Annotated in this window: 58 protein-coding genes and 1 pseudogene (1 of these 59 cut by a window edge); 29 read left to right on the forward strand and 30 right to left on the reverse strand. The window is 68.2% G+C overall.

The annotated features are described in order from the left end of the window. From CEG14_RS26480 to CEG14_RS08450, 4 genes and pseudogenes are all read left to right on the forward strand, one after another. A pseudogene (locus CEG14_RS26480) lies at positions 1-180 on the forward strand (hypothetical protein); the annotation flags it as partial. Positions 181-245: 65 nt separating this feature from the next. Continuing rightward, entirely contained in the window at positions 246-686 is a 441-nt protein-coding gene (locus tag CEG14_RS08440) for a hypothetical protein (RefSeq protein ID WP_094825941.1), read from the forward strand. A 158-nt stretch (positions 687-844) separates the two neighbouring features. Continuing rightward, a complete protein-coding gene (locus tag CEG14_RS08445) occupies positions 845-2,575 on the forward strand; it encodes a methyl-accepting chemotaxis protein (RefSeq protein WP_094825942.1) in 1,731 nt (576 codons plus the stop codon). Between the two features lie 182 nt (positions 2,576-2,757). After that, on the forward strand, positions 2,758-4,356 hold the full coding sequence (locus CEG14_RS08450; protein WP_094825943.1) for a methyl-accepting chemotaxis protein: 1,599 nt from the start codon (positions 2,758-2,760) through the stop codon (positions 4,354-4,356). Positions 4,357-4,419: 63 nt separating this feature from the next. On the opposite strand, the gene fliR is transcribed toward CEG14_RS08450, so the two are convergent. The 13 genes from fliR to fliF all read right to left on the reverse strand — a co-directional run bounded on the left by fliR (position 4,420) and on the right by fliF (position 15,723). Then, positions 4,420-5,208, reverse strand: coding sequence for a flagellar biosynthetic protein FliR (gene fliR, locus CEG14_RS08455; protein WP_094825944.1), 789 nt, complete (start codon positions 5,206-5,208; stop codon positions 4,420-4,422). Positions 5,209-5,224: 16 nt separating this feature from the next. Continuing rightward, the gene (gene fliQ / locus CEG14_RS08460) at positions 5,225-5,494 is read right to left on the reverse strand and encodes a flagellar biosynthesis protein FliQ (RefSeq protein ID WP_094825945.1); all 270 of its coding nucleotides are present in this window, start codon (positions 5,492-5,494) and stop codon (positions 5,225-5,227) included. Between the two features lie 13 nt (positions 5,495-5,507). After that, complete coding sequence (gene fliP / locus CEG14_RS08465) at positions 5,508-6,254, reverse strand: flagellar type III secretion system pore protein FliP (protein WP_094825946.1); 747 nt, start codon at positions 6,252-6,254, stop codon at positions 5,508-5,510. 127 nt (positions 6,255-6,381) lie between these two features. Continuing rightward, positions 6,382-6,714 (reverse strand): flagellar biosynthetic protein FliO, encoded by a 333-nt coding sequence (fliO, locus tag CEG14_RS08470; RefSeq protein ID WP_094825947.1) that lies wholly within the window; start codon positions 6,712-6,714, stop codon positions 6,382-6,384. A gap of 2 nt (positions 6,715-6,716) precedes the next feature. Continuing rightward, positions 6,717-7,268 (reverse strand): flagellar motor switch protein FliN, encoded by a 552-nt coding sequence (gene fliN, locus CEG14_RS08475; protein WP_094825948.1) that lies wholly within the window; start codon positions 7,266-7,268, stop codon positions 6,717-6,719. Then, a complete protein-coding gene (fliM, locus tag CEG14_RS08480) occupies positions 7,261-8,271 on the reverse strand; it encodes a flagellar motor switch protein FliM (protein ID WP_094825949.1) in 1,011 nt (336 codons plus the stop codon). The genes fliN and fliM overlap by 8 nt, the downstream gene beginning before the upstream one ends. Before the next feature lie 2 nt (positions 8,272-8,273). Continuing rightward, entirely contained in the window at positions 8,274-8,888 is a 615-nt protein-coding gene (gene fliL / locus CEG14_RS08485) for a flagellar basal body-associated protein FliL (protein WP_094825950.1), read from the reverse strand. A 144-nt stretch (positions 8,889-9,032) separates the two neighbouring features. Next, positions 9,033-10,370 (reverse strand): flagellar hook-length control protein FliK, encoded by a 1,338-nt coding sequence (locus tag CEG14_RS08490; protein WP_094825951.1) that lies wholly within the window; start codon positions 10,368-10,370, stop codon positions 9,033-9,035. A 29-nt stretch (positions 10,371-10,399) separates the two neighbouring features. Further along, positions 10,400-10,849, reverse strand: coding sequence for a flagellar export protein FliJ (gene fliJ / locus CEG14_RS08495; RefSeq protein ID WP_094825952.1), 450 nt, complete (start codon positions 10,847-10,849; stop codon positions 10,400-10,402). Continuing rightward, complete coding sequence (gene fliI, locus CEG14_RS08500) at positions 10,842-12,275, reverse strand: flagellar protein export ATPase FliI (protein WP_094827456.1); 1,434 nt, start codon at positions 12,273-12,275, stop codon at positions 10,842-10,844. The genes fliJ and fliI overlap by 8 nt, the downstream gene beginning before the upstream one ends. A gap of 29 nt (positions 12,276-12,304) precedes the next feature. Beyond that, a complete protein-coding gene (gene fliH, locus CEG14_RS08505; RefSeq protein WP_094825953.1) occupies positions 12,305-13,051 on the reverse strand; it encodes a flagellar assembly protein FliH in 747 nt (248 codons plus the stop codon). Next, positions 13,044-14,054, reverse strand: coding sequence for a flagellar motor switch protein FliG (gene fliG, locus CEG14_RS08510; protein ID WP_094825954.1), 1,011 nt, complete (start codon positions 14,052-14,054; stop codon positions 13,044-13,046). Before fliG ends, fliH begins: the two co-directional genes overlap by 8 nt. After that, the gene (fliF, locus tag CEG14_RS08515; protein ID WP_094825955.1) at positions 14,044-15,723 is read right to left on the reverse strand and encodes a flagellar basal-body MS-ring/collar protein FliF; all 1,680 of its coding nucleotides are present in this window, start codon (positions 15,721-15,723) and stop codon (positions 14,044-14,046) included. Before fliF ends, fliG begins: the two co-directional genes overlap by 11 nt. Positions 15,724-16,024: 301 nt before the next feature. Here fliF and fliE point away from each other — a divergent pair, with 301 nt between their 5' ends. Next, a complete protein-coding gene (gene fliE / locus CEG14_RS08520; protein ID WP_094825956.1) occupies positions 16,025-16,375 on the forward strand; it encodes a flagellar hook-basal body complex protein FliE in 351 nt (116 codons plus the stop codon). A 46-nt stretch (positions 16,376-16,421) separates the two neighbouring features. Here fliE and CEG14_RS08525 read toward each other — a convergent pair whose 3' ends face one another. The 7 genes from CEG14_RS08525 to CEG14_RS08555 form a co-directional block, all read right to left on the reverse strand. Continuing rightward, positions 16,422-16,826 (reverse strand): hypothetical protein, encoded by a 405-nt coding sequence (locus CEG14_RS08525; RefSeq protein ID WP_094825957.1) that lies wholly within the window; start codon positions 16,824-16,826, stop codon positions 16,422-16,424. Positions 16,827-16,858: 32 nt separating this feature from the next. After that, on the reverse strand, positions 16,859-17,230 hold the full coding sequence (locus CEG14_RS08530) for an EscU/YscU/HrcU family type III secretion system export apparatus switch protein (protein WP_094825958.1): 372 nt from the start codon (positions 17,228-17,230) through the stop codon (positions 16,859-16,861). A 10-nt stretch (positions 17,231-17,240) separates the two neighbouring features. Next, entirely contained in the window at positions 17,241-18,536 is a 1,296-nt protein-coding gene (gene fliK, locus CEG14_RS08535; protein WP_094825959.1) for a flagellar hook-length control protein FliK, read from the reverse strand. Beyond that, positions 18,533-18,883, reverse strand: coding sequence for a flagellar protein FliT (locus CEG14_RS08540; RefSeq protein WP_094825960.1), 351 nt, complete (start codon positions 18,881-18,883; stop codon positions 18,533-18,535). Before CEG14_RS08540 ends, fliK begins: the two co-directional genes overlap by 4 nt. Positions 18,884-18,930: 47 nt before the next feature. Beyond that, on the reverse strand, positions 18,931-19,359 hold the full coding sequence (gene fliS / locus CEG14_RS08545) for a flagellar export chaperone FliS (RefSeq protein WP_094825961.1): 429 nt from the start codon (positions 19,357-19,359) through the stop codon (positions 18,931-18,933). A 6-nt stretch (positions 19,360-19,365) separates the two neighbouring features. Further along, complete coding sequence (fliD, locus tag CEG14_RS08550) at positions 19,366-20,739, reverse strand: flagellar filament capping protein FliD (protein WP_094825962.1); 1,374 nt, start codon at positions 20,737-20,739, stop codon at positions 19,366-19,368. A gap of 130 nt (positions 20,740-20,869) precedes the next feature. Next, positions 20,870-21,250, reverse strand: coding sequence for a flagellar protein FlaG (locus CEG14_RS08555; RefSeq protein WP_094825963.1), 381 nt, complete (start codon positions 21,248-21,250; stop codon positions 20,870-20,872). 149 nt (positions 21,251-21,399) lie between these two features. On the opposite strand from CEG14_RS08555, the gene CEG14_RS08560 reads away from it, so the two are divergent. Beyond that, complete coding sequence (locus CEG14_RS08560) at positions 21,400-22,137, forward strand: IclR family transcriptional regulator (RefSeq protein WP_094825964.1); 738 nt, start codon at positions 21,400-21,402, stop codon at positions 22,135-22,137. Positions 22,138-22,158: 21 nt separating this feature from the next. Here CEG14_RS08560 and CEG14_RS08565 read toward each other — a convergent pair whose 3' ends face one another. The 4 genes from CEG14_RS08565 to CEG14_RS08580 form a co-directional block, all read right to left on the reverse strand. Next, positions 22,159-23,325 (reverse strand): acyl-CoA dehydrogenase family protein, encoded by a 1,167-nt coding sequence (locus CEG14_RS08565; RefSeq protein ID WP_094825965.1) that lies wholly within the window; start codon positions 23,323-23,325, stop codon positions 22,159-22,161. A gap of 11 nt (positions 23,326-23,336) precedes the next feature. Then, positions 23,337-24,563, reverse strand: coding sequence for a CaiB/BaiF CoA transferase family protein (locus CEG14_RS08570; protein WP_094825966.1), 1,227 nt, complete (start codon positions 24,561-24,563; stop codon positions 23,337-23,339). Next, positions 24,560-25,540 carry a Bug family tripartite tricarboxylate transporter substrate binding protein gene (locus tag CEG14_RS08575; protein WP_094825967.1) on the reverse strand — a complete coding sequence of 327 codons (981 nt, stop codon included), beginning with the start codon at positions 25,538-25,540 and terminating at the stop codon, positions 24,560-24,562. The genes CEG14_RS08570 and CEG14_RS08575 overlap by 4 nt, the downstream gene beginning before the upstream one ends. A 74-nt stretch (positions 25,541-25,614) precedes the next feature. Further along, positions 25,615-25,998, reverse strand: a complete 384-nt coding sequence (locus CEG14_RS08580) for a cupin domain-containing protein (protein ID WP_094825968.1) — start codon at positions 25,996-25,998, stop codon at positions 25,615-25,617. A gap of 166 nt (positions 25,999-26,164) precedes the next feature. On the opposite strand from CEG14_RS08580, the gene folC reads away from it, so the two are divergent. The 4 genes from folC to purF all read left to right on the forward strand — a co-directional run bounded on the left by folC (position 26,165) and on the right by purF (position 30,460). Next, positions 26,165-27,472 (forward strand): bifunctional tetrahydrofolate synthase/dihydrofolate synthase, encoded by a 1,308-nt coding sequence (gene folC / locus CEG14_RS08585; protein ID WP_094825969.1) that lies wholly within the window; start codon positions 26,165-26,167, stop codon positions 27,470-27,472. 97 nt (positions 27,473-27,569) lie between these two features. Further along, on the forward strand, positions 27,570-28,412 hold the full coding sequence (locus tag CEG14_RS08590; protein ID WP_094825970.1) for an SPOR domain-containing protein: 843 nt from the start codon (positions 27,570-27,572) through the stop codon (positions 28,410-28,412). After that, positions 28,409-28,897 (forward strand): CvpA family protein, encoded by a 489-nt coding sequence (locus CEG14_RS08595; protein WP_094825971.1) that lies wholly within the window; start codon positions 28,409-28,411, stop codon positions 28,895-28,897. Before CEG14_RS08590 ends, CEG14_RS08595 begins: the two co-directional genes overlap by 4 nt. A gap of 42 nt (positions 28,898-28,939) precedes the next feature. Beyond that, entirely contained in the window at positions 28,940-30,460 is a 1,521-nt protein-coding gene (gene purF, locus CEG14_RS08600) for an amidophosphoribosyltransferase (RefSeq protein ID WP_094825972.1), read from the forward strand. Positions 30,461-30,533: 73 nt separating this feature from the next. On the opposite strand, the gene CEG14_RS08605 is transcribed toward purF, so the two are convergent. From CEG14_RS08605 to map, 4 genes are all read right to left on the reverse strand, one after another. Next, on the reverse strand, positions 30,534-31,016 hold the full coding sequence (locus CEG14_RS08605) for a disulfide bond formation protein B (RefSeq protein WP_094825973.1): 483 nt from the start codon (positions 31,014-31,016) through the stop codon (positions 30,534-30,536). A gap of 50 nt (positions 31,017-31,066) precedes the next feature. Then, positions 31,067-31,783, reverse strand: coding sequence for a MarC family protein (locus CEG14_RS08610; protein ID WP_094825974.1), 717 nt, complete (start codon positions 31,781-31,783; stop codon positions 31,067-31,069). A 79-nt stretch (positions 31,784-31,862) separates the two neighbouring features. Next, complete coding sequence (locus CEG14_RS08615) at positions 31,863-34,457, reverse strand: [protein-PII] uridylyltransferase (RefSeq protein ID WP_094825975.1); 2,595 nt, start codon at positions 34,455-34,457, stop codon at positions 31,863-31,865. Between the two features lie 24 nt (positions 34,458-34,481). Further along, positions 34,482-35,303, reverse strand: a complete 822-nt coding sequence (gene map, locus CEG14_RS08620) for a type I methionyl aminopeptidase (RefSeq protein WP_094825976.1) — start codon at positions 35,301-35,303, stop codon at positions 34,482-34,484. Between the two features lie 823 nt (positions 35,304-36,126). Between map and rpsB the strand changes: the two genes are divergently transcribed. The 8 genes from rpsB (at position 36,127) to rseP (ending at position 43,859) form a co-directional block, all read left to right on the forward strand. Beyond that, positions 36,127-36,876 (forward strand): 30S ribosomal protein S2, encoded by a 750-nt coding sequence (gene rpsB / locus CEG14_RS08625; protein WP_094825977.1) that lies wholly within the window; start codon positions 36,127-36,129, stop codon positions 36,874-36,876. A 212-nt stretch (positions 36,877-37,088) separates the two neighbouring features. Further along, the gene (gene tsf, locus CEG14_RS08630; RefSeq protein ID WP_094825978.1) at positions 37,089-37,967 is read left to right on the forward strand and encodes a translation elongation factor Ts; all 879 of its coding nucleotides are present in this window, start codon (positions 37,089-37,091) and stop codon (positions 37,965-37,967) included. Positions 37,968-38,072: 105 nt separating this feature from the next. Then, positions 38,073-38,789 (forward strand): UMP kinase, encoded by a 717-nt coding sequence (gene pyrH, locus CEG14_RS08635; RefSeq protein WP_094799532.1) that lies wholly within the window; start codon positions 38,073-38,075, stop codon positions 38,787-38,789. Between the two features lie 16 nt (positions 38,790-38,805). Beyond that, on the forward strand, positions 38,806-39,366 hold the full coding sequence (gene frr, locus CEG14_RS08640) for a ribosome recycling factor (RefSeq protein ID WP_094825979.1): 561 nt from the start codon (positions 38,806-38,808) through the stop codon (positions 39,364-39,366). Positions 39,367-39,545: 179 nt separating this feature from the next. Then, positions 39,546-40,307 (forward strand): polyprenyl diphosphate synthase, encoded by a 762-nt coding sequence (gene uppS / locus CEG14_RS08645; RefSeq protein WP_094825980.1) that lies wholly within the window; start codon positions 39,546-39,548, stop codon positions 40,305-40,307. Between the two features lie 24 nt (positions 40,308-40,331). After that, complete coding sequence (locus tag CEG14_RS08650) at positions 40,332-41,189, forward strand: phosphatidate cytidylyltransferase (protein ID WP_094825981.1); 858 nt, start codon at positions 40,332-40,334, stop codon at positions 41,187-41,189. Next, on the forward strand, positions 41,186-42,385 hold the full coding sequence (locus tag CEG14_RS08655) for a 1-deoxy-D-xylulose-5-phosphate reductoisomerase (protein WP_094825982.1): 1,200 nt from the start codon (positions 41,186-41,188) through the stop codon (positions 42,383-42,385). The genes CEG14_RS08650 and CEG14_RS08655 overlap by 4 nt, the downstream gene beginning before the upstream one ends. 139 nt (positions 42,386-42,524) lie before the next feature. Further along, positions 42,525-43,859 (forward strand): RIP metalloprotease RseP, encoded by a 1,335-nt coding sequence (gene rseP / locus CEG14_RS08660; protein ID WP_094825983.1) that lies wholly within the window; start codon positions 42,525-42,527, stop codon positions 43,857-43,859. Here rseP and CEG14_RS26570 read toward each other — a convergent pair. Further along, positions 43,852-44,073, reverse strand: coding sequence for a hypothetical protein (locus tag CEG14_RS26570; protein WP_256985800.1), 222 nt, complete (start codon positions 44,071-44,073; stop codon positions 43,852-43,854). The genes rseP and CEG14_RS26570 overlap by 8 nt on opposite strands. Between CEG14_RS26570 and bamA the strand changes: the two genes are divergently transcribed. The 10 genes from bamA (at position 43,990) to CEG14_RS08710 (ending at position 53,047) form a co-directional block, all read left to right on the forward strand. Continuing rightward, entirely contained in the window at positions 43,990-46,275 is a 2,286-nt protein-coding gene (gene bamA / locus CEG14_RS08665; protein WP_373454184.1) for an outer membrane protein assembly factor BamA, read from the forward strand. The two genes, CEG14_RS26570 and bamA, sit on opposite strands and share 84 nt — an antisense overlap. Before the next feature lie 150 nt (positions 46,276-46,425). Continuing rightward, positions 46,426-47,004 (forward strand): OmpH family outer membrane protein, encoded by a 579-nt coding sequence (locus CEG14_RS08670; RefSeq protein ID WP_094825985.1) that lies wholly within the window; start codon positions 46,426-46,428, stop codon positions 47,002-47,004. A 6-nt stretch (positions 47,005-47,010) separates the two neighbouring features. Further along, complete coding sequence (gene lpxD / locus CEG14_RS08675; RefSeq protein WP_094825986.1) at positions 47,011-48,102, forward strand: UDP-3-O-(3-hydroxymyristoyl)glucosamine N-acyltransferase; 1,092 nt, start codon at positions 47,011-47,013, stop codon at positions 48,100-48,102. A gap of 103 nt (positions 48,103-48,205) precedes the next feature. Further along, positions 48,206-48,661 (forward strand): 3-hydroxyacyl-ACP dehydratase FabZ, encoded by a 456-nt coding sequence (gene fabZ, locus CEG14_RS08680; RefSeq protein WP_094825987.1) that lies wholly within the window; start codon positions 48,206-48,208, stop codon positions 48,659-48,661. Beyond that, on the forward strand, positions 48,662-49,456 hold the full coding sequence (gene lpxA, locus CEG14_RS08685) for an acyl-ACP--UDP-N-acetylglucosamine O-acyltransferase (protein WP_094825988.1): 795 nt from the start codon (positions 48,662-48,664) through the stop codon (positions 49,454-49,456). Continuing rightward, on the forward strand, positions 49,453-50,643 hold the full coding sequence (gene lpxB / locus CEG14_RS08690) for a lipid-A-disaccharide synthase (RefSeq protein ID WP_094825989.1): 1,191 nt from the start codon (positions 49,453-49,455) through the stop codon (positions 50,641-50,643). Before lpxA ends, lpxB begins: the two co-directional genes overlap by 4 nt. 4 nt (positions 50,644-50,647) lie before the next feature. Continuing rightward, a complete protein-coding gene (rnhB, locus tag CEG14_RS08695) occupies positions 50,648-51,277 on the forward strand; it encodes a ribonuclease HII (RefSeq protein ID WP_373454199.1) in 630 nt (209 codons plus the stop codon). After that, a complete protein-coding gene (locus CEG14_RS08700) occupies positions 51,274-52,056 on the forward strand; it encodes a TrmH family RNA methyltransferase (RefSeq protein ID WP_094825990.1) in 783 nt (260 codons plus the stop codon). Before rnhB ends, CEG14_RS08700 begins: the two co-directional genes overlap by 4 nt. A 113-nt stretch (positions 52,057-52,169) precedes the next feature. Continuing rightward, the gene (locus tag CEG14_RS08705) at positions 52,170-52,580 is read left to right on the forward strand and encodes a hypothetical protein (RefSeq protein WP_256985615.1); all 411 of its coding nucleotides are present in this window, start codon (positions 52,170-52,172) and stop codon (positions 52,578-52,580) included. Next, positions 52,577-53,047 (forward strand): hypothetical protein, encoded by a 471-nt coding sequence (locus tag CEG14_RS08710; RefSeq protein ID WP_094825991.1) that lies wholly within the window; start codon positions 52,577-52,579, stop codon positions 53,045-53,047. Before CEG14_RS08705 ends, CEG14_RS08710 begins: the two co-directional genes overlap by 4 nt. Positions 53,048-53,151: 104 nt before the next feature. Here CEG14_RS08710 and ppsR read toward each other — a convergent pair whose 3' ends face one another. Next, a complete protein-coding gene (gene ppsR / locus CEG14_RS08715) occupies positions 53,152-53,976 on the reverse strand; it encodes a posphoenolpyruvate synthetase regulatory kinase/phosphorylase PpsR (protein WP_094825992.1) in 825 nt (274 codons plus the stop codon). 170 nt (positions 53,977-54,146) lie between these two features. Here ppsR and ppsA point away from each other — a divergent pair, with 170 nt between their 5' ends. Beyond that, on the forward strand, positions 54,147-55,348 hold the 5' portion of the coding sequence (gene ppsA / locus CEG14_RS08720; protein ID WP_094825993.1) for a phosphoenolpyruvate synthase. Its footprint extends 1,162 nt past the window's final position; the window shows 1,202 of its 2,364 coding nt (coding positions 1-1,202); it begins with the start codon at positions 54,147-54,149; its stop codon lies off the right edge, out of view.

Here is a 55,348-nt window from a genome sequence, read left to right on the forward strand (position 1 = left end):
CGCGCCGCACCGGCCACGCGCGCCGCGGTTCGCCCGCCCGTGCGCCCGGTGTCCGCGGGCGCCGCTGCGCCCGCCGCTGCGCACGCGGCCCGGTCCGCGGCCCAGGGCAACGGGTCGCTCAATGGCACGCGGCCGGCCTCGCGCCGCGCGCCCGCGGACGACGACTGGGAGTCATTCTGAGTGCCGGCGGCCAGGCGGCCGCCGGTTGACAGGTTTTTTTGGGCCTGCGGGCCGGATGGAGTGTCATGCGAGTAGTCAAGCATCTGTTGTCATGGACGGTGGCCGTCGGGCTGCTGGCCGGTTGCGCCGCGACCGGCCACAACTTCGACCCGGGCAAGCTGTCCACGCTGACCCCCGGCCAGAGCACCGTGACCGACGCGATCCGCGCATTGAATGCGCAGCCCGCGCAGGTCTATGCCCAGCGCGACGGCACGACCATGGTGCTGTGGCAACACAAGATCACGTTCGTGACCGATGGCCTGTACAGCCGCAAAGAGGCCTGGCTGGAGTTCGGTCCCGACGGTCGTTTGGTGCGTCTGGTCGACAGCACCAACATCCTGCTCGAACCCTGGGAGCGCCAGAAGCTCCTCGGGCCCCAACCACCGGCTCCGGTGGTGGTCGAGCAGCCGGCGCAAGCGCCGGTTGAGGTCATCACGATCACGGTGCCGCCGGCACCGGCAAGGTAGTGACCGGGTACCGCAACCGTACCCGCGCGGCATGAAGCGCGAAGGTCCCGCCGGCAGCAGGCCAGCCGCGGCGACCGGTGCCAGAAGCCACCCGCAGGGCCGCACCCCTGCAGGCGGTATGTCTCATCGAGTTGGAATATCCTGAAGGACGGGGAAAAATGGAAACGAGTTTCGAATCAGGCGCAAAGACAAGCAAGTCGAAAAAACGCGCCCGCGCACCCAAGCAGAAACAGAAGCGCTCCTTCTCCTTGCGCAATGCGCATGTCGGCACCCTGCTGTTGTGGGTGATGGGCTTCTTCGCCGTGCTGATCGCCCTGGTGGGCGCGATGGCGGCCTTCTTCCTGCAGCAGAACTACGAGTCGGTGCAACGGGTCAATGACCTGACCGGCCGGGCCAAGGAAGTCGAAATCATCAACAGCGACATGCTGCGTGCCCGCGTGTCCCTGATGGTGGCCGCGCGCCACCTGCAGGAGTCGGGCTGGGGCTCGGGCGAAAACGCCGGCGCCGCCGCCACCAAGACGCTGAAGGATGCGACCGACCTGCTCACCGGCGTGCGCACCCGCTTCTCCGAATTCCAGAAGAACATGCTGGAAGACGACACGGGCCGCCAGCTCTCCATGAACCTGGTGCGCCGCTACCGCTCGTACATCGACGATGGCGTGGACACCATGGTCGAGGCCCTGCGCAGCGAAGACTATTCCACGTTCTACATGGTCAACAACGAGTACGGCACGCCGCGCAGCGCCGCCTTCATCGATGCGCTGAATGAGTTCGGCAAGTACATCGACTCGGAACAGCAGGCCACGATCACGTCGGCCAAGACCAACTTCGACCGCGCGCTGATGGCCGTGGCCGCCGCCGTGGTGCTGGCGCTGCTGCTGATGATCATCGCCCGCATCGTGTTCGGCCGCCTGGTCGTGCGTCCGCTCATCGAGGCCGGCCAGCACTTCGACCGCATCGCCGCCGGTGACCTGACGGCGCGCGTGGACGTGCGCAACAGCAACGAGATCGGCCAGCTGTTCGCCGCGCTCAAGCGCATGCAGGAAAGCCTGACCCGCACCGTGTCGCAGGTGCGCCGTGGCGTGGACGAGATCAACGTGGGCGCCCAGGAAATCTCCGCGGGCAACACCGACCTGTCGTCGCGCACCGAGCAGCAGGCCGCCTCGCTGGAAGAAACGGCCGCCTCGATGGAAGAGCTGGCCTCGACCGTGAAGCAGAACGCCGACAACGCGCGCCAGGCCAACCAGCTGGCCGCCAGCGCGTCGGATGTCGCCGAGCGCGGCGGTTCTGCGGTGTCGGAAGTGGTGCACACCATGGAAGCCATCTCCGGCAGCTCGCGCAAGATCTCCGAGATCGTGTCGGTGATCGACGGCATCGCGTTCCAGACCAACATCCTGGCGCTCAACGCCGCTGTCGAGGCCGCGCGTGCGGGCGAGCAGGGCAAGGGCTTTGCGGTGGTGGCGGGCGAAGTGCGCTCGCTGGCGCAACGCAGCGCCCAGGCCGCCAAGGAGATCAAGGTGCTGATCGAGGACTCGGTGTCGAAGGTGGGCACGGGTTCGCAGCAGGTCGAGCGCGCCGGCAACACCATGCAGGAGATCGTGGCGTCGGTGAAGCGCGTGACCGACATCATGGGCGAGATCTCGGCGGCCTCGGAAGAGCAGTCGAGCGGCATCGACCAGGTCAATCGCGCCGTGGCGCAGATGGACGAGGTCACGCAGCAGAACGCCGCGCTGGTCGAGGAAGCGGCAGCCGCCGCCGGTTCGCTGCAGGACCAGGCGCAACGCCTGGCCGAGGCCGTGGCCGTGTTCAAGATCAACAACGGCGAAGTCATCGATGTGTCGGCCCAGCAACTGGCCGGCTACAACGCCCCGATGGTCGCGCAGACCTGACGGGACGGGCCCGCGGCGGGCCGCCGCGGGCGGGCCACCCGGACCCGGGTGGCCTCCCTGGCCCACATCCCCTCGCTTCAGAAGTCCGGATCCCCGGATCCGTGCGCCGCGCCACGTCCCGTACGTGGGCGCGGCGCAACCACTACAACAAGCTGTGTTGAGCGTTCTTCAAGGAGACACGAGTGCGCGTCAATTTACCCATCCATGACGTGGAGACCCGGCTGCGCGACGATCAGTATCTGATTTCGCGCACCGACACGAAAGGCCGCATCACCTACGCCAATCCCGCTTTCGTCGAAGTCAGCGGCTTCGAGCGCGACGAGCTGATCGGCAAGGCCCACAACATCGTGCGCCATCCCGACATGCCGCCGGAGGCATACGAAGACCTCTGGCGCACCCTGCAGGCCGGCCGTTCCTGGCTCGGCGTGGTCAAGAACCGCCGCAAGGACGGCGGCTTCTACTGGGTGCTGGCCAATGCCACCCCGATCTTCGAGAACGGCGAGGTCACCGCCTATTCGTCGGTGCGCGTGAAGCCGAGCGACGAACAGATCGCCGAGGCGGCGGCGCTGTATGCGCGCATGCGCGAAGGCACGGCGCGCGGCTGGCGCGTGCAGGACGGGCGCGCGGTGCGCACCGGCTGGCGCCGCGCGCTGCGCGTGCTGGGCTATCCGCTGTCGGCCGGCGTGCGGCCGCAGCTGCTGCGCTTCACGCTGGTGTCCGCCGCGCTGTTCGCCGGCACGGCGGGCTGGGCGCTGGCCGAGCGCTGGGATGCGCTGTCGACGCTGGCCCAGGCGCTGGGCGTGGCGGGCGTGGCGGGCGGCGTGGCCATCATCGGCGCCATGAGCGTCTGGCTGGCGCGCGCGGTGCTGGGCCCGATCCGCGACGCGGCCGACATGGCGCGCCAGGTCGCCGCCGGCAACCTGACCTCGCAGGTGTACTCGGAAGACGAGGGCGAGGTGGGTGACCTGGCCTTCTCGCTCGACGTGATGCGCAAGAGCCTGATCGGGATCGCCCGCGACGTCTATCGCGGCATCGAGGGCACCTCCCACGCGGCGCTGGGCATCGCGCGCGGCAACCAGGAGCTGGCCGCCCGGACCGACGACCAGGGCGCCTCGCTGCAGAACACCGCGGCCAGCATGCAGGAGCTGACCTCGACCGTGCGCCAGAACGCCGACCATGCGCGCCAGGCCAACGAGCTCGCGGCCAGCAGCATGGAAGTGGCGCGCAAGGGCGGCGCGGCGGTGGGGCAGGTGGTGCACACGATGCACGGCATCTCCGACAGCTCGCGCAAGATCGCCGACATCGTCAACATCATCGAGGGCATCGCGTTCCAGACCAACATCCTGGCGCTCAACGCCGCGGTGGAGGCGGCGCGGGCGGGCGAGTCCGGCAAGGGCTTCGCGGTGGTGGCGGGCGAGGTGCGCAGCCTGGCGCAGAAGAGCGCCCAGGCCGCGCGCGAGATCAAGGACCTGATCGAGGATTCGGTCCAGCGCGTGACGGAAGGGTCGGCGCAGGCCGAGGAGGCCGGCGTGACGATGCAGGACATCGAAGCCGCCGTGCGTCGCGTGACCGACATCATCGGCGAGATCTCGGTGGCCTCGCAGCAGCAGGCCAGCGGCATCGAGCAGGTCGACCAGGCCGTGGCCGAGATGGACGGCATGACCCAGCAGAACTCCGGCCTGGTGCAGCAGCTCGGCGCCACCGTGCAGCAGCTCGGCGCGCAGTCGATGGCGCTGCGCGAGACGGTGCAGGTGTTCCGGATGGGGGACGAGCGGATCTGACGCGATTCGCACGATGGGCGCCCGAGGGCGCCCATTTTTTTTGTCCCGACCCGCGCGCCTCGTTCAGCGGCCGGCGAGGCCGTTGGCGATGTCGCTCATGGTCTGCAGGCCGCGTTCGAACATGCCCTCGAGGAAGGGGCCGGCGTGCGGCAGCACGATGGTGAGCAGGATCAGGCCGACGGTCAGCATGATCGGGAAACCCACCGCGAATACGGTGAGCTGTTGCGCGGCACGGTTGAGGATGCCCATGGCAAGGTTGAGCGTGAGCAGCGCGCACACCAGCGGCAGCGACAGCAGCAGGCCCGAGACGAACACCGTGCCGCCCCATTCGGTCAGGATGCCCCAGCCATTGCGGTCGAGCGACATCACCTCGATGGGCAGCAGCTGGAAGCTCTTGACCAGCCCGGCCAGCATCAGCAGATGCCCGTCCAGCGCGAGAAAGGTCAGCATCGCGATGATGTTGAGAAAGCGCGCCAGCACGGCCGTGTTGGCGCCGGTGCCGGGATCGAAGAAGGACGCGAACGACAGGCCCATCTGCAGGCCGATGTATTCGCCGGCGGTCTGCACGGCGGCGAACACGATGCGCATGGTCAGGCCCATGGCGACGCCGATCAGGATCTGCTGGGTCAGCACCATCAGGCCTTCCCAGGACCCGGGCGGGATGGTGGGGAAGGGGCCGAGCGTCGGCATCAGCGCGACGGTGAGCGCGAAGCCCAGGCCGATCTTGACCTTGATGGGGATGGCGGATTCGGAGAACAGCGGCGACGAGCCGATCAGCGCCAGGATGCGCACGAACGGCCACAGGAACTGCGACAGCCAGAACGTCAGCTGCGCTTCCGTGAACTGGATCACGGCCCCGCCCGCCGCATCAGGACACCAGCATCGGGATGCCCCCGATCAGCTGGCGGATGTAGTCGACCATGATGCCCATCAGCCAGGGTCCCAGCAGCACCAGCACGCCGCACATGGCGAGCAGCTTGGGAATGAACGACAGGGTCATTTCGTTGATCTGCGTCGCGGCCTGGAAGATGCTGATGACCAGGCCCACGACCAGGGTGATCAGCAGCAGCGGCGCGGCCATGGCCAGGGCGACTTTCATCGCCTGGTAGGTCATGGTCATTACGGCTTCGGCGGTCATCGCGGCACCCCGGCTATTGGTAGAAGCTCTGGGCCAGCGAGCCCAGCAGCAGGTGCCAGCCGTCGGCCAGCACGAAAAGCATCAGTTTGAACGGCAGCGACACGGTCACCGGCGGCACCATCATCATGCCCAGCGCCATCAGCACGCTGGCCACCACCAGGTCGATGATGAGGAACGGGATGAAGATCGTGAAGCCGATCTGGAACGCGGTCTTGAGCTCGCTGGTGATGAAGGCCGGGATCAGGATGCGCATCGGCACCTTGGACGGGTCTTCGATCGCGGGCAGGTTCGCCATGTTGGCGAACAGCGTGAGGTCGTTCTCGCGCGTCTGGTGCAGCATGAAGGTGTGCAGCGGCGCGGAGGCGCGCTCCACCGCGGTCTCGAAGTTGATCGATCCGGCGGTGAGCGGCTGGTAGGCCTCGGTGTAGATCTTGTCGAACACCGGCGACATCGTATAGAAGGTCAGGAACAGCGCCAGCCCGACCAGCACGTGGTTGGGCGGCGACATGGCCGTGCCCATCGCGCTGCGCAGCAGGCCCAGCACGATGATGATGCGGGTGAAGCCCGTCATCATCAGCAGCGCCGCCGGGATGAACGACAGCGACGTCATCAGCAGCAGGGTCTGCATGCTGAGCGAATAGGTTTCCGAGCCGCCCGGTCCCGGCGTGGTGGTGAGCGCGGGCAGGGTGGCCTGCGCGATCACGCCGGCCGGCATGGCCGCCAGGGCCAGGATAACGCCGAGGCCGATCGCGCCGCGCATGCGCGGGCGCACGCTGGCCCAGGCCGCTTGCAGGAAGCCGGGACGACGCGCTGGCGGGGAGCCGTTGGGGTAAGTCATGGATGGATCGCGAACGGACGGGCGAAGAAGGGCATGGCAGCCGACCGGGTCAGCGCCGTTTGAGCGCCTGGCCGAGTTTCTGGGCGAATGCACCGGCGGCGGCGCCGGCCGCGGCCTGCGCGGCGGGCAGCTCGCCCGCGGGCAGGGTATGCAGCGTGGTGATCTGGTTCGGCGTGACGCCCAGCACCAGCCAGGTGTCTTCGATCTGGACCACCACCACGCTCTGGCGCGGCGCCAGGGGCAGGGACGCCACCTGGCGCAGCAGACTGCCGCCGCCACGCTGGACCAGGCCGGCGCGGCGCGCCAGCCAGCCCATCACCAGGATCGCGGCCACGACCAGCGCGAGGCCCACGATCACACGCATGACGGCACCGTCTTCCATGCTCAGCGACGATTGTTGAGGCGGTTGATGCGTTCGGACGGGGTGATGATGTCGGTCAGGCGGATGCCGTACTTGTCTTCCACCACCACCACTTCGCCCTGGGCGATCAGGTAGCCGTTGACGAAAATGTCCATCGGCTCGCCGGCCAGGCCGTCGAGCTCGACCACCGAGCCCTGGCCCAGCTGCAGCAGGTTCTTGATGGTGAGGCGGGTGCGGCCCAGCTCGACCGTCAGCTGGACGGGCACGTCCATGATGAGGTCGATGTCGGCGCCGGCGGGGGCATCCTGGCTGGCCAGCGGCTTGAACACCGATTGCGCGGCGGGCTGGGCGGCGGGACGCGCCGGCGCGGCCGGGGCGGGCGCAGCCGGGGCGGCGGCAGCGGGTGCGGCGGTCTGTTCGGCCATGGCGGCCGCCCAATCGTCTTCCTGCTTCAGGCCATCGGCCTGGGTCGGCGGCGTGCGGGATTGTTCAGCGAGCGCGTCGGCCCAGTCGTCAGCCGGGGAGGCGGGCGCACCGGTACCGGTCGGGTCGGGCCGCTCGTTCGTATCAGTCATGGTCGGGGGCCTCGTTGAGATCGGATTCTTCGTAATTGAGCATGTTCTGTACGCGCAGCGCGTACTGCCCGTTGAAAACGCCGTAGCCGCATTCCATGATGGGCACGCCGTCGACGTGGGCGGTAATGGTATCGGGCACTTCCACCGGCAGGATGTCGCCGGCCTTCAGGCGCATCAGCTCGCCGATGCTCGACGGGATGCGGCCGAACTCGGCGATCAGGTCCACATCGGCGCTGCGCACCTGGCGCGACAGCTGATGCGACCAGCGCTGGTCGACTTCCTCGAGCGCGGTGTCCTGGAGCGGGCGCGTGAGCAGGTCGCGCACCGGCTCGATCATCGAGTAGGGCAGGCAGATGTTCAGGTCGCCGCCGGTCGCACCGAACTCGATATGGAACGGCGAGACGACCACCACCTCGTTGTCGCCGGTCACGCTGGCGAACTTGGTGTGCATCTCGGAGCGCACGTATTCGAATTCGATCGGATACACCGGATCCCACGACTTGCCGTAGCTCTCGAGCGTCAGGTTGAGCAGGCGGCGGATGATGCGCTGCTCGGTCGTGGTGAAGTCGCGGCCTTCCACGCGCGTGTGGTAGCGGCCGTCGCCACCGAACAGGCTGTCGATCACCAGGAACACCAGGTTGGGGTCGTAGGTGAACAGCGCCGTGCCGCGCAGTGGCTTCATCTGGATCATGTTCAGATTCGAGGGCACCGGCAGGTTGCGCTCGAAATCCGCGTACTTGATGATCTTGATCGAGCCGACGGTGATGTCGGCGTTGCGGCGCATGAAGTTCAACAGCACGTGCCGCATGTTGCGGGCAAAGCGCTCGTTGATCAGCTCCAGCGTCTGCATGCGCCGGCGCACCACGCGATCGGGCGAGCTCAGGTCATACGGACGCGTGCCGTCGGGCGCGCTGGCTGTGGTCTTGCTGTCATCGCTCTCGCCGGTAACGCCAGCCAGCAGCGCATCGACTTCATCCTGCGAAAGAAACGCCTCGTAGGCCATGCTTATTGCACCACGAACGCCGTGAACAACACGTCGGTGACGTACTGCCCATCAGGCAGGGGGGAAAAGGGGCGGTTGACGGCCTGCGCGATGGCGGCAGCCAGGTCATTCTTGCCCTGCGCGGTCTGCACCGCTTGCGGGGACTGCGCCGACAGCACCATCAGGATGCGGCTGCGCACTTCCGGCATGTATTTCTCGATGCGCTGGCGGGTCTGGTCGTCGCCGACGCGCAGGGTCAGGCCCACGTGCAGGATGCGTTCCGTCTCCGGGCTCTGCAGCGTGACCGTGAAGGCCTCGAGCGGAATGAAGATCGGGGCGGGCACGACGGCCGGGGTGGTGGGCGCGGCGACGAAGGTCGTCGGCGCCGGGGCGCCAGGCGCGCCGGGCGCACCGGGCGTGCCGTTGACGGCGCCGCCCTGGCCCACGCCGATCTGCACCGGCGCGGCATTCTGCTGGATGTTGCGGGTGGTCAGGTACCAGGTGATGGCCACGCTGGCGCCCGCCACGATCAGCAATACCAACAGCGCCAGCAACGGGCGGAGAAGGGCGCCCGCGCCGCCTTTGCGGGAGGGCAAAGTGCTGCGCGAAGGCATGGAAGCGGTTTTGGAAGTGGCCATCTCTGATTCGATGCGAGGTTGCGGCTGGATAAAAAAGGTTCGTATGGAATTCAAGCATTCTGCCGGAATTGCCCCCTCACCTTGCAGCCGATAAACAGGGCGAAAGCGGGGTAACTCAGGCTATTGCTGCGCTGCGCTCCCGCCTCAGGCGAAGGTGTCGACCAGCGCGTTGCTGTTGCGCGTGGGCAACGCCACTTCCACCGTGGCGGCGCCTGCGTCGCTACCGGCCGCGCCATCCTGCTGGCCGCCCTGACGCTGGCGTTGTCCCTGGCCCTGGGTGTCGAAGGCCTGCTGGCTGCCCTGGTCGCTGACGCTGGTCTGGCCCAGCGAGATGCCGGCCTGGGCCAGTGCCTGCTGCAGCTGCGGCAGGGCGGATTCGACCGCGTTGCGCACGGCGGCATGCGCCGACACGAAGCTGGCGCTCGCGATGCCATCGCTCAGGCTGATGGTGACGCGCAGCGGGCCGAGGTCGGGCGGATCCAGGCGCAGGTCGGCGGTCTGCGGACCGCGCTGAGCGGCCTGCGAGAGGGTCATCATCTGGCGCCCGAGGTCCTGGCCCCATTGGGTGGCGCCGACCGGCGTGTTCACGCTCATCGACACCGCCATCGGATCGGTCACGACCGGCGCGGCCACGGCGGGGCGGGCCGCCACAGCCTGGCTCTGCTGCTGCACGGCAGCCTGCAGCGCGTTGGCCAGGTCAGCCACGTGCGCGGCCGGCGCATTGGGCGTGTGCTGCAGCACCGGCTCCTCGGTGCCGACCGGTTGCGCGGCGGCCGGCAGCTCGGGCTGCGGTGCCGCCGGTGCGGGCGCGGCCGCGCGCGGCAGCGCCGCCTCGACGGCCGGCGTCAGGCGCGGCTGGGCGGCGGGCGCCGAGACCTGTTCCGGCGCGGGTGCGGCGGCCAGGGAAGGGGCGGGCTGCGCGGCCGCGGGTGCGGCGTGCTCTTCGGCGGCCACGACGGCCGGCTGGACCGGCGCATTGGCGGCGGCGACGCGCGCCTGCACCTCGGCGACGCCGGCGGCGATCTGCAGGGCCTGTTGCGGCAGGCTGGCGGCCAGCGGTGCCTCGGCGGGCGTGGCGGCCGGAGCGGCCGCGGCGGCGGGCGCCTGGCTGGCCAGCTGGGCCAGCAGCGCGGCCTGGGCGGCGAGCTCGGCGGCGGCCTTCGCGGCGGCGTCGCCGGCCGCGTCGGTGGCGCCGTCGCTGCCTTCGGCGGCGTCAGCCGTCTCGGTCTTGCCGTTGTCGGCGCCGGCAGACGGCTTGGCGGCCGGCTTGTCGGCGGGCTGGCTCGGGGCCGGCGCGTTGTCGCGGCTGGCGGTCTTGCCGTCCTTGGCGCCGGCATCGGCGCCGTTGTCCTTCTGGCGGGCAAGCACTTGCGAGAAGCTCGGGCCGCTCTTGTCGGCGGCGGACGGCGCGGGGGCCGGCGCGGCCGGGACGGGCGCCGGCGCGATGGCCAGTTGCGGCAAGGGCAGTGCGGAGGTCGTCATGGGAGGCGTTCCTTCGTGTATGCGGTGTATCAGTGCAGGCGCGCGCGGTTCTGGACCAGGCGGGCCGAATATTCGTCGTTGACGCGCTGTTCGCGGCGGTTCTCGACCACCTGGCGCGCCTGTTCGCGGCGCTGCGCCAGCGTGTCGAACGAGCTGAGCTTGCGCTTCTCGTTCTGCCAGTTCAGGCGGCAGGCGTGCAGTTGCTGGTCGATGTCGCGCAGCACGTTGCCCTGCTGGGCGATGGCGTCATCGAGCGTGCCGATGAAGCGTTGGTAATTGTGGCAATCCGAGGCCGCCATGCCGTTCTGCATCGCCTGCGACAGCCGGGTCAGGTAGTCCTGGCGGTAGTCGTGCAGCATCTGCAGCTGGCGTTCGGCGTTGTTGCGTTCGGCGCTGATCTTGCCGAGTTCACGGGCCGCGTCGTCGGTGGCGTCCTTGGCCAGCCCGATGAGCATGTCCAGCGGAAGTTGACTAGGCATAAGCGTTCCTCGTTTCGAAGGTGGCGCGCAACTGGTGGATCGCGTCGTCGTAGCCGACGTTCTCACCGATGTTCTGCTGCAGGAAGGCTTCCAGGCGCGGATAGCGCGCGATGGCGTCGTCGAGCTGCGGGTCGGCGCCGGCGACATAGGCGCCGACGGAGATCAGGTCGCGGTTGCGCTGGTAGCGCGACAGCACTTGTTTGAAGCGGCGCACCATGCCGAACTGCTCGGGCGAGATGAGCGAGGTCATGGCGCGCGAGATCGAGGCTTCGATGTCGATCGCGGGGTAGTGACCCTGCTCGGCCAGCGTGCGCGACAGCACGATGTGGCCGTCGAGAATCGCGCGCGCCGAGTCGGCGATCGGATCCTGCTGGTCATCGCCCTCGGCCAGCACGGTGTAGAACGCCGTGATCGAGCCGGCCTTGCCGTTCGGACCGGGCGCGCCCATGCCGGTCCGTTCGACCAGCGCGGGCAGCTTGGCGAACACCGACGGCGGATAGCCCTTGGTGGCCGGCGGCTCGCCGATCGCCAGGGCGATTTCGCGCTGCGCCATCGCGTAGCGGGTAAGCGAGTCCATGATCAGGAGCACGTCCAGGCCCTGGTCGCGGAAGTGCTCGGCCAGGCGCGTGGCGTAGGCGGCGCCCTGCAGGCGCAGCAGCGCCGACACGTCGGCCGGGGCGGCCACCACGACCGAGCGCGCCATGCCCTCGGGGCCGAGGTTGTGCTCGATGAATTCCTTCACTTCGCGGCCGCGTTCGCCGATCAGGCCGACCACGATCACGTCGGCGCGCGTGTAGCGCGCCATCATGCCCAGCAGCACCGACTTGCCCACGCCCGAGCCGGCGAACAGGCCCATGCGCTGGCCGCGGCCCACGGTGAGCATGCCGTTGATGGCGCGCACGCCCACGTCGAGCACCGAGTCGATCGGCGCGCGCGAGAGCGGGTTGATGGGCTGGGCGGACAGCGGGGCGGCCTCGGTCGAGGTCAGCGGGCCCAGGCCGTCGAGCGGACGGCCGGCGCCGTCGACCACGCGGCCGAGCATGGCGTTGCCGACCGGCAGGTGGCGGCCGAGCTGGGGCTTGGCGTTGCCGTTGAGTTCGGCCTTGCGGGGCAGGGGCACGGCCCGCTGCACCACGGGTTCGGCGGGCACCACGCGGGCGCCGGGCGGCAGGCCGGAAATGTCGGCCTGCGGCATCAGATAAAGCGTATGTCCGTCGAAGCCCACGACCTCGGCGTCGGCCCAGTGGTCGTGGCCGCGCGCGATCTCAATGCGGCAGGCGGCGCCCACGGGCAGGCGCAGGCCGGTCGCGTGCAGCACCAGGCCGGTGGCGCGCGTGATACGGCCGCTGGCGAGCCAGGGCTCGGTCGAGGCGGCGCGGATCGACCCGATCTGCAGCTGGGTTTCCCAGCGGTCGATCACGGGCACGGGCGCGTCGGGCGCGAGGGCGGCCTGGCTCACACGCCTTCCTCCCAGGAAGCGCTGCGGCCCATCGAGGCCGCGACGCGGCGCCAGCGGGTCTGCAGCGTGGCGTCGATGTCGCCGTAGGGCGTTTCGGCGCGGCAGCCGCCGCGCGCGATCGATTCGTCGGCCAGCACGCGCCAGTTGCCGTCACGCAGCTCGTCGGCCAGGTGCAGGCGGATCAGTTCCAGGTCGTCGGGGTGCACCCACAGGCGCATCACGCCGCCGCTGGTGGGATTCAGGTGCAGCACTTCGCGCACCGCGGCCAGCATCGATTCGGGCTGCTCGGCCAGCGTGGTGCGCAGGATCTGGCCGGCGATGTCCAGCGCCAGCGTGAGCAGGCTCTGGCCCATGCGGGCCTCGATCTGGGCAAACGAATCGGCGCTGGCGTCGGCCAGCGTGCGCAGGCGCTGCGCTTCGTCGGCGCCCTGCGCGCGCGCCTCGGCCAGGCCGGCGGCATGGCCCTCGGCGTGGCCGGCGGCACGGCCTTCTTCCAGGCCCTTCTTGTGGCCGGCCTCGTAACCCTGGGCGTGACCTTCCTTGCGGCCCTGCACCAGGCCCTCGGCGCGCGCCTCGGCACGCCACTGGCGGCGCAGTTCCTCCGGGTCCGGACCCGGGTCGGCCACGACGACCGGTTCGGGTTCGGGCTCGGCCACCGGCGCGTCGAACGACAGCATCTGCCAGCGGCGCCAGGCGGCGCTGCGGGGCAGGGGCTTCGTATCGAGCACGGGGGTGTCAGACATACGCATCGTCTCCGGAATTGCCCAGCGTGATCTGGCCGCTCTCGGCCAGGCGGCGGGCAATCTGCAGGATCTTCTTCTGCTCGCCTTCCACCTTCGACATGCGGATCGGGCCCTGGGTCTCCAGGTCCTCGCGCAGCATCTCGGCGGCTCGGCTCGACATGTTGCGCAGGAACTTGCTGCGCAGCTCTTCCGGCGCACCCTTGAGCGCGACCATGAGCGTGTCGTTGTCGATTTCCTTGAGGATGAGCTGGATGCCGCGGTCTTCGACGTCGATCAGGTTGTCGAACACGAACATCTCGTCGATGATCTTCTGCGCCAGGTCCGCATCGCGTTCGCGCAGGCTCTCGACCACCGATTCTTCCTGGGTCGAGTTCATCATGTTCAGGATCTCGGCCGCCGTACGCACACCACCCATCTTGCTGCGCTTGGCGCCCTGGCCGGCCAGCACGGAGTTGAGCACTTCGGTGAGCTCCGAGAGGGCGGCGGGCTGCACGCCGCCGAAGGTGGCGATGCGCAGCATCACGTCGTTGCGCAGGCGGTCGGTCAGCATGGCCAGCACGCCGGCGGCGCGGTCGCGCTCCAGGTGCACCAGGATCGTGGCGATGATCTGCGGATGCTCGTCGCCGATCAGCTCGGCCACGGTATGGGCGTCGAGCCAGTTCAGCGCGTCGATGCCGCTGCCGCCTTCGCCGGCTTCCAGGATGTCTTCGATCAGGCCGGCGGCGCGGTCGCTGCCCAGCGCCTTGGTCAGCACGGTGCGGATGTAGTCGTCCGAGCCGAGGGTCACGGCCATGAACTGGTCGGCCTCCTGGCGGAACTCCTCCAGCACCACGGCGACGTCGCCGCGGGTGACCTGCTTGAGGCTGGCCATGGCGCCGCCCACCTGCTGGACCTCGCGGGCGCTGAGGTACTTGAACACCTCGGCGGCCGCGTCCTCGCCCAGCGACATCAGCAACACGGCGCTGCGGGTCATGCCGTCAAGCGGCTTGCCTTCATTTTTCATCTTTGGTCATCCATGCACGCAGGACCATGGCAACGGCACGCGGATCCTTGTTGGCCATGTCGCGGGCGCGTTGCAGGTTGTCTTCGTAGCGGTCGACTTCCTTGGCGCGGGCGGCGGCCTGGGCCTCGCGCTCGGCTTCGAGACGCTGCTCCGCCTCGGTCTCGGGGTCGATCTGCGGGTAGAAGTAGTCGGTGACGGCCGGCTTGATACGGCGGTACAGCCACAGCAGCACCACGGCACCGATCAGCCAGGTCAGGATCGTCTTGAACAGGGCGATCATTTCCGGATCGCGCCAGATCGGCAGGGCGGGCGGCGTGTCGTTGAACTGGCTGTTGACCACGTTCAGCGTGTCGCCACGCGCTTCGCTGTAGCCCATGGCTTCGCGCACCAGGTTGGTCAGCTTGGTGAGCTCTTCCTCGGGCAGGGCCTGCGGCTCGCCGTCCTTGTTGGGCATGTAGTTCACGACCACGGCCACCGACAGGCGCTTGAGCTGGCCCACCGACTGCTTGACGTGGCTGATGGTGCGATCCACTTCGTAGTTGATCGTGGCGTCGCGGCGGTCATTGACCGGGCCGCCCTGGCCGGCAGCGGCGCCGCCGGTGCCGGTGTTCTGGCCCTGCTGCTGTTGCTGCTGTTGCTGGGCGTTCTGCGGATTGGGCTGGTTGGGCGCCTGCGGATTGACGATGGGCGCCTGGGTCGGGGCGGGCGGCTGGTTCGACAGCGCGCCGGGCACGCCGATCGCGGCGGCCGCGCCGGCCTGGTGCGAGTCGCTGGTCTGCTTGCTGCGCACCGCCGCCTGGTTCGGATCCTGGTTCGGACGATAGCTTTCCGAGGTCTCCTCGCGGCGGGCGAAGTCCACCTCGGCGCTGGCCTGGGCATGCACGTTGCCCGGGCCGACCAGCGGATTCAGGATGGTCAGGATGCGTTCGACCGTGCGCTGCTCCATGTCGCGGATGTAGCGGGTCTGGTCGGCGTCCATGCCGCGGCCTTCGCCGGCCGGGTTGGACAGCAGGCGGCCGTTCTGGTCGACGATCGAGACGTTCTCGGCGGTCAGCTCGGGCACGCTGGAGGCGACCAGCCAGGCGATCGACGACACTTGCGAGTCGCTCAGGCTGCGGCCCGGGTAGACGTTGAGCAGCACCGAGGCGGTGGGCGGCTGGCGATCGCGCACGAACAGCGACTGGCGCGGCATGGCCAGGTGCACGCGGGCGTGCTGCACGGTGTTCATGGCTTCGATCGAGCGCGCCAGCTCGCCTTCGAGGCCGCGCTGGTAGGTGATCTGTTCGGCGAACTGGCTGGCGCCGAAGCGCGCGGTGTCCATCAGCTCGAAGCCGACCGAGCCGCCGCGCGGCAGGCCCTGGCTGGCCAGCTGCATGCGGGTGTCGTACACCCGGTTGGCCGGCACCAGCAGGGCGGAGCCGTTTTCGCTGAAGCGGTAGGGCACGTTCATCGTCCCCAGCGCGGTCACGATGGCGCCACCGTCCCGATCATCGAGATTCGAGAACAGCACTTTGTAATCGGGTTCCCGGCTCCATAGCGTCACGGCCGCGATGACGGCGACGAGCGCGGCCGCGATGCCGAGCAACAGGGGCTTGGGAAGCGCGCGGACTTTTTCCAGCGCAGGGAACTTCGCCAATAGCGAGGAGCTCAGGGTAGCCTGCTGATTCATTGGCAGCCCCCGCTGACGCGGTGCAGGTAAACAGACGACATGGGCGAGAGGGGCAAGTTACACATGCAACGTGCTTCGGCTTATGGGACGCTGGATTATGGCGGCGGCCGTTGCAATCCCAATCGATGAAAACGAGGGTTTTTCGGTGTTATTTGTCCCCTATGTATCGCGCCCCGGTCGGGCGCGCCGGGCATCGGCGGAACTGACGGGTTTTTCCCCGGTTTATAGGCTTTATGGCCGCGCCGCGGCGGGGGTACGCTAGCGTCCAGACTTACCCAGATTCCCAGAAAGGATTGCGATCATGGCTGTTTCCGGCCTGTCCGGCATTGAAAGCATGCTCTCCCAGATGCGCGCGGTGGTGCGCACGGCCCAGAGCGGTGGCGTGTCCGCCGCCGACCTGAGCCCGGGCGCCGCGGACGCGACCCGTGCCGTCAGCTTCGCCGACGAGCTCGCCCGTTCGATCAAGCGCGTGTCGTCGGCCCAGATGGCCGCGACGGCGCAGTCCAAGGCCTTCGAGCTGGGCGCGCCCAACGTGTCGCTCAACGACGTCATGATCGACCTGCAGAAGTCGAGCCTCGGCTTCCAGACCACGGTCCAGGTGCGCAACCGCCTGGTCGCGGCCTACAAGGAAATTTCGTCGATGTCGATCTGACGTCGCGAGCGGGGCCGCGCGTGCAAGGCGCGCGGCCGGGCCGGTGTCAGTTGCCGGCCGCCGCGTAAGGGGTGTCCAGCCGCAGTTCGGCCGGAAAATCCGACACCATGGCCAGGCTGTCGTCGCTGAAGCGCACGACCTGCGGCCGTCCCAGATGCAATTGCACCCGCGAGCCGTCCGAGCGCGCCGCGTGCATTTCCACGGCCTGCGTGCCGCCCAGCAGGGCGCGGCCGCCCGGCGCCTGGTCGAGCTGCGCCAGATCGCGCGGCCGCCAGAACAACAGCTTGGTCTGCCAGTCGGTCCCCAGCACCAGCACCGGCCATTCGTTGCCCTGCCCGTCGTGGGCGTAGGCGTCGGTGTCCGGATGCATGAGCTCGCCCAGCGCCGTGCGGATCTCGTCGGCACGACGCAGCAGCTCGGTGTAATACACCACGGGGCGCGGTTGGTTCATGGAAACGCGGTGGGGAAGTGTCGGGGGCCGGCTCAGGCGGCCGGCGTCGGCGCCGCACCCGGCAGCGTCGGCACGGGCGCCGCGCCCGGCAGGGTCGGCACCTCGCGCGACTCGAGCCGGTACAGCCAGGCCAGCAATTCGGCTACCGCGGTGTAGAGCTGCGGCGGGATGTGCGCGTCGAGGTTCACCTGCATCAGCAGGCCCACCAGCTCCGGCGACTCGTGCACGTACAGGCCGTGTTCGCGCGCGTTGCGCACGATGGTGTCGGCCAGCTGGCCGTAGCCCTTGGCGACCACGCGCGGCGCGTCGTCGCCTTCGTCGTAGCTGAGCGCGACGGCGGAATTGCGGCCCTCGTTCGGGCCAGGGGCGGGAGGCTCGGCCTGCGGGCCAGCGTAGCGGATCATGGCGGGTGGCTCAGAACGAGAAGGGCGGCGAGAACGGCGGGAACAGGCCGGGCGGCATGATGAGCTGCGGCGGCATGGCGTCGATCGTGAGGTTCGACAGGGTCAGCCCGGCGGCGCCGAGCTTGCTGCGCAGGTGTTCGGATTGCTGGTTGAGCTCGACGGCGCCTTGCGGCGCGACGATGTTGAGCACCAGTTGCGAGCCGGCCAGGGACAGGCGCGCCTCGACCTGGCCCAGGCGGGGCAGCTCGAGCGTGAGGCGGGTATTCCAGTGCGTGGCCGGATCGCCGGGCTGGTCTTCGCCGTAGGGATCGCGCTGCACTTCCCATTCCATGTCGGCGCCGGGCCAGGCCTCGCCGCGCCACGACACCATCTGGTTGGCCAGCGCCTCGAGCTGCTGGCGCACCAGCGCGGTGCTGTCGGGGTTGAGCCCAGAATGTTGCGGCAGCAACGAGGTGGTCGTGTCGGGCAGGTCGGGCGCGCCCGGCGGCAGCGGCGTGGCGGTGCGCGCGGCCTGGGCGGCCTGGGTCGCCTTCTGGCCTTCCGGGCTCTGGGCCACTTCATGGGCCTGGGCCAGCCGGGCCTGGGGTTCGGCGCGCAACTGCTCGGGCGTGCGCTTGCCGAACACCATTTCGGTCAGGTGCGATTCGTAGAAGATGCCGCTGTCGGCCAGTACCGCACGCAGCGTCTGCGCCAGTTGCGCGGGCAACTGGCCGGCGCCGGCGTGGGTCGGGGCGGCGCCCTGCGCGTGAGCGGCCTGGCCTGCGCCGGTGGGCAGCGGCGTGCCGCGCAGCACGGCGGCCTCGGCGGTCGGCGCGTTGGGGGCCGGCGCCTGCGCGGCGGGGTTTGCGTTCGGGGCCGGGGCGGGCGCGGCCTGCGGCTGGGCCGCGGCCGGATTGCCGGCGGCAGCCTGGCCCTGCGGCATGATGAGCGGCGCACGGCCCTGGATCGGCGGCGCCTGCTCGGGGAACGTGGCCAGCAGCGCCAGGATGGTGCGCGCGGTCGAGCCCAGCGTGGTCGGCGCCGACGAGGTGGTGTCGTTGCGGGTGACGGTGCCGCGGGCGGCCAGCGCCAGGGCGGCCGCGGTCTTGGCGTCGAGCACGGCCGGCTGGCCGTTGCGGCCGACGACCTGGTCGAGGCCGCGCGGGTTGCGGCCGAGCTGGCCCGCGCGCGCGGCTTCGCCGGGCTGCGTGACGGCGTCGGGCCGGGCGCCGGAAATCAGGTTGGCGCTTGCCGCCATGGTGGTGCCGAGCACGGCATCCAACCGTTGAACCAGGACGTTGCCCAGGGCGGGCGGGCCGATGCTCATGTGCCGGTGGCCTTGCCACCGTAGGTGGCAAGCAGGGATTGTTGTCGCTTCATGCGGCCGAGCATATCACCGAGCCGCGAGAGTTGCGGCACCGCGAGATCGCGCACCGCGGCGTCGTTCTCGAGGATGCGCACCAGCAGGTCGTGCTTGAGCGTGCGCCCGGCTTCGTCGAGCGGCTGGCGCGGTTCGAGCAGCCGCAGGCGCTCGACGAGGTCGATGTACAAATGGCCGAGTCCGAGAACCCGGGTCCAATCTCCGTCCTGAGCTGCCGCCAGCATATCGCCCGTCACTTGGGCGATATGTTGGTATAGCTCGATGACCGGAGCGTGCTGCGTTAGGGCCGTCATAAATATCTCGCGCGTATCGCGGCGTGGCGATGGGTATGGCGCCCGCATCAAGCGGGTGCGGTGCCAGCAGGCTGGTCGTTGGCGGTCTGCCAGGCCTGCGCGAGATCGGCAAGCAGGCGGTCGGCGATGTCTAGCTGTTCGACGTCCGCATGCAAATTGGCTCTGAGCAGGGTGCGGATGATGAAGTCGTAAAGCTGGGAGAGGTTGGCGGCGATTTCGCCGCCGGCCTCCATGTTGAGCCCCAGCTTCAGCCCTTCGTCAACGATGCGCACGGCCTTGGATATGGCCTGGCCACGCTCAGCCGTCCGGCCCGCTTCCATATAGATGCGAGCCTGACCGATGGCCGCGCGCGCCCCGTCGTACAGCAACGTGATGAGGCGCTCGGGCGGCGCGCTCATGACCTGGGTCTCCAGGCCGATATCGCTGTAGGAACGTACGGATGAGTATCCGGTGGGGCGGCGTGCGGCGTAGGTCATCAGAGATTAAGACGTCGATTTCGACAGGTTGGCGAACTGCTGTTGCAGGTAGGAGCTGGTGCCATTCATCTGGACGACCATGGCGTCGAGCTTCACGAACTGGGCGCGGTAGGCGTCCATGGTGGCCGTGATCGATGCCTTGGTCGAATCGTATTGCTTCTTCAGCGTGGCGATGGTTTCCTGCAGGCCCTCGGTGCGATTCTTGATCGAACCCTTGCTGCCCAGGATGGTGTCGGTGACGCTGGCCATCTTTTCGGTCAGGCCATCGGTGCCGCTCAGGATCCGGCGCACGTCGGCGGGGTTCTCCGCCAGCGCCTTGTCCAGCTTTTCCTGGTCCAGCGTGATCTGGCCGGTCTTGACGTCGGTGGTGATGCCGAGCGCGCTCAGGGTGCGCAGGTCGCCTTCGGAGGTCGCCACGCGCAGGGCGCCGGCGATGCTGTTCTGGATCGAGCGGGTGGTGCCGTCGCCGGTCAGGGCGCTCTGGGTCTCGGCGGTGACGTCGAACTTGGTCAGGTCGGAGATCGTCGTCTGCAGCGAGTTGTACGCCTTGACGAAGTTCTGCACGGCGGTCGAGGCGGCGGCCGTATCGGCCGAGATGGTCACCTTCACGTCGGCTTCCGGCACCTTGTTCAGCACGAAGGTGACGTTGTCGACCACGGAATCCACCGTGTTGGTCTGGCTGGTCACGGCCACGCCGTTGACTTCGAGCTTGGCGTTCTTGGCTTCGGTCTGCACCGTCAGCTTCGAGTTGGCCAGGTCGTTCACGTCGAAGTTCAGCTTGCCGGCGAGCGTCGTGTTGCCGGTGATCTCCAGCTGCGCGACAGAGGCGTCGGTGCCTTCGGTCTTGCTGGTGATCATCAGGAAGTTGTTGCCGTTGCCATCGTTGATGACGGTCGCGCTCAGGCCCAGGTCGTCCGACGTGTTGATCGTCTTGACGATGCCGTTCAGGGACGTGTCCGAGCCGAGCTCGATCTTCTTGGTCGTGCCGTCGCCCAGCTTGACTTCCAGCGTGCCGCCGGCGCCGTTCTGCGCCATGCGGTCGGTGAACGAACCCGATTGCAGGGTCTGGGCGGTGGCGAGACTTTCCACCTTGATGTTGTAGGAACCGGGGACTGCACCGGCGGCCGTCTTCACCGTGACCGACTTGTCGTCGCTCACGGTCGATTTGACGGCGCTCAGTGCGCTGGTACCGAGCGCGGCCGCGGCCTTCTGGACCGCTTCGATCGCGCTCTGCAGCTTGCTGTAGGCCGAAATCTTGGTCTCGAAGCTGGATTGCTGGTTCGAGATCAGCGTCAGTCGCTGCTCTTCAGCTTTCTGCAGCTTGTCCAGGGTTTCTTGCAAAGGGAAACCCGAGGAGCCGAGGGACGTGATGGTGGCCATGTAGTACTCCTTCCTAGCAATGCGATTCTGTCAAAAATTGATGCGGCCTATTTGCCGGGCAAGGGCATAAGGTCGGGCTACTTCGAGGTTTATGGCGCCAGTCGCTTTCCGACTGGCCGGTCTTTCGAATTCAGGCCGTCGTCTGGACGGCATTTCCCTGCATCTTCACGATCATTTTGGCGATCCGAAGCACCGTTTCCGAGGGGATCGTGCGCAGCACTTCGCCCGACTCCGAATCCAGCACGGACACGACGACCGCATGGACGTCGGGGTCGATCTCGAACTGCAGTTCGGTCGACCAGGCGCGCAGCTGGTTGTTGATGTCGTCGAGCGCCTTTTCCATCGACTGGTTGGCGCCGGGCTGGCTGCCGGGCTGCGAATCGTTGCCGGTGTGCTGGCCGCGGCCGGTGGGCGCGACGGCGTTGCTGGCCACCGCCGGATCGACGGGTTGTGGCGCCGGCGCGACGGCGGGCAGGATGTGCGAAGCGGTACTGATAGGACTCACGGCCATGATCACTCCCGGCTGGGCGGTATCGGCGTCTTTGGGGACGCAACGGTTTTTGGAGGTGTTTCTCAGCTACCATAACGGCAACCTTAAACGGAACTTTAGGGCCGGAAAGGGCTTTTATTCCCTGATTCGACCCCTGGCCCCCACCGCCGATGAGTGTCAAAACCGCCTTACGCGTCATCGAGATCATCGAGACCTACGCCCGCGAGAAGCGGGCGTTGTCATTGACGGAACTGGCGCGCCTGCTCGACGTGCCGGTCTCCAGCTGCCTGGCGCTCATCCGTACCCTGGCCGCGCAGGGCTACCTCTACGAGACCGGCCGCCGCCAGGGCTACTACCCGACCGGCCGGCTGCTGGCCATGGCCCAGCGCATCGCGCGCGCCGACCCGGTCCTGGACCGGGTCTATCCCAGCCTGGTCGAGCTGCGCGAGGCCACCCGCGAGACCGTGGTGTTCGCCAAGCTGGATGCCGACCACCGGGTGGTCTACCTCGACGTGCTGGACTCGCCCCATACGATCCGCTATGCGCCCGTGGCCGGCGAGTTCAAGTCGATCCACGCCAATTCGCTGGGCAAGGCGCTGATCTCGCAGCTGCCGGCGGGCGAGTGCCAGGCGCTGCTCGCGGGCACGCCGCTCACGCGCTACAACGCGCGCACCCTGACCACGCCCGAGCAGGTGCTGGCCGACCTCGCGCAGTCGCGCGAACGGGGGTGGTACTCGAACATGGGCGAATCGATCGCCGACGTGGGGGCGATCGCCTGGCCGCTCGCGCTGTCGGGCGAAACCTACGCGATCTCCGTGGGCGGGCCGATCTATCGCATCGAGCCCAACCAGCAGGCCTACGCCAGCATCCTGCGCGCGGCCTGCACCGCGCTGGAGCAGGATCACTGACGCGACCCCGCCTCGGCGGGCTCAGTACGAGCGCGGCAGACCCAGCACCTTCTCGGCGATGAAGCACATGATGAGCTGCGGGCTGACCGGCGCGATGCGCGGGATGTAGCTCTCGCGCAGCAGCCGTTCCACGTGGTATTCCTTGGCGTAGCCCATGCCGCCCAGCGTCAGCACGGCCGTCTGGCAGGCGTTGTGGCCGGCCTCGGCCGCCAGGTACTTGGCGGTGTTGGCATAGGGCCCGCAGGGCAGGCCGGCGTCGTAGAGGCTGGCGGCCTTGAACACCATCAGGTTGGCCGCCTCGAGCTGCATCCAGGCCTGCGCCAGCGGGTGCTGGATGCCCTGGTTCTGGCCGATCGGGCGGCCGAACACCACCCGCTCGCCGGCATACTGCACCGCGCGCGCCAGCGCCGCCTGGCCGATCCCCACGGCCTCGGCCGCGATCAGGATGCGCTCCGGATTCAGGCCGTGCAGGATGTATTCGAAGCCGCGGCCTTCCTCGCCCACGCGGTCGGCCTCCGGGATCCGCAGGCCGTCGATGAACAGCATGTTCGAATCCACCGCCTTGCGGCCCATCTTCTCGATCTCGCGCACCTCGACCCGTTCGCGGTCGAGGTCGGTATAGAAGAGCGACAGGCCCTGGGTGGGCTTGGCCACGTCGGAGAGGGGCGTGGTGCGCGCCAGCAGCAGCATCTTGTGCGCCACCTGCGCGGTCGAGATCCAGATCTTGCGCCCATGCGCCACGTAGTGGTCGCCCTGGCGCTCGGCGCGGGTCTTCAGGTGGGTGGTGTCGAGCCCGGCGTCGGGCTCGGTCACCGCGAAACAGGCCTTCTCGCGGCCGGCGATGAGCGGCTCGAGCCAGCGCGCGCGCTGCGCGTCGTTGCCGAACACCACCACCGGGTTCAGGCCGAAGATGTTCATGTGCACCGCGGAGGCGCCGGCAAAGCCCGCGCCCGAGGCCGCGATGGTCTGCATCATGAGGGCGGCCTCGGTCATGCCCAGGCCGGCGCCGCCGTGCTCCTGCGGCATGGCGATGCCGAGCCAGCCGTCGCGCGCCAGGGCCGCGTGGAAGTCGTGCGGAAAGCCGCCGTCGCGGTCGCGTTCCAGCCAGTAGTCGTCGGGGAACTGCGCGCAGACCCGGCTCACCGCATCGCGCAGGGCCAGCTGGTCCGGGCTGAACTCAAAATCCATGGGTCGTGTCCTCAAGTGGGGGAATCGGTGCGCAGCCGCGCGATCACGGCGATCTCGGCGTCCGAGAGGCCGGCTTCGCGCAGCACCTCCTCGGTGTGTTCGCCCAGGCGCGGCGCGGGGCGGCGCAGGTCGGTGGGGGTGGCGCTGTAGCGGCCCAGCGGACCGGTGGTGCGCAGCCGGCCCTCGCTCGGATGCTCGACCTCGCGCACCAGTCCGGTGGCGCGCAGCTGCGGGTCGTCGATCAGGTCGTCGACCGAGTACAGCCGCGAGGCCGGGATGTCGGCCTCGCCCAGCAGCGCCAGCCAGGTCGCGCTGTCGCGCGTGCGCATGACCTCGGCCACGAAGGCGTAGACCGCGTCGATGTGCTGCGCGCGGGCGCCGTGATTGCAAAAGCGCGGGTCGTCGTTGAGCTCGGGCTGGCCGATCAGGTCGAAGAAGTTGCGCCAGTGCTTGTCGTTGTAGATCAGCAGGCAGACATAGCCGTCGGCCGTCGCGTAGGGGCGGCGGTGCGGCGCCAGCAGGCGGGCGTAGCCGGTGGGGCCGAGCGGCGGCTCGAAGGTGTGGCCGCCCAGATGGTCGCCCAGCACCATGTGCGCCATGCCCTCGAACATCGGCACCTCGACGGCCTGGCCGTGGCCGCTGGCGCGCGCATGCACCACGGCCGCCAGCAGCGCCACCGCCACCTGCAGGCCGACGCTGCGGTCGGCGAGCGTCAGCGGCGCGTAGCGCGGCACGTCGCCGCTCTGGCGCGCGCTCAGGTCGGCGATCGCGGTCTGCCCCTGGATCAGGTCGTCGTAGGCGGGGCGGCCGGCATAGGGGCCGGCCTCGGCAAAGCCGTAGGCGCCGATGTGGACGATGCGCGGATTGTGCGCCGCCACCGCGTCATACGACAGACCGAGCCGGGCCATGGCCTGGGGGCGGATGTTGTAGAGCAGGGCGTCGCAGCTTTCGGCCAGCTTGAGGCAGGCCTCGCGCCCGGCCTCGGACTTGAGGTCGAGCACGATGGAGCGCTTGTTGCGGTTCAGGTGCAGATACAGATGGCCCATGCCCGGATTGCGCATGGGCCCGACGGCGCGCATGTTGTCGCCGGCGGGCGACTCCACCTTGATGATGTCGGCGCCCAGGTCGCCCAGCACCTGGGTGGCGTAGGGCCCCATCACGACGGAGCTGAGATCGAGGATGCGCACGCCGGCCAGCGGGCCGGCGCTTGCGCGGGAAGCAGCAGTGGGTGTGGTCATTGTGGCTGGATGTCGGCGTCGCGGATGAGCTTGCCCCAGAGGTCGCGTTCGCCGGCGACGAATGTGCCGAAGTCCTGCGGCGTGCCGCTGAAGGCGTCGAAGCCGAGGTCGGCAAGCTTCTTCTTGATGGCCGGATCGGTGACGATCTGGTTGATGGCGGTGTTCACGCGGGTCACGACCTCCGGCGGCAGGCCGGCCGGACCGAAGAAGCCGTTCCACGAGTTGAGGTCGAAGTCGGCCACGCCGGCCTCCTTCATGGAGGGCAGGTCGGGCACGATCGCGCTGCGGTTGGCGGTCGACACGGCGAGGGCGCGCAACTGCCCCGATTGCACGAAGGGCAGGCCGGAGGCGAGGTCGGTGAACATGAAGTCCACCTGGCCGCCGATCACGTCCGTGACCGCCTGCGGGGTGCCCTTGTACGGCACGTGCAGGATGTCGACGCCGGCGCGGCGCGCCAGCGTGGCGCCGGCCACGATGCCGGTGCTGTTGCCGCTGGCGTAGGTGATCTTGCCGGGCTTGGCCTTGGCCGCCGCGATCAGCTCGGTCACGGTCTTGTAGGGCAGCTTGGGATTCACCACCAGGATGAACGGCAGGTTGCCGCCGCGCGCGATCGGCGTGAAATCCTTCACCGGGTCGTAGGGCACGTTCTTCATCAGGAACGGCGCCGCCGAATGCGAGGTGTTGGTGGTGACGAACAGCGTGTAGCCGTCGGGCTTGGCGCGCGCCACGTAGTTGGCGGCGATCGTGGCGTTGGCGCCCGGTTTGTTCTCGACCACGATCTGCTGGCCGAGCCGCTGCGACAGCTCGTTGGCGAAGATGCGGCCGACCGCGTCGGTGCCGGAGCCGGCCGGGAAGGGCACGATCAGCGAAATCGGTTTCTCGGGATAGCCGGCGGCCTGGGCGGCCGGGATGGTCCAGGCGGCGGCGAGGGCGGTCAATGCCGCCGCCGCGGCGCGTGCGTGGCGCTGCAGGTTCATGGTTTGTCTCCTGGTGGATGTCTATCTATATAGGTATAGGTATGCGGGCGGCGCGCCGCCCGGCCGTGCAGGACTCAGCGGATCACGCGATCCGGCGACTCTTCGTAGGGCGGCGTGTAGATCACCAGCAGGCGCGCCGGCGTCTCGCTCGTCACCGTGAACACGTGCGGGATGTCCGCGGGGAAGTAACAGCAGTCGCCGGCCTGCATGTCGGCCACTTCGTCGCCCACCTGCGCGCGCGCCGTGCCTTCGAGCAGGTAACAGACCTGCTCGATGCCGGGATGCGCGTGCGGCAGGGCGCCCTGGCCGCGTTCGATCTCGCCCAGCAGCACCTCGACATGCCTGGAGCCGACGGTCTCGGGGCTGATCAGGCGGCGATTGAGGGTGCCGGTGTGGTTGGCCGGGTGGTAGCCCTCGACCTCGGCGGGCCGCACCAGCCATTGGGGTTTGCTGCGCATGGATGTCTCCGTGATGATTTTTTTGTGTGTGAAAAGATATTCACATACGAGAAAAATCGACGCAAGCCGGAATCCCCCGAATATCCCCCTCCCGCCAGGGGGCGATCGGGGTAAACACCGAGAGGTGGCTGCTAAAATCCATGGGTTACTTATTTATTGCGCCATCATGTCCGTCGTCCGACCCGATGCCAGTTCCGGCCTGCCCGATTGGCTGCAGTACCTCGAATCCATCCATGCCAAGGCCATCGACCTCGGGCTCGATCGCGTCAAGGCGGTGGCCGAGCGTCTCGACCTGCGGCTGGACGCGGTCAAGTTCGTCGTGGGCGGCACCAACGGCAAGGGCTCGACCTGCGCCATGCTCGCGGCCATCCTGCTGGCGGCCGGCTACAAGGTCGGGCTCTACACCTCGCCGCACCTGATCGACTTCAACGAGCGGGCCCGGGTCAACGGCGAGATCGCCTCCGATGCCGCGCTGGTCGCGCAGTTCGCCGCGGTCGAGGCGGCGCGCGGCGAGATCAGCCTCACCTATTTCGAATTCACCACGCTCGCCATCCTGCGCCTGTTCGCACAGACGCGCCTGGACGCGATCGTGCTCGAGGTCGGCCTGGGCGGGCGCCTGGACGCGGTCAACATCGTCGACGCCGACTGTGCCATCGTGACCAGCGTCGACATCGACCACACCGACTGGCTCGGCGACACGCGCGAGAAGATCGGCTTCGAGAAGGCCCACATCTATCGCGCCGGCCGCCCCGCCATCTGCAGCGACCCGGTGCCGCCGCAAAGCCTGCTCGACCACATCGCCGAGATCGGCGCCGACGCCTGGCTGTTCGGACGCGACTTCAACTACTCCGGCGACCGCCAGCAGTGGGCCTACGGCGGCCGCGAAGTGCGCCGCGCCTCGCTCGCCTATCCGGCGCTGCGCGGCGCCAACCAGCTGCTCAACGCCTCGGCCGCGCTGGCCGCGCTCGAATCGGTGCGCGACCGCCTGCCGGTGCCGCAACAGGCGGTGCGCCTGGGGCTGCTGCAGGCCTCGCTGCCCGGCCGCTTCCAGATCCTGCCCGGCCAGCCGGCCGTGATCCTCGACGTCGCGCACAACCCGCACGCCGCGGCGGTGCTGGCGCAGAACCTCGACAATATGGGCTTCCACCCCTACACGCACGCCGTGTTCGGCATGCTCTCCGACAAGGACCTCGCCGGCGTGGTGGCCAAGTTCGGCAGCCGCGTCGACCACTGGTATTGCGCCGGCCTGTCCGGCCCGCGCGGCACCACCGGCGAGGCCCTGGCCCACGATGTGCAGGCGCTGTTGCCCAAGGTGGCGGAAGGCGCCGAAGGCCCCACCGTGGCGGCCTATGCCGACCCGGCCGCCGCCTTTGCCGCCGCCCGCGAAAAGGCAGGGGAGAATGATAGAATCGTCGTATTCGGATCGTTTCTGACCGTAGCCGCAGTGCTGCAGGCGCTGGGCCGCAAGGCATGACCCGCGCCAGCCAGGCTGGGGGGCGAAGCGCAACCGGAACGCAAGCCGGTCTGCCGCCCGCAGCCTGGCGCGTTTCATCCGCTGGGGATTGAGTTCCATGGGTTTGTTCAGTCGCAAAGATTCTGCCTCCGAGGCGTCCTCCACCCGGTCCCGTCCGATGGTGTCGAGTGAGGCCCAGGCGGCCGAACTGCGCGCCCGGGCGCGCCGTCGTCTGGCGGGCGCCATTGCCCTGGTCCTGGCCGCGGTCATCGTGCTGCCCATGATCCTCGACTCGGAGCCGGTCCCGGTCTCCGACGACATTCCCATCCGCATTCCCGAGCGCGGCACGCCGTACCAGCCGCCGGTCTCCGATCCCCAGGCACAGCCCGGCCCGTCCGGCCCGGTCGCGCAGAATGGCGACCCCGCCGTGCCGCCCGACCTGAGCGGCGCGCCCGCGGCCCAGCCGCCTGCCGGCACGCCGCCGGCCACCCAGACGCCGCCGGCCCAGACGCCGCCCGCGCAGCAACCGCCCGCGCAGACCGCACAAACACCGCCTCCGACCACCACGACGCCGCCCAGGCCCGAAGCCAAGCCGCCCGTCACGCCGCCCAAGCCCGCCGAGAAGCCGGAAACGCAGCGCAGCGACGACGGCGCGCGCGCCCTGGCGCTGCTCGAGGGCCGCAACGCCCCGGCGCAGACCTCGCCCACGCCCAAGCCGGCCGCCAGCGGGAACTTCGTGCTCCAGGTGGCCTCTTACACCACGCAGGCCGATGCCAACGCCCGCCGCGGCAAGTTGCACCAGGCCGGCGTCACCAACGCTTTCGTCGAACAGGCCAGCATCAATGGCAAACAGCAGTACCGTCTGCGCGTCGGGCCGTTCCCGTCGCGCGAGGCGGCGCAGGCAGCCCAGGCGCGCTTGCGCACGCTGGGCTATGACAACGGTTTCATTGCCGCACAGTGACCGGGTTCGATTTCGTCGTCCTGGCGATACTCGCGGTATCGGGCCTGCTGGGCCTGGTGCGCGGGCTGCTCAAGGAATTGCTGTCGCTGATTGCCTACGTGCTCGCCTTCGTGGCGGCAATCTGGTGGGGCCCCACTGTTTATGGCTGGCTCGAACCCTATATAGAGACCACGGTGCTGCGCATGGGCGTGTCGTACGCCGCCGTGTTCATCATCGTGCTGCTGGCGGTGGGCCTGGTCAACATGACGCTGGGCGCGCTGATCCGCACGACCGGCCTGTCGCCGGCCGACCATGGCCTGGGTGCCGTGTTCGGCCTGGCGCGGGGCCTGTTGATCATCGTGGTGCTCGTGGGCATGGCGGGGTATACGCCGTTGCCGCAGGAGCCCTGGTGGAAAGACGCCATGTTTTCGCATTCGGCCACGCAGGCCGTCTTGAAGGTCAAGTCCATGTTGCCTGAGTCCCTCGAGACCTGGGTGCCATACTGATTCACTACTGCTTCACTCGTTTTACATCTACAGGAACTCACCATGTGTGGAATCGTCGGGGTTATCGGGCGCGGGCCGGTTAACCAGCTGCTGTATGACAGCCTGCTGTTGTTGCAGCACCGGGGCCAGGACGCTGCTGGCATCGCCACCTCCCACGGCAATCACTTCAACATGTACAAGGCCCACGGCCTGGTACGTGACGTGTTCCGCACGCGCAACATGCGTTCGCTGCCCGGCACCAGCGGTGTCGGCCAGGTCCGCTATCCCACCGCCGGGTCGAGCTCGAGCGAGGAAGAAGCGCAGCCGTTCTACGTGAATGCCCCCTTCGGCATCGTGTTCGCCCATAACGGCAACCTCACCAACTGGCGCGAACTGCGCGAGGCGCTCTACCGCGTCGACCGCCGTCACATCAACACCAACTCCGACTCCGAAGTGCTGCTCAACGTGCTCGCGCACGAGCTGCAGTCGGCGGCCAACGGTGTCTCGCTCGACGACGACGCGATCTTCCGCGCCGTCACCCAGGTCCACAACCGCGTCAAGGGTGCCTACGCGGTCGTGGCCCAGATCTCGGGCTACGGCATGCTGGCCTTCCGCGACCCGCACGGCATCCGTCCGCTGTGCATCGGCCGCCAGGAGACCGACGAGGGCGTCGAGTGGATGGTGGCCTCGGAATCGGTGGCCCTGGAAGGCAGCGGCTTCGTTTTCGTGCGCGACGTGCTGCCCGGCGAAGCGGTCTTCATCGACCTCGACGGCCGCCTGGTCAGCCGCCAGTGCGCCGAGAATGCGCGCCTCGTGCCCTGCATCTTCGAATACGTCTACTTCGCCCGCCCCGACTCGCTGATCGACGGCGTGTCGGTGTACGACGCGCGCCTGCGCATGGGTGAATACCTGGCCGACAAGGTCGCGCGCAACATGCGCATCGGCGACATCGACGTGGTCATGCCCATCCCCGATTCGTCGCGTCCGGCCGCCATGCAGCTCGCATCGCGCCTGAACCTCGACTATCGCGAAGGGCTCATCAAGAACCGCTACGTCGGCCGCACCTTCATCATGCCGGGCCAGGCCGTGCGCCGTAAGTCCGTGCGCCAGAAGCTCAACGCGATCGGCCAGGAGTTCAAGGGCAAGAACGTGCTGCTGGTCGACGACTCGATCGTGCGCGGCACCACCAGCCGCGAGATCGTCGACATGGCGCGCGCCGCCGGCGCCAACAAGGTGTACTTCGCCTCCGCCGCGCCTCCGGTCCGTTTCCCCAACGTCTACGGCATCGACATGCCGACGCAGAAGGAACTGATCGCCACCGGCCGCAGCGACGAAGAGATCGCCCGCGCCATCGGTGCCGATTCGCTGGTCTACCAGGATCTCGCCGACATGCAGCAGGCCGTGCGCGACATCAACCCGTCGATCACCCGCTTCGAAGCCTCGTGTTTCGACGGCGAGTACATCACGGGCGACATCACGCCGGAATACCTGGAGCGCCTGGGCCAGTCGCGCGCCAGCACCGGCGACGACGAAGCCGCCGGCGGCCTGCAGTTCAACATGGGCTACGCGACCAACGACGCCTGAGCGTCGGCAGATCGCACCCATGAAAAAAGCGGCGCCATCACGGCGCCGCTTTTTTTTGTCTGGTGCTGGACGTTCAGGCCCGGCCGCGTCCGGCGAAGGCGGCCGGCAGGGCGACGAAGAACAGCACCACGAACAGTCCCAGGCTCCAGAGCGCGTATTCCAGGCCGAGCACGGTCACCGACGCGTCCATGCAGGTCGCGAAGATGCCGAACACCGAGGGCAGGGCGCCGTCCAGGCCGGTGCCGGTCATGAAGCGGTCGGCGAAGGTCTGGTCGCACGACAGCATCTTGGCCGCCACGGTGTATTGGTACCAGGCGGCCGCCACGCCGGCCAGCGCCAGCAGCGCGCCCAGGCCCGCGCCGATGCGCGAGGCCAGCGGGCCGGCAAACGCGGCGACGAGCGCGATCAGGCCGATCGCCAGGTAGATCAGGCGTTGCAGCACGCACCAGGCGCAGGGCGGCATGTCGAACAGGTGTTGCGAGACCAGGGCCACGCCGAGCGCGCCGAAGCACAGCAGCGCGATCAGGAGAAGCAGACGTTTGCGTTGGGGATACATAGGGGTCCGGACGCGAGGCTAGGGGTTGAGGAAAGGTCGGGGCAGGGCGGTTAGGCCGGGGGCGCCGGCATAAGTTGCATCGCCTGCGAGAAAAGCCCGAGGATCAGTTCGCGCGCGCCGTCCCAGAAGATCTGCACGCCCAGGCACAGCATGATGAAGGCCGACAGCCGCATGAACACCGCGGTGCCGTTCTCGCCCAGGCGGTGCAGCAGCTGCACCGCGAAGCGCAGGCACACGTAGAGGATCAGCGCCACCAGCGCCACGCCCGGCAGCGAGCCGGCGATGCGCATCACGCTCACCACGTGGTCGGTCTGGTCGCGCAGCGACGCGCCCACCGTGATCGCCGCGGCGATCGAGCCCGGCCCGCAGCTGATCGGGAAGGTCAGCGGATAGAAGGCGCGCGCCCGCGCCATCTCGGGCGTGAACGACTCGGCCATGCGCGCGGCGTGGCTGGTGCCCGCGTCGGGCGAGTTCACCAGCATCCAGGCGTTGTACATCACCAGGATGCCGCCGCCCACGCGCACGATGGCCAGCGAGATGCCGAAAAAGGTGAGGACCACGTTGCCGGCCACCATGGCGATGATCAGCATCAGCGCCACGTTGAGCGAGACCCGCTTGGCCAGCGCGGTGCGGGTGGCGGCCGAGGCGCCCTCGGTGAGGCTCCAGAAGATCGGCGCCACCGCGGGCGGGTTCAGGAAGGGCAGCAGCGTCGCCAGCGCAAAGAAGAAACTGCGGCCAAAGATCATCAGATAATCGTTGAGCGGCATGATGGCGGTGGCGTGGGAAAAAAGCGATTGTATGCGGCGGCGGCGCGGCGCCCAAGCGCCACGCCGCACGGCGCCCGCGTCAGGCGACCTTCTGCTGCGGCTCGTCGCCCGACAGCGCGTCGAGTACGCCGCGCTCGAACTGCATCTGCGAGCGCGGCCGCTCGAGTGCCGAGCCGGCGATGATGAACACATCTTCCACGCGGTCGCCCAGCGTCATGACCTTCGCCATGATGAGATCCACGCCGTTGTCGGCGAACACGCGCGCCAGCGCATAGAGCAGGCCGGGGCGGTCGGTCGCCGTCACCGACAGGCGCCACGACTGGCTGCGTTCGTCGGGATGCAGCTCGGCCTGCGGCATGACCGGGAACACGCGCGACAGACGCGACTGGCGGTTGCGGTGCTGGCTCGAGCGCGCCGGCAGGCGTTCGCCGTCGCGCGCGGCGCGCAGGCGCTGGCTCAGCTCGTGCTCCACCAGGGTGGCCTGGGCGCGCAGGTCGCTGCTGTCGCTGGGCAGCACGATGAAGCTGTCCAGCGCCCAGCCATGGCGGGTGGTATGGATGCGCGCGTCCTGGATCGACATGGCCTTGTAGTCGAAGTAGCCGCAGGTGGTCATGAAGAGATCGGGCGCGTCGCGCGTGTAGATCATCACCTGCAGCCCGCCGCCCTGTTCGGTGGGGCGCACCCGCACCACGGCCTCGTCGGGCGTGACCTGGTAATACAGATGGCGCGTGTGCCAGGCGATCTCGGAGGCGTCGTGGCGCAGAAAATACGCCACGTCGAGCTGCTTCCAGAAGGCCTCGCGCGCGTCGTCGCGCAGGCCCGCGAGGCGGGTCAGGCGCGCGGCCTCTTCCTTGCGCTCGGTCAGCACCGTGTTGGCATCCTGCGTGCCGCCGAGCGCGGCCAGCGTGAGCCGGTAGAGATCCTCGAGCAGCTTGCCCTTCCAGGCGTTCCAGACCTTCGGGCTGGTGCCGCGGATGTCGGCCACCGTGAGCAGGTAGAGCGCGGTCAGGTGGCGCTCGTCGCCCACCTTGCGCGCGAACTCGTTGACCACCTCGGGATCGGAGATGTCGCGCTTCTGGGCGAAGTTCGACATCAGCAGATGCTGGCGCACCAGGAATTCCACCAGCTCGGCGTCGGCGGCATCCAGGCCGTGGTCGTGGGCGAAGCGGCGCACCTCGCGCGCGCCCAGCTCGGAGTGGTCGCCGCCGCGGCCCTTGGCGATGTCATGGAACAGCGCCGCCACGTAGAGCAGCCAGTGGCGGTCGAGATCGGTCATCAGCTGGCTGGCCAGCGGGTATTCCTGGGCGTGCTCCGGCATGGTGAAGCGGCGCAGGTTGCGGATCACGGCCAGCGTGTGCTGGTCGACCGTGTAGACGTGGAACAGATCGTGCTGCATCTGGCCCACGATGCGGCGGAACACCGGCAGGTAGCGCGGCAGCACGTTGAGCATGGTCATGCGCCGGATCTCGTGCACGATGCCGCGCGGCTGCTGCAGGATCTGCAGGAACAGCTTGCGGTTCACGGGATTGCGGCGGAACTGCGCGTCGATCCGGTGGCGCGAGTGCCAGATGGCCCGCAGCGTGCGCGCCGACATGCCGGTGAGCGCGGGGTGCTGCTGCATGGCGAGGAAGGCGCGCAGCAGCAGCGTCGGATTGCGCTCGAAGCAGTCCTCGCGAATGATGTCCAGGCGACCGTGCAGCTCGCGGAAGTCCTCGTCGAGCTGGCGCGCGTCGCTCTCGGGGCGCGGGAACAGCCGCTCCTCGATGTTCTGCACCAGGATCGCGTTGAGCTGGGTCACCAGGCGGGCGGCCCAGTAATAGCGCTGCATCAGCAGCTCGCTGGCGCGGCGCGTGGCGGTGGACGCGATGCCGTAGACCTCGGCCAGGCCGGGCTGCAGGTCGAACAGCACGCGGTCTTCGCGCCGGCCGGTGAGCAGGTGCAGCTCGATGCGCAGCCGCTTGAAGGCCTGCTCGGCGCGGCGCAGGTCGCGTGCCTCGGAGGCGGTCAGCAGGCCGGCCTGCGCCACTTCGCGCCAGGTCTGGCCGAAGCCCGCGGCGCGCGCCATCCACAGGATCACCTGCAGGTCGCGCAGGCCGCCGGGCGATTCCTTGCAATTCGGTTCGAGTGCGTAGGGCGTGTCCTGGTAGCGGGCATGGCGCTGGTGCATCTCGACGCGCTTGGCGCGGAAGAACGCGGCCGCGTCCAGGCGGGCCTGCATCACCGTCTCGAAACGCTTCATCAGGCTGCGGCTGCCCGCCAGCCAGCGCGATTCCAGCAGCGCGGTCTCGACCGTGATGTCGGCCTGGGCCTCCTGCTCGCAATCCTCGATGGTGCGCACGCTGTGGCCGGGCTCGAGCCCGAGGTCCCAGAGCGCCGCGACCAGCGCCTCGATCGCGCGCTCGTCGGCCGGACCCGGCTCGTGCGGCAGCAGGATGAGCAGGTCGACGTCGGAGTGCGGATAGAGCTCGCCGCGGCCGTAGCCGCCGACCGCGGCCAGCGTGGCGCCGGCCGGCAGCGGCGCGAGCTTGATCAGCTCGCGCAGCGCCTGGTCGACGATGCGGCGCAGCTCGTGCAGCAGCGTGTCGGGGCGATGGTGCGCGCGAAACTGCGCCAGCGCGCCCTGGCGGGCGGCCTGCATGCGTTCTTTGAGAGGGGCGAGATCGGTCTGGGTCATGCAGGCTTGCCTGGGGGAAGGGGGTCAGACCTTGGGGATGACGACCGTATCGGGCACGAAGTCCGGCGCGGCCGGCATCTCGGGCGAGACCGTCAGGATCTCGCAGCCGGTGTCCGTCACGCAGATCGTATGCTCCCACTGCGCCGACAGGCTATGGTCGCGCGTCACGACCGTCCAGCCGTCGGCCAGCTGGCGGATCTCGCGGCGGCCGGCGTTGATCATCGGCTCCACCGTGAACAGCATGCCGGTGACCAGCGTGGGGCCGGTGCCGGGTTTGCCATAATGGAGCACCTGCGGATCCTCGTGGAAACGCTGGCCGATGCCGTGGCCGCAGAACTCGCGCACCACCGAAAAGCCCTGCGCCTCCGCGTACTTCTGGATCGCGTGGCCGATGTCGCCCAGCGTGGCGCCGTTGCGCACCGCCGAGATGCCCTTCCACATACAGTCGAAGGTGATGTCGGTCAGGCGGCGCGACAGGATCGAAGGCTCGCCGGCGTGATACATGCGGCTCGTGTCGCCGAACCAGCCGTCCTTGATGATGGTCACGTCGATATTGACCGCGTCCCCGTTTTTCAGGACCTTGTCGCCCGGGATGCCGTGGCACACCTGGTGATTCACCGAGGTACAGATGGCGCCGGGGAAGGGTGGATAGCCGGGCGGGGCGTAGCCGACCGTGGCCGACTTCACCTTGAGCTCGTCGGTCAGGTACTCGAGCGCGAGTTTGTCGAGGTGGCCCGTCGTGACGCCGGGTTTGACGTGGGGCGCGAGGTAGTCGAGGATCCGGGCCGCGTCGCGGCAGGCGGCGCGCATTTTGTCGAGATCGGCGGGGTCGGTAACAATGCCCATGTATCTGCTTGAGTATCCTGGCTGAAAAATAGTAGAATTATAGGCTTGCCTTGAAAACCGTGCGCGTATTCGCGTCGGTCTCGGGGCGATGTGCACGAAGTGTACTTGCCAGGGAACCCCGCGGGGCCTTGTCGATGATGCGCGTTGCCGATCCTTGTTTTGCGTCGCGAAGGGACGCCGATCCGGGGCCGGACATCACGCAGCGCGGCACGGGTCGGGCGGCAATCCTTGCAGGTCGGTCGGCACCTCGCTTCGAGCCGTAGCCGCGCGCAGGTCGACCGGGCAGGGCCGGGCCGCGAGGCTTGGCACAGAAATCGGGAATGACGGCATCGGCAACGACGCCTGCGACCTCCGGTCTCGACTTGCGGTGTTTCACCGCACGAAGATCCCGGAACGGCAGGCAGACGGGGGCAACCCCGGCGTGGAGGCAACTCCGTGCAAGGCTGGTGCCGGGCTGCTCGATCCACGTTTTTGAGCGGCGGTGCAGGCGCGGTGTGGGCGCCCGGTTAATTTCTCGTCAGGCTGCGGGCCATGCCCGGAGCAGGATTCGATGAAATGCCCCGGGACCTGATTCATGCAGCCGGATTCCGCCGCCAACAAAACGTACGGTCCGCAGCGCCGGGCATGGTCGACAGGTCGTGTTCTTGCCGGTCGTCTGGGTTTATCGCGGCGTGCCGTGATCGGCCGGCTGGATTTCTGTTTGCAGTACCCCGCGCGGGGAGTTCCCGCAGCGGCAATCGCGCGTTATGCCACCCAGGGTGTCGGAAAGCCGCAGAAGGCGACGATACAGGCGTAATGCAAGACCCAACCCTCGGAGTAAGTTATGTCCCTCATGCGTGAAATGCTGGAAGCCGGCGTCCACTTCGGTCACCAGACCCGTTACTGGAACCCCAAGATGTCGCAGTACATCTTCGGCCAGCGCAACAAGATTCACATCATCAACCTCGAACAGACGGTCGCCCAATTCCAGGACGCCACCAAGTTCGTGAAGCAACTGGCCGCCCGCGGTGGCTCGATCCTGTTCGTCGGCACCAAGCGCGCCGCTCGCGAACTGGTCGCCGCTGAAGCCGCCCGTTGCGGCATGCCCTACGTCGACGCCCGCTGGCTCGGCGGCATGCTGACCAACTTCAAGACGGTCAAGAGCTCGATCAAGCGCCTGAAGGATATGGAAGCCGTTGTCGCCGAAGGCGGCATGGAGCGTCTGATCAAGAAGGAAGGCCTGCTGTTCCAACGCGAACTCGACAAGCTGAACAAGTCGATCGGCGGCATCAAGGACATGAACGGTCTGCCCGACGCCCTGTTCGTGATCGACGTGGGTTACCACAAGATCGCCGTGGCCGAAGCCCGCACCCTGGGCATCCCCGTGGTCGCCGTGGTTGATACCAACCACTCGCCCGACGGCGTCGACTACGTCATCCCCGGCAACGACGACTCGGCTCGCGCCATCGCGCTGTACGCCAAGGGCATGGCCGACGCCGTGCTGGAAGGCAAGCAACAGAACCTGAACGGTCTGGTCGAGGAAATCGGCGAAGGCCAGGAAGAGTTCGTCGAAGTGCAGGACGGCCAGGCCTGAGGCCCGGTTGCGCGGTGCGGCCGGCCTCGGCCGGCACGCACCGCGTGTCTCATCTCAAGTCGGGCGCGCGCCCGCGGCCCGGGGCTTGCAGCCTGGCGTGGGCGTCCCTTCTCTCGGAGGGGCCACGCGAGTGTCTCGCCTGGGTGTCACACTGAATTCATATCATTGCCCCGGCCCCGCCCGGGCATGTCAAAAGCGAAACTGGAGCTAACATGGCTGAAATTACCGCCGCCCTGGTCAAGGAACTGCGCGAAAAGACCGATGCGCCCATGATGGAGTGCAAGAAGGCCCTGACGGAAGCCGAAGGCGATCTGGATCGCGCCGAGGAAATCCTGCGCGTCAAGCTGGGCAACAAGGCCAGCAAGGCTGCCGCCCGCGTCACCGCCGAGGGCCTGATCGGCCTGTTCATCGCTGCCGATGCCAAGCAAGGCGCCGTGATCGAAGTGAACTGCGAGACCGACTTCGTTGCCAAGAACCCCGACTTCGTGGGCTACGTCAACGCGCTGGCCGAGCTGGTCGCCACCAAGAACCCGGCCGACGTCGCCGCGCTGTCGGACCTGCCGTTCGGCGAAGGCACCGTCGAGACCACCCGTACCGCCCTGGTCGGCAAGATCGGTGAAAACATCTCGATCCGCCGCTTCCAGCGCATCCAGACCCCCGACGCGCTGTCGTCGTACGTGCACGGCGGCCGCATCGGCGTGCTGGTCGAGTTCGCCGGCGCCGAAGAAGTGGGCAAGGACCTGGCCATGCACATCGCCGCGACCAAGCCGAAGGCGCTGGACGCCAGCGGCGTGAGCGCTGCCGACATCGCCACCGAGCGTTCGGTTGCCGAGCAGAAGGCTGCCGAATCGGGCAAGCCGGCCGACATCGTCGCCAAGATGGTCGAGGGTTCGGTGCAGAAGTTCCTGAAGGAAGTGACCCTGCTGTCGCAACCCTTCGTCAAGAACGACAAGCAGTCGGTCGAACAGATGCTCAAGGAAAAGGGCTCGTCGATCAAGCAATTCGTGCTGTACGTCGTTGGTGAAGGGATCGAGAAGAAGACCACCGATTTCGCCGCTGAGGTTGCCGCCGCCGCCGCTGGCCGCGCCTGAAGCGTTATCGTTGCTTACGGGCCGGCGCAGGGTTGCCTGAAACCCCTGTGACCGGCCTATTTCTTGTCTTACACTTTCGTCGGATCGTTCCTCGGGATATCACCTATGAGCAGCAGATCATACAAACGGGTTCTTCTCAAACTTTCCGGCGAGGCGCTGATGGGCGACGATGCTTTCGGCATCAATCGCTCCACCATCGTCCGCATGACCGATGAAATCGCCGAGGTCGCCGCCATGGGCGTCGAGCTGGCCATTGTCATCGGCGGAGGCAATATCTTCCGTGGCGTCGCGCCCGGTGCGCAGGGCATGGACCGCGCCACCGCCGACTACATGGGCATGATGGCCACCATCATGAACGCGCTTGCCCTGCAAGACGCGCTGAAGCACAAGGGCGTGGACACCCGCGTGCAGTCGGCCCTGAACATCGATCAGGTCGTCGAACCCTACATCCGTCCCAAGACCCTGCGTTACCTCGAAGAGGGCAAGGTCGTGATTTTCGCCGCCGGCACGGGCAATCCGTTCTTCACCACCGATACCGCCGCCGCCCTGCGTGGCGCCGAGATCGGCGCGGAGATCGTGCTCAAGGCGACCAAGGTCGATGGCATCTACAGCGCCGATCCCAACAAGGATCCGACCGCCACGCGCTATGCGCGCATCAGCTTCGACGAGGCCATCGTGCGTCGCCTCGAGGTGATGGACGCCACCGCGTTTGCGCTGTGCCGCGACCAGAAACTGCCGATCAAAGTGTTTTCGATCAACAAGTCGGGCGCGCTCAAGCGCGTGGTCGGCGGCGAAGACGAAGGCACCCTGGTACACGTTTGAGAAAAAGGAATAAGCCATGAGCGCTGCAGAAATCCGCAAATCCGCCGAGACCAGGATGAGCAAGTCCCTGGACACGCTCAAGACCAACCTGTCCAAGATCCGCACGGGCCGCGCCCACACCGGCATCCTGGATCACGTGCAGGTCGAGTACTACGGCTCGCCGGTGCCGATCAGCCAGGTCGCCAACGTGAACCTGGTCGACGCGCGCACCATCAGCGTCCAGCCCTACGAAAAGCAGATGTCCGGCCCGATCGAAAAGGCCATCCGCGAATCCGACCTGGGCCTGAACCCGGTCTCGATGGGCGAAACCATCCGCGTGCCGATGCCCGCCCTGACCGAAGAGCGCCGCCGCGACCTGACCAAGGTCGTCAAGAGCGAAGGCGAAGACGCCAAGATTGCCGTGCGCAACCTGCGTCGTGAAGCCAACGAGGCGCTCAAGAAGCTGGTCAAGGACAAGACCATCTCGGAAGACGAAGAGCGTCGTTCGCAAGACGACGTGCAGAAGCTGACCGACCGTTTCGTGGCCGACATCGACAAGATGGTCGTCCAGAAAGAAGCGGAAATCATGACCGTATAATTGCACGGTTGCCCGCCGCCGGCCGCAAGCCGGGGGTGGGTCGTGCAATGCACTGCACAGGCGCCGTCACCGCCGCGCTGCCGCCAGGCCCGGCGGTGCGCGATCCCGGGGACGGCGCAGGTTTTTTCTGGCTTCGTACAGTGTGCCGGCGCCCGTCACTCCGCTAGGCTTTCATCTCTATGGTCATCAGTTCTACCCAGGCGGTTCCCGAAACCCAGGACGTCCCTCAGCACGTCGCCATCATCATGGACGGCAACGGCCGTTGGGCCACGCGCCGGCATCTGCCGCGCACCGCGGGTCATGCCAAGGGAGTCCAGGCGGTGCGCCGCGTGGTCGAGGCCTGCGGTCGGCGCGGCGTGCGCTATCTCACGCTGTTCGCCTTCAGCTCCGAGAACTGGCGCCGTCCGGCCGACGAGGTCACGCTGCTGATGCGCCTGTTCGTGCAGGCGCTCGAGCGCGAGGTCGGCAAGCTGCAGGAGCAGGGCGTGCGGCTGCACGTGGTGGGCGACCTGTCCGCCTTCGAGCCGCGCCTGCGCGAGCTGATCGAAGACGCCCAGGCCCGCACCGCTGGCAACGACCGCCTGCACCTCACCGTGGCCGCCAATTACGGCGGACGCTGGGACATCCTCCAGGCCACCCGCGCCATGCTGCGCGCGCGCCCCGAGCTGGCGGCCAATCCCGACGCCATCGACGAGGCCGCGCTCTCCGAGCACCTGTCGATGGCCTGGGCCCCCGAGCCCGACCTGTTCATCCGCACCGGCGGCGAGCAGCGCATCTCGAATTTCCTCATCTGGCAGCTCAGCTACACCGAGCTGTTCTTCACCGACCAGTATTGGCCCGACATCGACGCCACCGCGCTCGATGCCGCGTTCGAGTGGTATCGCACCCGCGAGCGCCGCTTCGGGCGCACCAGCGCGCAATTGCGCGAAGCCAAGCGCTAACCCCTGTACATCGGAGTCCGCCCCATGCTCGGCCAGCGTATCGTCACCGCGATTGTTCTTCTTGCCGTCCTGGCCGCCGCTCTGGCCGCGCCCAATCCCTGGTGGTTCGTGGCGCTGCTGGCGCTGGGCGCCGCCTGCGCCAACTGGGAGTGGCTGCGCCTGACGCTGCCGCAGCCGCCGAGCCGCGCGGTCGCCGTGGGCGTGCCCGTGGTGCTGTTCGCCGTGATGCTGGGCCTGGCCCACCTGTGGCTGGGCGGCGCGCCGGCGGGCGCGCAGATCGCGGTTGCGCTGCTGCAGTGGCTGGTGCCCGTGGTCGCGCTGATCTGGCTGGTCTGCGCCTGGACCGCCGTGTATCGCGGCCGCGCCGACGCGCCGCCGGCGAGCCTGGGCTGGTCGGCCTTTTCCGTGCTGGCCGTGCTGGCCGCCTGGTCGGTGCTGGCGCTGTGGTTCATGGCGCGCGGCTGGGTCTACGTGATCTCGCTGCTGGCGCTGGTGTGGATCGCCGACATCGCCGCCTATTTCGCCGGCCGGGCCTTCGGCAAGCGCAAGCTGGCGCCCAAGGTCAGCCCGGGCAAGACCATCGCCGGCGCCGTGGCGGGCGTGGGCGGCGCGGTGCTGTGGATCGTCATCTCGGGCCAGTATGCGGGCACCTACGCGGCGGATCTGTTCGCGCGCGGTGGCTGGCTGCTGGCCATCCCCGCGGGCGCCATCCTCGGCGTCGTGTCGATCGTGGGCGACCTGTTCGAGTCCTTGCTCAAGCGCCGTGCCGGCGTCAAGGATTCCAGCGCGCTCCTGCCCGGCCATGGCGGCGTCTACGACCGTATCGACGCCATCCTGCCGGTGGCGCCGATCGCCTTGCTCTTGACTGGAGTGTTGTTTTGAGCGGTTTTCAACGCATCGCCGTGCTGGGCTCCACCGGCTCGATCGGCGAAAGTACCCTGGATGTGATTGCCCGCCACCCGGACCGGCTGGCGGTGTATGCGCTGTCCGCCTATAGCCGGATGGAACGCCTGGCCGAGCAGGCCCTGGCCACCGGCGCGGCGGTCGTGGTCGTGCCGAGCGACGAGGCCCGCGCCCGCTTCCTGGCCGCCTGGCCCGCCCGCGCCACGCTGCCCGAGGTGCGGGTCGGCGCCGAGGCGCTGGCCGGGGTCGCCGCGGCGCCCGAATGCACCACCGTGATGGCCGCCATCGTCGGCGCCGCCGGTCTGCCGGCCGCGCTGGCCGCCGCCCGCGCCGGCAAGCGCGTGCTGCTGGCCAACAAGGAGGCGCTGGTCGCCGCCGGTGCGCTGTTCATGGCCGCCGTGCGCGACGCCGGCGCCGAGCTGCTGCCGATCGACAGCGAACACAACGCGATCTTCCAGTGCCTGCCGCATGGCGGGCGCGCCGGCGCGCCCGAGGCGCCCGCGCTCGGCGTGCGCAAGCTCATCCTGACCGCCTCGGGCGGCCCGTTCCGCCGCCATGATCCGGCCGACCTGCATTCGGTCACGCCCGAACAGGCCTGCGCCCACCCCAACTGGAGCATGGGCCGCAAGATCTCGGTCGACTCGGCCACCATGCTCAACAAGGGGCTGGAGGTCATCGAGGCGCACTGGCTGTTCGCCATGCCCGCCGACCGCATCGAGGTCGTGATCCACCCGCAGAGCGTGGTGCACTCGATGGTGCAGTACGACGACGGCTCGGTGCTGGCGCAGCTCGGCCAGCCCGACATGCGTACCCCGATTTCCTACGGGCTCGGTTTCCCCGACCGGCTCGAGAGCGGCGTCAGCCCGCTCGACCTGACGCGCTGGGGGCGGCTCGACTTCGAGGCGCCCGATCTGGCGCGCTTTCCCTGTCTCGACCTGTCGTTCCAGGCGCTGCGCGCCGGGCAGGCCGCCTGCATCACGCTCAACGCCGCCAACGAGGTCGCCGTGGCGGCCTTTCTGGAGGGCCGCCTGCCGTATACCTGGATTCCCCGGGTCATCGCCGCCGCGCTGGAGTGGCAGGCCGGGCAGGCATCTGTTACGCTCGCCGGCTTGGATGACGTGCTTGCGCTCGACCTCGCGGTGCGCCACTACGCGGGCGACCTGGGCACGGCCTGAGGCCCCGGCGCGCTGCAGGCGGGCCCCGGCGATGCCGCGGGCAGGCGCCATCCATGCAAGGCCGGGCCGGTGCGCCGCACCGGGCAGGGGTTAGAGGCAAGCGCTTTCCGATATACGCGCATCTGAGTAGGTACGCACCATGATTTTCACCTTGCTGGCCTTCGCAGTCGCGCTCGGCACCCTCATCACCTTCCACGAGCTCGGCCACTACTGGGTCGCGCGCCTGTGCGGCGTGCGCGTGTTGCGCTTTTCCTGGGGCTTCGGCCGGGTGATCTGGCGCCGCCGCGACCGCCACGGCACCGAATGGGCGCTGTCGGCCATCCCGCTCGGCGGCTACGTCAAGATGCAGGACGACGCGCCCGTGGGCGCGCCGCTCTCCGAGGTCAAGCGCAGCTTCAATGCCAAGCCGGTGGGCCAGCGCATCGCCATCGTGGCCGCGGGCCCGATCGCCAATCTGCTGCTCGCCATCGTGCTCTATGCCGGCATCAACCTGGTCGGCACGCAGGTGCCGGCGCCGATCGTCGGCGCGCCCGTGGCGGATACGCCCGCCGCCCAGGCCGGCTTCCAGGCCGGCGACCGCATCCAGTCCGTCGGCGGCCAGGCCATCGAATCCTGGGCCGACGCGCGCTGGCGCCTGCTCGACCTGCTGTCGGTCGGCGGCAGCCTCGACGTGCGCGTCCAGGACGCGGCCGGCCGGGCGCGTGATCTGCGCCTGGTCGTGCCCGCCGGCAACCGCATGGACCCGGCCGACGGCGACCCCATGGTTGCCCTCGGCCTGCGGCTGGCCCAGCCCAAGCCGGTGGTGCGCGACGTGATCGCCGGCGGGGCAGGGGAGGCGGCCGGACTGCGCCAGGGCGACCTGATCGTCAAGGCGGGCGAGGCCGAAGGGCTCGACGCCGGTGCGCTGGTGGGCCTGATCCAGCAGCATCCGGGCCAGTCCATGGCCCTCACGGTGATCCGCGACGGCGCGCCCGTGTCGCTGGCGATCGTGCCGCGCGCCGAAGAGGTGCAGGGCCGCCAGATCGGCCGCATCGGCGTGCAGCTCGGCGGCGACGTGCCCATGGTCACGCAGCGCTACGGCATTTTCGAGAGCGTGGCGCGCGGCGCCGAACGCACCTGGGACACGGCCTGGCTGTCGCTGCGCATGATGGGCCGGATGGTGATGGGCGATGTGTCCTGGCGCAATATCAGCGGCCCGGTCACGATCGCGGATTACGCCGGCCAGACCGCCCGGATCGGTCTCGAGGCCTATATTGCCTACCTGGCGCTCATCAGCATCAGCATCGGGGTTTTGAATCTGCTTCCCATCCCGCTGCTGGATGGGGGGCATCTGCTGTACTATCTCGTCGAAATCGTCCGTGGGCGCCCCGTGCCTGACCGCTGGATCGATATCGGACAGCGGGCCGGTGTCGGTCTGCTCGCCTGCTTGATGGGCCTGGCCCTGTTCAACGATTTTGCGCGTCTGTTCACATAGACGCGAATCGAATAAAATCCCCCGCCATTTGCACGACCGAGGATAGCAAAGGATGTCTTTTCGCCGGATGATTGATTCCAGGAGCGATATGCAAGAAAAAGGCTTTTTCAAAAAGGCCAAACTGCCGAGCTTGCTTGCCGCTCTGCTCTTGCCGGCGCTTGCCCATGCCTTCGACCCCTTCGTCGTGCGCGACATTCGCGTTGAGGGCATCCAACGGACCGACGCCGGCACGGTGTTCGGTTATCTGCCGGTGAAGGTCGGCGAGAAGTTCACCGAACAGGACGCCACCGAAGCGGTGCGCCGCCTGTACGGCACGGGCTTCTTCAGCGACGTGCAGATCCAGACCGACAACAACGTCGTCGTCGTCGTGGTCGCCGAGCGTCCCACCATCGCCTCGATCAACTTCAACGGCATGCGTGAGTTCGACTCGAAGAACATCATCAAGTCGCTGGCGCAGGTGGGTTTCGGCGAAGGCCGCATCTTCGATCAGTCGATGCTCGAGCGCGCCGAATACGAGCTCAAGGAACAATACCTCGGCAAGGGCAAGTACGGCGTCGAAGTCACGGCCACCGTCACGCCGCTGCCGCGCAACCGCGTCGGCGTGAGCTTCGACGTGTTCGAGGGCGACGTCGCCAAGATCCGCGAGATCCGCGTGGTCGGCAACAAGGCCTTCTCCGAGAGCGACCTGCTGGATCAGTTCGACCTGACCACGCCGGGCTGGCTCACGTGGTACACCAACACCGACAAGTACTCGCGCGAAAAGCTCGAGGGCGACATCGAGCGCCTGCGCTCGTTCTACCTCGACCAGGGCTACCTCGAATTCACCGTCGAGCCGCCGCAGGTCACGATCTCGCCCGACCGCAAGGACATCTACATCACCGTCACGGTGCATGAAGGCGAGCCCTACAAGGTGCGCAGCGTCAAGCTGGCCGGCAACCTGCTGGGCCTGGACACCGAGATCAACAAGCTGATCGAAGTGAAGGCAGGCGAGACCTTCTCGGCCGCGCAGGCCAACAACTCGGCCAAGGCGATCACCGACTACCTCGGCGAACTCGGCTACGCCTTCGCCAACGTCAACCCGAATCCGCAGCTCGATCGCGCCAAGCACGAGGCCGACGTCACGTTCTACGTCGACCCGAGCCGCCGCGTGTACGTGCGCCGCATCCAGGTGGGTGGCAACACCCGCACCCGCGACGAAGTCGTGCGCCGCGAAATGCGCCAGCAGGAAGCCGCCTGGTACGACGCCGGCGACATCAAGGTCTCGCGCGATCGCGTCGACCGCCTGGGCTACTTCAACGAAGTCAACGTCAAGACCGATCCGGTGCCGGGCTCGCCCGACCAGGTCGACGTCAACGTCGACGTGAAGGAAAAGCCCACCGGCATGATCAACCTCGGCGTGGGCTATGGCTCGTCCGAAAAGGCGATCCTGTCGGCCGGTATCTCCGAAGACAACGTGTTCGGCAGCGGCACCAACCTGTCCTTGCAGGTCAACACCAGCAAGACCAACCGCGCCGTCGTGCTCTCGCACACCGATCCGTACTTCACTAAGGACGGCATCAGCCGCACCAGCTCGGCCTACTACCGCGTCACCGAGCCCTGGAACAACAACGACGGCGATTACCGCGTCAAGGCCATGGGCCTGGGCATGAACTTCGGCGTCCCGATCTCGGAATACGACCGGATCTTCCTGGGCGGCACGTTCGAACGCAACCAGATCGACCTGTACAACAACTCGCCGCTGGCCTATCGCAACTTCGTCGACCAGTACGGCGACTCGACCAACGCGTTCATCTTCAACGCGGGCTGGTCCAAGGACACCCGCGACAGCGCGCTGGCGCCGAACAAGGGTTCCTACACCCGCCTGAAGGGTGACTTCTCCACGATGGACCTGAAGTACTACCTGCTGACCGCTCAGCAGCAGTACTACGTGCCGCTGGGCCGCAGCTACACGCTGGCCCTGAACGGCATGGTCGACTACGGCCGCAGCTACGGCGGCCTCGACTACCCGGTCATCAAGAACGTCTATGGCGGCGGTATCGGCACCGTGCGCGGCTACGAAGGCGCCTCGCTCGGCCCGCGTGACTCGCTCACCGGCGACTACCTCGGCGGTTCGCGCCGGATCATCGCCAACGCGCAGCTCTACCTGCCGTTCCCGGGCGCCTCGAAAGACCGCACGCTGCGCTGGTTCGTGTTCGCCGACGCCGGCCAGGTTTCGGCAGGCAGTGGCATGCAGTGCACGGCCGGCAAGAACAACAGCGAAGTCGAGGATCCTTGCGGCTGGCGCTACTCGGCCGGTATCGGCCTGTCGTGGCAGTCGCCGCTGGGCCCGCTGCAACTGTCGTATGCCCGTCCGCTCAACTCCAAGCCGGGCGACGACACGCAGAGCTTCCAGTTCCAGATCGGCACCGGTTTCTGATCCGGCACCTCGGCTGAGAACCGCGCCAGGCGGTCCTCAGCTGAGAACGGTTACGCCTGAAAACATGGGGATTCCGGCCGCTGGCTGGCTCACTCGTGGATTAGTGGCACAATATTGTTTTGCTTTACCTCATTCGAAGGTGAGATTTTCATGATGTCTGATTTCGCACTCAACAATTCGGGTTCCATGCGCGTCGCCGTTGCCGGCTCGCGTGCCGGTCGCAAGCTCGGTACCTCGCTGGCGCTGATGGGTGCGCTGGTGCTCGGTCAAGCAGCTGTCGTTTCGACCGCGCAGGCGCAAGGCACGAAGATCGGCTTCGTGAACACGGAGCGGATCCTGCGTGACTCGGGTCCGGCCAAGGCCGCCCAAAGCAAGATCGAATCGGAATTCAAGCGCCGCAGCGACGAGCTCGACAGCCTGACCAGCAAGCTGCGCAGCCAGGCCGAGAAGTTCGACAAGGACGCCCCCGTGCTGTCCGAGTCGGATCGCGTCAAGCGCCAGCGCGAACTGTCGAACCTCGACATGGACCTGCAGCGCAAGCGCCGCGAGTTCCAGGAAGACTTCAACCGTCGCCGCAACGAAGAGTTCTCGGGCATCGTCACCAAAGCGAACGACGCCATCAAGCGCATCGCCGAGCAAGAGAACTACGACCTGATCGTCCAGGACGCCGTCACGGTCAACCCGCGCATCGACATCACCGACAAGGTGATCCAGGCCCTGGGTCGCTGATCGCTTATGCCGGTTCTGCTGGACACCGCCCGGGCGCCAAGGCTCGACGCCTTGCTCGCCGGGGCCAACATTCAGGGCCTGGACTGGCAGCTCGACGGGATCCAGGGCGCTGAAGCGCCGCAGATCCTGGGCCTGGGCACGCTCTCGAACGCGGGTCCGCAGGAAATCAGTTTCCTGTCGAACCCGCGTTATCAAAGCCAACTGGCCACCACGCGTGCCGGCGCGGTGATCGTTACCCCCGAAGTGGCCGAGGCCCTGCGCGAGCAGGGCGCGGCCGCTTTCGTGCGCGTCGTCTGCAAACACCCGTATCTGCTGTATGCGCGCCTTGCGCAATGGTTCGACGCCGCCCGGCGTCCGGCCGCCGTGCCGGGCGTGCATCCCAGCGCCGTGGTGGCGCCCGACGCGCTGATCGAATCCGGCGCGAGCATCGCTGCCCAGTGCGTGATCGAGTCCGGTGCCCGCATCGGCCGCGGCGCGCGCATCGGCGCAGGCTGCGTCATCGGCGCGGGTGCCCAGGTGGGTGCGGATACCGTGCTGCATCCGCGCGTCACGCTCTACGAGGGCGTGCGCGTCGGTGAGCGCTGCATCCTGCACAGCGGTGCCGTGCTGGGCGCCGACGGCTTCGGCTTCGCGCCCGATCCCACGCTGGGCAAGGGCGCCTGGGGCAAGATTCCGCAGCTCGGCTCGGTCAGCGTGGGCAACGACGTCGAGATCGGCGCCAACACCACCATCGACCGCGGCGCGCTCGACGACACCGTCATTGCCGACGGCGTCAAGCTCGACAACCAGATCATGGTGGCGCACAACGTGCGCATCGGCGCCCACACGGCGATTGCCGCCTGCGTCGGCGTGGCGGGCTCCACCAGCATCGGCGAACGCTGCACCATCGGCGGCGCCGCGATGCTGTCGGGCCACCTCACGCTGGGCGACGACGTGCACATTTCCGGTGGCACGGCGGTGACCTCGAACATCACCAAGCCGGGCCGCTACACCGGCGTGTATCCGTACGCCGAGCATGGCGAATGGCAGCGCAATGCCGCCGTGATACAACAGCTGTCGAAACTGCGTCGCCGCGTGCGCACGCTGGAACAGGAATAGGGCGCAGCCGCCGGGCAGCGCGCAGGCGGACCCCTCCGGTCCGCGGTGGCGCGCGCCCGGCGGCCGTGCTGACAACATTACTCATATCGCAGGAAAGAACGACATGGAACTCGACATCAAGGGGATAATGGAACGTCTGCCGCATCGCTACCCGATGCTGCTGATCGATCGCGTGCTGGAGATGGTGCCCGGCAAGTCCATCGTGGCGCTGAAAAACGTGTCGATCAACGAGCCTTTCTTCGAGGGCCACTTCCCGCATCATCCCGTGATGCCGGGCGTGCTCATCATCGAAGCGATGGCGCAGGCCTCGGCCCTGTTCTCGTTCACCGACGAGAATGGCGGTCTCAAGAGCGAGGCGGGCAAGACGGCGTATTATCTGGTGGGTGTCGATGGCGCGCGCTTCCGCCGCCCCGTGGTGCCCGGCGACCAGCTGCGCATCGAGGTCGAAGCCGAGCGCCTGTCGCGCGCGATCTGCAAGTATCAGGGTCGTGCCCTGGTCGACGGCCAGCTCGTGGCCGAAGCCAAGCTGATGTGCGCGATCCGTAGCCTGGAAGAGTAAATGTCCGGAAACATCCATCCCACCGCGGTGATCGATCCCGCCGCGCAAATCGACAGCACGGCCGTCATCGGTGCCTACTCGGTGGTGGGCCCCGGTGTCACGATCGGTGCCGGCACCCAGATCGGCCCGCACTGCGTGGTCGACGGCGTGACCACCATCGGCCGCGACAATCATTTCTACCGCTTCTGCTCGATCGGCGGCATGCCGCAGGACAAGAAGTATGCGGGCGAGCCGACGCGTCTGGTGATCGGCGATCGCAACACCGTGCGCGAGTTCACGACGTTCAACACCGGCACGGTGCAGGACGGCGGCGTGACCACGGTGGGCAACGACAACTGGATCATGGCCTACGTGCACATCGCGCACGACTGCCATATCGGCAACAACACGATCCTCGCCAATTCGGTGCAGCTCGGTGGCCACGTGCACGTCGGCGACTGGGCCATCGTGGGCGGCCTGACGGGCGTGCACCAGTTCTCCAAGATCGGCGCACACAGCATGACGGGCGGCAACAGCTCGCTCATGCAGGACACGCCGCCGTTCGTGCTGGGCGCCGGCAATCCCTGCCGCCCGGTGGGCATCAACGTCGAGGGCCTGAAGCGGCGCGGTTTCACGCCGGCCCAGGTGTCGGCGCTGCGTGACGCCTACAAGCTGATCTATCGCCGCGGCCTGTCGCTCGACGAGGCGCGCGCCGAGCTGCGTGCCCGCCAGCAATCCGAGCCCGAGGTCGCCGAGCAGCTGCAGACGCTGCTCGACTTCCTCGACGGGTCCAACCGCGGCATCATCAGGCCATGAGTCTGCGTATCGGCATGGTGGCCGGCGAGCCTTCGGGCGACCTGCTGGCCGGTCGGATCATCGGGGGCCTGCATGCGCATGCCCCCGATGTGCATTGCGAAGGCATCGGCGGCCCGCAGATGCTCGCGCGCGGCTTCGACGCCTGGCATCCGATGCACGCGCTCACGGTGTTCGGCTACGTCGATGCGCTCAAGCGCATCCCCAGCCTGCTGTCGATCTACGGCGACGTGAAGAAGCGCTGGCTGGCCGAGCCGCCGCAGGTGTTCGTGGGCATCGACGCGCCCGACTTCAACCTGCGCCTGGAGCAGCAGCTGCGCCAGGCCGGCACGCCCACCGTGCATTTCGTCGGACCCTCGATCTGGGCCTGGCGCTATGAGCGCATCCACAAGATCCGCGCGTCGGTGTCGCACATGCTGGTGCTCTTCCCGTTCGAGGAAGAGATCTACCGGAAAGAAAACATCCCGGTCACGTACGTCGGCCATCCGCTGGCGGGCGCGATCCCGATGCAGCCCGACCGCGAGGCCGCGCGCCGCCGTCTCGGGCTCGACCAGGACGCCGCGATCCTCGCGATCCTGCCGGGCAGCCGCTCGTCGGAGATCCGCCTGCTCGCGCCGCGCTTTCTCGAGGCCGCGCGCCTGCTGCAGGCGCGCGATCCGGCGCTGCAGTGCGTGGTGCCCATGGTCAACGCGCAGCGCCGCGCCGAGTTCGAGCAGATCCTGGCGCAGCACCCGGTGCGCAATCTGCGCGTGGTCACGGCGGAAGACCTCCAGGAAGACGCCGGCGGCAAGCCGGTGGCCTGGAGCGTGATGGAGGCCAGCACCGCGGTGCTGGTGGCCAGCGGCACCGCCACGCTCGAGACCGCGCTGTACAAGCGGCCGATGGTCATCTCCTACGTGCTGTCGCCCTGGATGCGCCGCATCATGTCCTGGAAGTCGGGCCAGCAGCGGCCCTATCTCCCGTGGGTGGGGCTGCCCAACGTGTTGCTGCGCGACTTCGCCGTGCCCGAGGTGCTGCAGGACGACGCCACGCCGCAGGCGCTGGCCGACGCGACCTGGATGGCCCTGACCGACGAGGCCAACCGCAACCGGGTCGAGGCGCGTTTCACCGCCATGCACCAGGAGCTGCTGCGCGACACGCCTGCGCTGGCGGCACAGGCCATTCTGGAGGTGGCGCATGGCGGGCGTTGAGGTCGTGGTGCAGGCCGACATGTTCGGCGCGCCGGTATTCGCGCCGCAGGCCGTGGCCGGCGTGGACGAGGCCGGGCGCGGCCCGCTCGCCGGCGCCGTCTACGCGGCCGCCGTGATCCTCGATCCGGCGCGCACCATCGACGGCCTGGCCGATTCCAAGATCCTGAAGTCGGAGCGGCGCGAGGCGCTCGCGCTGCAGATCCAGGCCGAGGCGTTCGCCTGGTGCATCGCCAGCGCCAGCGTCGACGAGATCGACAGCATGAACATCCTGCGCGCCACCATGCTCGCCATGGAGCGCGCGGTGCAGGGCCTGGCGCACGCGCCCGAGCTCGCCATGATCGACGGCAATCAGTCGCCGCGGCTGCGCTGCGCGGTGCAGACCGTGGTCAAGGGCGATGCGCTGGTGCCCGCCATCTCGGCCGCCTCGATCCTGGCCAAGACGGCGCGCGACGCGGACCTGCTGCGCCTGCACACGCTGTATCCGCAGTATGCGTTCGACCAGCACAAGGGCTACGGCACCGCGCTGCATCTGGAGCGCCTGCGCGATCACGGTCCGTGCCCCGAGCATCGCCGCAGCTTCGCGCCGATCAAGGCCTATTTCGTGCCGGCCGCGCTGGTCGGCGCCGTGGCATGAAACACATCAGTTCGCGCGACAACCCGGCCGTCAAGGCATTGATCAAGCTGGCGCAGGGCGCCGGCCGACGCGGCGCGCCCGCGCTGCTCGACGGCGTGCACCTGTGCGAGGCGTGGCTGGCCCACGGCGGCGTGCCGGTGCAGGCCGTGTTCGACGTGGCGCGGCTGGACCAGCCCGCCATCGCCGCGCTGGCGCGCGCCGTGCCGCCCGAGCGCTGTCTCGCCCTCGACACCCGTCTGCTGCACGCCGTGGCCACGGTCGAGGCGGAGCAGGGCGTGCTGTTCGTGGTCGAGCCGCCGGCGCCGGCGCTGCCCGCGCGCATCGACGGCGATTGCGTGCTGTTCGACCGCATCCAGGACCCGGGCAACGTGGGCACCTTGCTGCGCACCTGCGCGGCCGCCGGCATCCGCCAGGTGTTCCTCGCCACCGGCTGCGCCGCGGCCTGGTCGCCCAAGGTGCTGCGCAGCGGCCAGGGCGCGCATTTCGCCCTGCAGATCCACGAACACCTCGACCTGCTCGACCTGACGGGGCGGCTGGCCGCGCCGCTGGTCGCCACCGCGCTGGAAGGCGGCGCCAGCCTGTACGGCGCGGCATTGCCGCCGGCTTGTGCCTGGGTGTTCGGCCACGAAGGGCAGGGCGTCGATCCGGCGCTGCTGGCGCGCGCCGCGCGCAAGGTCTACATCCCGCACGACGCCGACGCGGTCGAGTCGCTCAACGTGGGCGCGGCCGCGGCGATCTGCCTGTTCGAACAGCGCCGCCAGCGCCTGCTGGCCGGCTGAGGGTGCGGCGCCGCGGCGCCGGCCGGAGCGGGACGCGCGGCGAGCGCGAAAAACATTCGTAACATTCGCGCGGGACGAATATACTTTCGGCCTTCCGTCCCCCTGGAGCTAGCATGTTCTCGCGTTCTCTCCGCAAGCACGGCGCGCGCATCGCGCTGATGGCGGCGGCCGGCATGGTGCTGAGCGGCTGCCTGTCCGTCAGTACGCAGCAGGTCGCGCTCGCGCCCGTCACCGACGTCGACAGCGCCAATGAGCTGAGCCTGGCCCGCAACGTGATCTTCACGCTGTCCAACGGCACCAACCAGACCCTGCCGGCCGGCTCGTGCTGGCGCCGCGCCGGCGCGATCGCGCAGGGCGACGTCTATCGTCCGCTCGACCGCAATTTCGTGATCCAGGGCCGCCGCCAGGCGGAGGCCTGGATCGTGGCCGCTGGCGGCAAGCTGGCGGGCTTCTACCTGCCCGGCGAGCGTTCCTATACGCCGCTGTCCCATCCCGTGACCCTGCCCGTGGAGATGCGTCAATGAGCGCGTGGTTCAAACAGATCGGCCGGATCGTGGCCGCGGCCGCCGTGCTGGGGGCGCTGGCCGCCTGCGCCGGCCCGCGCTATTCGGTGGTGCAGAACACGCTGCCGCCGCTCGCGGCGGGCGAGGGCCGCATCTTCTTCTACCAGCCGCAACCCTCCAACATCTCGGGTCCGCAGCAGAAGCTGCGCGTCAACAACGAGGTGGTGGGTCGCAACAAGCCGGCCGCGTTCTTCTACGTCGACCGGCCGGCGGGCAGCTATGTGGTCACCAACCTCTACTGGACGGGCGACGGCGTGAGCTTCGCGCTGGACGAGGGCCAGTCGCGCTACGTGCGGATCACGGCCGAGAACCTCGGCAGCACCGGCACCGTGGGCAAGCTCACGATGCAGCTGGCCGAGCCCGAGCAGGCCCAGGCCGAGATGCAGCCGCTGCGCCTGTGGGGCGCCGCCACGCCGGGCCGCCCCTGAGCCGGGCGCCCCTCAGCCGGGCGCTCCGCCCCGACCGGGCGTGCCGCGCTTGACGAAAAAACCGGGCCCGGGGCCCGGTTTTTTCATGCCCGGCGCAGACCCGCTCAGCGGCCCAGGCCCACTTCCTGCAGCACCGTGGTGGCGATCTCTTCGATCGACTTGGTGGTGGTGGAGAGCCAGGAGATGCCTTCGCGCCGCATCATGCGCTCGGCCTCGGCCACCTCGTAGCGGCACTGCTCGAGCTGGGCGTAGGCGCTGTTGGGGCGGCGTTCGTTGCGCACCTCGGCCAGGCGCTCGGGCTGGATCGACAGCCCGAACAGCTTGGCCCGGTGGGGCGCGATGGTCTTGGGCAGCGTGCCGCGCTCGAAGTCGTCGGGCGTGAGGGGGAAGTTGGCGGCCTTGATCGCGTACTGCATGGCCAGGTAGAGGCTGGTCGGCGTCTTGCCGCAGCGCGACACCCCGACCAGGATCACGTCGGCCTGGTCGAGCTGGTTCACGAACTGGCCGTCGTCGTGGGCCAGGCTGAAGTTGATGGCGTCGATCCGGTTGCGGTATTTCTCGGAGTTGGCCGCCATGTGCGAACGCCCGATCGAATGGCTCGATTTCAGGCCCAGCGCCTGTTCGATGTGGCTCACGAAGGTGCCGAACAGGTCGAGGAACACGCCGTTGGCCTGGCGCACCCGGTTCAGGATCTCGGGATTGACCAGGGTGCTGAACACGATCGGCGGCACCCCGGTCTCGAGCGCGTTGCGATCGATGCGGGCGGCGATCTCGTTCGCCTTCTCCAGGGTGTCGATGTAAGGGAGCCGGATCGGCTTGAATTGCACCTGATCGAACTGCGAAAGCACGGAGTGGCTGAAGGTCTCAGCCGTGATGCCGGTGCTGTCCGAAACGATGTAAACGGTGCGTTCGATAGGAGTCTGCGTCATATGTAAAAAATTCCAACCAGGCCAGGATACGGACTAACCCGAACGGGTACAATCCTTTCCCTGTATGAGTCACCCCAAGGGCGGTCCAAGGCCAGTTTGGTCAGCGCAGGCGCTGTCGCGTAGCTGCACTTACCAAACTCGCTTTCTTTCCATTGTAAAAGGTGACTTTAATGTCGTACGTCGTTTCGTTCGAGCAGCTCCGCATGACGGATGTGGACTCGGTAGGAGGCAAGAACGCATCACTTGGTGAAATGATCAGTCAGCTGGCAGGCGCAGGCGTGCGCGTGCCGGGTGGTTTCGCGACCACCGCCGACGCTTTCCGCGACTTCCTCAAGGCCAGCGGCCTGGACAAGCGCATTGCAGATCGTCTCACCACGCTGAATCCCGAAGACGTGCGCGAGCTGGCCACCGCCGGCGCCGAGATCCGTCAATGGATCATCGAGGCGCCGTTCTCGGCCGAGTTCGAAAAGGCCATCCGCGAGTCGTTCGCCAAGCTCGACGCCGATGGCAAGGGTTCGTTCGCCGTGCGTTCGTCGGCAACGGCCGAAGATCTGCCCGACGCCTCGTTCGCCGGCCAGCAGGAAACCTTCCTCAACGTGGTCGGCGTCGAAGACGTGCTCGACAAGATCCGCCACGTGTTCGCCTCGCTGTACAACGACCGCGCGATCTCCTATCGCGTGCACAAGGGCTACGCGCACGCCGACGTCGCGCTGTCGGCCGGCATCCAGCGCATGGTGCGTTCCGACAAGGGCAGCGCCGGCGTGATGTTCACCATCGACACCGAATCGGGCTTCCAGGACGTGGTGTTCATCACCTCGTCGTACGGCCTGGGCGAAACGGTGGTGCAGGGCGCGGTCAACCCCGACGAGTTCTACGTGTTCAAGCCCTCGCTGGCCAACGGTCACTACCCGATCGTCAGCCGCCGCATCGGCTCGAAGCTCATCAAGATGGAATTCGATCCCGAGCGCACCGAAGGCCGTGCCGTGCGCACCGTCGACGTGCCCGTGTCCGAGCGCAACCGCTACTCCCTGACCGACGACGAAGTGGCCGAACTGGCCCGCTACGCCGTGATCATCGAGCAGCACTACAAGCGTCCGATGGACGTGGAGTGGGGCCGCGACGGCGTGGACGGCAAGATCTACATCCTGCAGGCGCGTCCGGAAACGGTGAAGTCGCAGCAGGGCGCCAACGACGTGCAGCTGCGCTACCGCCTGAAGGCCACCGGCCAGGTGCTGGTGACCGGCCGCGCGATCGGCCAGAAGATCGGCGCCGGCCCCGTGCGCATCGTGGCCGACGTGTCCGAAATGGACCGCGTCCAGCCCGGCGACGTGCTGGTCACCGACATGACCGATCCCAACTGGGAGCCGGTGAT

The organism is Bordetella genomosp. 1 (genome assembly GCF_002261335.1).
In the GTDB taxonomy this organism is placed as follows: domain Bacteria; phylum Pseudomonadota; class Gammaproteobacteria; order Burkholderiales; family Burkholderiaceae_B; genus Bordetella.

Coding starts and splice junctions, on each gene's coding strand:
- CEG14_RS08610 (WP_094825974.1), bottom strand. CDS start 31,783: ATGCCGCTCAACGATTATCTGATGATCTTTGGCCGCAGTTTCTTCTTT.
- rpsB (WP_094825977.1), top strand. CDS start 36,127: ATGTCCCTCATGCGTGAAATGCTGGAAGCCGGCGTCCACTTCGGTCAC.
- purF (WP_094825972.1), top strand. CDS start 28,940: ATGTGTGGAATCGTCGGGGTTATCGGGCGCGGGCCGGTTAACCAGCTG.
- CEG14_RS08575 (WP_094825967.1), bottom strand. CDS start 25,540: ATGAACCTGCAGCGCCACGCACGCGCCGCGGCGGCGGCATTGACCGCC.
- CEG14_RS08445 (WP_094825942.1), top strand. CDS start 845: ATGGAAACGAGTTTCGAATCAGGCGCAAAGACAAGCAAGTCGAAAAAA.
- fliH (WP_094825953.1), bottom strand. CDS start 13,051: ATGTCTGACACCCCCGTGCTCGATACGAAGCCCCTGCCCCGCAGCGCC.
- CEG14_RS08700 (WP_094825990.1), top strand. CDS start 51,274: ATGAAACACATCAGTTCGCGCGACAACCCGGCCGTCAAGGCATTGATC.
- tsf (WP_094825978.1), top strand. CDS start 37,089: ATGGCTGAAATTACCGCCGCCCTGGTCAAGGAACTGCGCGAAAAGACC.
- lpxB (WP_094825989.1), top strand. CDS start 49,453: ATGAGTCTGCGTATCGGCATGGTGGCCGGCGAGCCTTCGGGCGACCTG.
- fliS (WP_094825961.1), bottom strand. CDS start 19,359: ATGACCTACGCCGCACGCCGCCCCACCGGATACTCATCCGTACGTTCC.
- lpxA (WP_094825988.1), top strand. CDS start 48,662: ATGTCCGGAAACATCCATCCCACCGCGGTGATCGATCCCGCCGCGCAA.
- CEG14_RS08560 (WP_094825964.1), top strand. CDS start 21,400: ATGAGTGTCAAAACCGCCTTACGCGTCATCGAGATCATCGAGACCTAC.
- fliO (WP_094825947.1), bottom strand. CDS start 6,714: ATGGAAGACGGTGCCGTCATGCGTGTGATCGTGGGCCTCGCGCTGGTC.
- CEG14_RS08650 (WP_094825981.1), top strand. CDS start 40,332: ATGCTCGGCCAGCGTATCGTCACCGCGATTGTTCTTCTTGCCGTCCTG.
- CEG14_RS08530 (WP_094825958.1), bottom strand. CDS start 17,230: ATGATCCGCTACGCTGGCCCGCAGGCCGAGCCTCCCGCCCCTGGCCCG.
- CEG14_RS08540 (WP_094825960.1), bottom strand. CDS start 18,883: ATGACGGCCCTAACGCAGCACGCTCCGGTCATCGAGCTATACCAACAT.
- fliQ (WP_094825945.1), bottom strand. CDS start 5,494: ATGACCGCCGAAGCCGTAATGACCATGACCTACCAGGCGATGAAAGTC.
- CEG14_RS08570 (WP_094825966.1), bottom strand. CDS start 24,563: ATGACCACACCCACTGCTGCTTCCCGCGCAAGCGCCGGCCCGCTGGCC.
- CEG14_RS08565 (WP_094825965.1), bottom strand. CDS start 23,325: ATGGATTTTGAGTTCAGCCCGGACCAGCTGGCCCTGCGCGATGCGGTG.
- lpxD (WP_094825986.1), top strand. CDS start 47,011: ATGCCGGTTCTGCTGGACACCGCCCGGGCGCCAAGGCTCGACGCCTTG.
- CEG14_RS08605 (WP_094825973.1), bottom strand. CDS start 31,016: ATGTATCCCCAACGCAAACGTCTGCTTCTCCTGATCGCGCTGCTGTGC.
- CEG14_RS08490 (WP_094825951.1), bottom strand. CDS start 10,370: ATGACGACCTCCGCACTGCCCTTGCCGCAACTGGCCATCGCGCCGGCG.
- map (WP_094825976.1), bottom strand. CDS start 35,303: ATGGGCATTGTTACCGACCCCGCCGATCTCGACAAAATGCGCGCCGCC.
- CEG14_RS08615 (WP_094825975.1), bottom strand. CDS start 34,457: ATGACCCAGACCGATCTCGCCCCTCTCAAAGAACGCATGCAGGCCGCC.
- CEG14_RS08580 (WP_094825968.1), bottom strand. CDS start 25,998: ATGCGCAGCAAACCCCAATGGCTGGTGCGGCCCGCCGAGGTCGAGGGC.
- frr (WP_094825979.1), top strand. CDS start 38,806: ATGAGCGCTGCAGAAATCCGCAAATCCGCCGAGACCAGGATGAGCAAG.
- CEG14_RS08710 (WP_094825991.1), top strand. CDS start 52,577: ATGAGCGCGTGGTTCAAACAGATCGGCCGGATCGTGGCCGCGGCCGCC.
- fliD (WP_094825962.1), bottom strand. CDS start 20,739: ATGGCCACCATCACGTCCCTCGGCTCCTCGGGTTTCCCTTTGCAAGAA.
- folC (WP_094825969.1), top strand. CDS start 26,165: ATGTCCGTCGTCCGACCCGATGCCAGTTCCGGCCTGCCCGATTGGCTG.
- uppS (WP_094825980.1), top strand. CDS start 39,546: ATGGTCATCAGTTCTACCCAGGCGGTTCCCGAAACCCAGGACGTCCCT.
- CEG14_RS08555 (WP_094825963.1), bottom strand. CDS start 21,250: ATGGCCGTGAGTCCTATCAGTACCGCTTCGCACATCCTGCCCGCCGTC.
- CEG14_RS08705 (WP_256985615.1), top strand. CDS start 52,170: ATGTTCTCGCGTTCTCTCCGCAAGCACGGCGCGCGCATCGCGCTGATG.
- ppsR (WP_094825992.1), bottom strand. CDS start 53,976: ATGACGCAGACTCCTATCGAACGCACCGTTTACATCGTTTCGGACAGC.
- fliL (WP_094825950.1), bottom strand. CDS start 8,888: ATGGCCACTTCCAAAACCGCTTCCATGCCTTCGCGCAGCACTTTGCCC.
- CEG14_RS08590 (WP_094825970.1), top strand. CDS start 27,570: ATGGGTTTGTTCAGTCGCAAAGATTCTGCCTCCGAGGCGTCCTCCACC.
- fliK (WP_094825959.1), bottom strand. CDS start 18,536: ATGAGCATCGGCCCGCCCGCCCTGGGCAACGTCCTGGTTCAACGGTTG.
- fliP (WP_094825946.1), bottom strand. CDS start 6,254: ATGCGCGGCGCGATCGGCCTCGGCGTTATCCTGGCCCTGGCGGCCATG.
- fliE (WP_094825956.1), top strand. CDS start 16,025: ATGGCTGTTTCCGGCCTGTCCGGCATTGAAAGCATGCTCTCCCAGATG.
- CEG14_RS08525 (WP_094825957.1), bottom strand. CDS start 16,826: ATGAACCAACCGCGCCCCGTGGTGTATTACACCGAGCTGCTGCGTCGT.
- fliJ (WP_094825952.1), bottom strand. CDS start 10,849: ATGCCTAGTCAACTTCCGCTGGACATGCTCATCGGGCTGGCCAAGGAC.
- fliF (WP_094825955.1), bottom strand. CDS start 15,723: ATGAATCAGCAGGCTACCCTGAGCTCCTCGCTATTGGCGAAGTTCCCT.
- rseP (WP_094825983.1), top strand. CDS start 42,525: ATGATTTTCACCTTGCTGGCCTTCGCAGTCGCGCTCGGCACCCTCATC.
- pyrH (WP_094799532.1), top strand. CDS start 38,073: ATGAGCAGCAGATCATACAAACGGGTTCTTCTCAAACTTTCCGGCGAG.
- fliM (WP_094825949.1), bottom strand. CDS start 8,271: ATGGCCTACGAGGCGTTTCTTTCGCAGGATGAAGTCGATGCGCTGCTG.
- fabZ (WP_094825987.1), top strand. CDS start 48,206: ATGGAACTCGACATCAAGGGGATAATGGAACGTCTGCCGCATCGCTAC.
- CEG14_RS08670 (WP_094825985.1), top strand. CDS start 46,426: ATGATGTCTGATTTCGCACTCAACAATTCGGGTTCCATGCGCGTCGCC.
- fliG (WP_094825954.1), bottom strand. CDS start 14,054: ATGAAAAATGAAGGCAAGCCGCTTGACGGCATGACCCGCAGCGCCGTG.
- CEG14_RS08440 (WP_094825941.1), top strand. CDS start 246: ATGCGAGTAGTCAAGCATCTGTTGTCATGGACGGTGGCCGTCGGGCTG.
- fliN (WP_094825948.1), bottom strand. CDS start 7,268: ATGACTGATACGAACGAGCGGCCCGACCCGACCGGTACCGGTGCGCCC.